The 57,671-nt window shown below is 52.8% G+C and carries 48 protein-coding genes (2 of these 48 running past the window's edge); 25 read left to right on the top strand and 23 right to left on the bottom strand.

Annotated elements, in window-relative coordinates; all coding sequences use genetic code 11:
- Both yjdN and AC6I8N_RS02040 read right to left on the bottom strand, forming a co-directional pair.
- Nucleotides 1-117, bottom strand: the 5' portion of a protein-coding gene (yjdN, locus tag AC6I8N_RS02045) for a VOC family metalloprotein YjdN (RefSeq protein WP_021184142.1). It extends 309 nt beyond the left edge of the window; only the first 117 of its 426 coding nucleotides appear in the window; its start codon is at nt 115-117; its stop codon lies beyond the left edge, outside the window.
- 78 nt (nt 118-195) lie between these two features.
- A complete protein-coding gene (locus AC6I8N_RS02040; RefSeq protein WP_497829937.1) occupies nt 196-1,098 on the bottom strand; it encodes a LysR family transcriptional regulator in 903 nt (300 codons plus the stop codon).
- Between the two features lie 116 nt (nt 1,099-1,214).
- Between AC6I8N_RS02040 and AC6I8N_RS02035 the strand changes: the two genes are divergently transcribed.
- The 4 genes from AC6I8N_RS02035 (at nt 1,215) to AC6I8N_RS02020 (ending at nt 7,192) form a co-directional block, all read left to right on the top strand.
- A complete protein-coding gene (locus AC6I8N_RS02035) occupies nt 1,215-2,528 on the top strand; it encodes an amidohydrolase (protein WP_497829936.1) in 1,314 nt (437 codons plus the stop codon).
- Nucleotides 2,525-3,970, top strand: coding sequence for a M20 family metallopeptidase (locus tag AC6I8N_RS02030; protein WP_497829935.1), 1,446 nt, complete (start codon nt 2,525-2,527; stop codon nt 3,968-3,970). The genes AC6I8N_RS02035 and AC6I8N_RS02030 overlap by 4 nt, the downstream gene beginning before the upstream one ends.
- 92 nt (nt 3,971-4,062) lie before the next feature.
- On the top strand, nt 4,063-5,583 hold the full coding sequence (gene abgT, locus AC6I8N_RS02025; RefSeq protein ID WP_021184139.1) for a p-aminobenzoyl-glutamate transporter: 1,521 nt from the start codon (nt 4,063-4,065) through the stop codon (nt 5,581-5,583).
- A gap of 199 nt (nt 5,584-5,782) precedes the next feature.
- Entirely contained in the window at nt 5,783-7,192 is a 1,410-nt protein-coding gene (locus tag AC6I8N_RS02020) for an MFS transporter (RefSeq protein WP_021184138.1), read from the top strand.
- 247 nt (nt 7,193-7,439) lie between these two features.
- On the opposite strand, the gene AC6I8N_RS02015 is transcribed toward AC6I8N_RS02020, so the two are convergent.
- Genes AC6I8N_RS02015 through AC6I8N_RS02005 form a run of 3 tightly spaced genes read right to left on the bottom strand, consistent with a single transcriptional unit; the run spans nt 7,440 to nt 11,292 of the window.
- On the bottom strand, nt 7,440-8,759 hold the full coding sequence (locus AC6I8N_RS02015) for a c-type cytochrome (RefSeq protein WP_497829934.1): 1,320 nt from the start codon (nt 8,757-8,759) through the stop codon (nt 7,440-7,442).
- An 11-nt stretch (nt 8,760-8,770) separates the two neighbouring features.
- Entirely contained in the window at nt 8,771-10,555 is a 1,785-nt protein-coding gene (locus AC6I8N_RS02010) for a GMC family oxidoreductase (RefSeq protein ID WP_208724641.1), read from the bottom strand.
- 2 nt (nt 10,556-10,557) lie between these two features.
- On the bottom strand, nt 10,558-11,292 hold the full coding sequence (locus AC6I8N_RS02005) for a gluconate 2-dehydrogenase subunit 3 family protein (RefSeq protein WP_036626341.1): 735 nt from the start codon (nt 11,290-11,292) through the stop codon (nt 10,558-10,560).
- Between the two features lie 295 nt (nt 11,293-11,587).
- Between AC6I8N_RS02005 and sbmA the strand changes: the two genes are divergently transcribed.
- Nucleotides 11,588-12,829 (top strand): peptide antibiotic transporter SbmA, encoded by a 1,242-nt coding sequence (gene sbmA, locus AC6I8N_RS02000; RefSeq protein WP_021184133.1) that lies wholly within the window; start codon nt 11,588-11,590, stop codon nt 12,827-12,829.
- A 44-nt stretch (nt 12,830-12,873) separates the two neighbouring features.
- Here the strand turns inward: sbmA and yncE are convergent, their stop codons facing one another.
- The 3 genes from yncE to AC6I8N_RS01985 all read right to left on the bottom strand — a co-directional run bounded on the left by yncE (nt 12,874) and on the right by AC6I8N_RS01985 (nt 15,831).
- A complete protein-coding gene (gene yncE, locus AC6I8N_RS01995) occupies nt 12,874-13,929 on the bottom strand; it encodes a 7-bladed beta-propeller protein YncE (protein ID WP_208724640.1) in 1,056 nt (351 codons plus the stop codon).
- Between the two features lie 210 nt (nt 13,930-14,139).
- On the bottom strand, nt 14,140-14,349 hold the full coding sequence (locus AC6I8N_RS01990) for a YdgH/BhsA/McbA family protein (protein WP_013507539.1): 210 nt from the start codon (nt 14,347-14,349) through the stop codon (nt 14,140-14,142).
- Between the two features lie 294 nt (nt 14,350-14,643).
- Nucleotides 14,644-15,831, bottom strand: coding sequence for an MFS transporter (locus AC6I8N_RS01985; RefSeq protein WP_021184131.1), 1,188 nt, complete (start codon nt 15,829-15,831; stop codon nt 14,644-14,646).
- 103 nt (nt 15,832-15,934) lie between these two features.
- On the opposite strand from AC6I8N_RS01985, the gene AC6I8N_RS01980 reads away from it, so the two are divergent.
- A complete protein-coding gene (locus tag AC6I8N_RS01980) occupies nt 15,935-16,894 on the top strand; it encodes an AraC family transcriptional regulator (protein WP_021184130.1) in 960 nt (319 codons plus the stop codon).
- Here AC6I8N_RS01980 and AC6I8N_RS01975 read toward each other — a convergent pair.
- Complete coding sequence (locus tag AC6I8N_RS01975; RefSeq protein WP_021184129.1) at nt 16,891-18,423, bottom strand: methyl-accepting chemotaxis protein; 1,533 nt, start codon at nt 18,421-18,423, stop codon at nt 16,891-16,893. The two genes, AC6I8N_RS01980 and AC6I8N_RS01975, sit on opposite strands and share 4 nt — an antisense overlap.
- Before the next feature lie 1,295 nt (nt 18,424-19,718).
- Here AC6I8N_RS01975 and AC6I8N_RS01970 point away from each other — a divergent pair.
- The 10 genes from AC6I8N_RS01970 (at nt 19,719) to AC6I8N_RS01925 (ending at nt 33,211) form a co-directional block, all read left to right on the top strand.
- The gene (locus tag AC6I8N_RS01970) at nt 19,719-21,923 is read left to right on the top strand and encodes a polysaccharide biosynthesis tyrosine autokinase (RefSeq protein ID WP_497830654.1); all 2,205 of its coding nucleotides are present in this window, start codon (nt 19,719-19,721) and stop codon (nt 21,921-21,923) included.
- A gap of 45 nt (nt 21,924-21,968) precedes the next feature.
- Complete coding sequence (locus tag AC6I8N_RS01965) at nt 21,969-22,712, top strand: hypothetical protein (protein WP_497829933.1); 744 nt, start codon at nt 21,969-21,971, stop codon at nt 22,710-22,712.
- A gap of 240 nt (nt 22,713-22,952) precedes the next feature.
- Complete coding sequence (locus AC6I8N_RS01960) at nt 22,953-25,106, top strand: polysaccharide biosynthesis tyrosine autokinase (protein WP_497829932.1); 2,154 nt, start codon at nt 22,953-22,955, stop codon at nt 25,104-25,106.
- A 91-nt stretch (nt 25,107-25,197) separates the two neighbouring features.
- Nucleotides 25,198-26,076, top strand: coding sequence for a glycosyltransferase (locus AC6I8N_RS01955; RefSeq protein ID WP_497829931.1), 879 nt, complete (start codon nt 25,198-25,200; stop codon nt 26,074-26,076).
- A complete protein-coding gene (locus AC6I8N_RS01950) occupies nt 26,073-27,329 on the top strand; it encodes an EpsG family protein (protein ID WP_208724631.1) in 1,257 nt (418 codons plus the stop codon). The genes AC6I8N_RS01955 and AC6I8N_RS01950 overlap by 4 nt, the downstream gene beginning before the upstream one ends.
- 29 nt (nt 27,330-27,358) lie before the next feature.
- A complete protein-coding gene (locus AC6I8N_RS01945; protein WP_497829930.1) occupies nt 27,359-28,396 on the top strand; it encodes a glycosyltransferase family 4 protein in 1,038 nt (345 codons plus the stop codon).
- Nucleotides 28,397-28,425: 29 nt separating this feature from the next.
- Nucleotides 28,426-29,241, top strand: a complete 816-nt coding sequence (locus tag AC6I8N_RS01940) for a glycosyltransferase (protein WP_497829929.1) — start codon at nt 28,426-28,428, stop codon at nt 29,239-29,241.
- Nucleotides 29,242-29,347: 106 nt separating this feature from the next.
- Nucleotides 29,348-29,884 (top strand): serine acetyltransferase, encoded by a 537-nt coding sequence (locus AC6I8N_RS01935; protein ID WP_208724628.1) that lies wholly within the window; start codon nt 29,348-29,350, stop codon nt 29,882-29,884.
- A gap of 13 nt (nt 29,885-29,897) precedes the next feature.
- Complete coding sequence (locus tag AC6I8N_RS01930) at nt 29,898-31,583, top strand: hypothetical protein (RefSeq protein ID WP_497829928.1); 1,686 nt, start codon at nt 29,898-29,900, stop codon at nt 31,581-31,583.
- Nucleotides 31,584-31,606: 23 nt separating this feature from the next.
- Nucleotides 31,607-33,211, top strand: a complete 1,605-nt coding sequence (locus tag AC6I8N_RS01925; protein WP_497829927.1) for a hypothetical protein — start codon at nt 31,607-31,609, stop codon at nt 33,209-33,211.
- A 35-nt stretch (nt 33,212-33,246) separates the two neighbouring features.
- Here AC6I8N_RS01925 and murQ read toward each other — a convergent pair whose 3' ends face one another.
- Together murQ and gltP are read right to left on the bottom strand one after the other, a co-directional pair.
- Complete coding sequence (gene murQ, locus AC6I8N_RS01920; protein WP_497829926.1) at nt 33,247-34,158, bottom strand: N-acetylmuramic acid 6-phosphate etherase; 912 nt, start codon at nt 34,156-34,158, stop codon at nt 33,247-33,249.
- A 145-nt stretch (nt 34,159-34,303) separates the two neighbouring features.
- Nucleotides 34,304-35,605, bottom strand: a complete 1,302-nt coding sequence (gltP, locus tag AC6I8N_RS01915) for a glutamate/aspartate:proton symporter GltP (protein WP_021184117.1) — start codon at nt 35,603-35,605, stop codon at nt 34,304-34,306.
- 561 nt (nt 35,606-36,166) lie between these two features.
- Between gltP and acs the strand changes: the two genes are divergently transcribed.
- From acs to actP, 3 genes are all read left to right on the top strand, one after another.
- Nucleotides 36,167-38,122 (top strand): acetate--CoA ligase, encoded by a 1,956-nt coding sequence (gene acs, locus AC6I8N_RS01910; RefSeq protein WP_497829925.1) that lies wholly within the window; start codon nt 36,167-36,169, stop codon nt 38,120-38,122.
- Nucleotides 38,123-38,370: 248 nt separating this feature from the next.
- Nucleotides 38,371-38,700 (top strand): DUF485 domain-containing protein, encoded by a 330-nt coding sequence (locus tag AC6I8N_RS01905; protein ID WP_497829924.1) that lies wholly within the window; start codon nt 38,371-38,373, stop codon nt 38,698-38,700.
- The gene (gene actP / locus AC6I8N_RS01900; RefSeq protein WP_497829923.1) at nt 38,697-40,349 is read left to right on the top strand and encodes a cation/acetate symporter ActP; all 1,653 of its coding nucleotides are present in this window, start codon (nt 38,697-38,699) and stop codon (nt 40,347-40,349) included. The genes AC6I8N_RS01905 and actP overlap by 4 nt, the downstream gene beginning before the upstream one ends.
- Before the next feature lie 179 nt (nt 40,350-40,528).
- Here the strand turns inward: actP and AC6I8N_RS01895 are convergent, their stop codons facing one another.
- The 3 genes from AC6I8N_RS01895 to AC6I8N_RS01885 form a co-directional block, all read right to left on the bottom strand.
- Nucleotides 40,529-41,074: a YfaZ family outer membrane protein gene (locus tag AC6I8N_RS01895; RefSeq protein ID WP_021184112.1), complete on the bottom strand. Its 546-nt coding sequence runs from the start codon at nt 41,072-41,074 to the stop codon at nt 40,529-40,531.
- Nucleotides 41,075-41,219: 145 nt separating this feature from the next.
- Entirely contained in the window at nt 41,220-41,915 is a 696-nt protein-coding gene (locus tag AC6I8N_RS01890) for an LrgB family protein (protein ID WP_021184111.1), read from the bottom strand.
- Nucleotides 41,908-42,333: a CidA/LrgA family protein gene (locus AC6I8N_RS01885; protein WP_021184110.1), complete on the bottom strand. Its 426-nt coding sequence runs from the start codon at nt 42,331-42,333 to the stop codon at nt 41,908-41,910. The genes AC6I8N_RS01890 and AC6I8N_RS01885 overlap by 8 nt, the downstream gene beginning before the upstream one ends.
- Nucleotides 42,334-42,440: 107 nt before the next feature.
- Between AC6I8N_RS01885 and AC6I8N_RS01880 the strand changes: the two genes are divergently transcribed.
- A complete protein-coding gene (locus AC6I8N_RS01880; protein ID WP_021184109.1) occupies nt 42,441-43,343 on the top strand; it encodes a LysR family transcriptional regulator in 903 nt (300 codons plus the stop codon).
- Between the two features lie 15 nt (nt 43,344-43,358).
- Here the strand turns inward: AC6I8N_RS01880 and AC6I8N_RS01875 are convergent, their stop codons facing one another.
- From AC6I8N_RS01875 to soxR, 4 genes are all read right to left on the bottom strand, one after another.
- Nucleotides 43,359-45,008: a Na+/H+ antiporter gene (locus tag AC6I8N_RS01875; RefSeq protein ID WP_497829922.1), complete on the bottom strand. Its 1,650-nt coding sequence runs from the start codon at nt 45,006-45,008 to the stop codon at nt 43,359-43,361.
- Nucleotides 45,009-45,148: 140 nt separating this feature from the next.
- Nucleotides 45,149-46,498 (bottom strand): NCS2 family permease, encoded by a 1,350-nt coding sequence (locus AC6I8N_RS01870; RefSeq protein WP_497829921.1) that lies wholly within the window; start codon nt 46,496-46,498, stop codon nt 45,149-45,151.
- A gap of 353 nt (nt 46,499-46,851) precedes the next feature.
- Nucleotides 46,852-47,517, bottom strand: a complete 666-nt coding sequence (locus tag AC6I8N_RS01865; RefSeq protein ID WP_208725482.1) for a glutathione S-transferase family protein — start codon at nt 47,515-47,517, stop codon at nt 46,852-46,854.
- Nucleotides 47,518-47,566: 49 nt separating this feature from the next.
- The gene (gene soxR, locus AC6I8N_RS01860) at nt 47,567-48,043 is read right to left on the bottom strand and encodes a redox-sensitive transcriptional activator SoxR (protein WP_013507513.1); all 477 of its coding nucleotides are present in this window, start codon (nt 48,041-48,043) and stop codon (nt 47,567-47,569) included.
- 83 nt (nt 48,044-48,126) lie between these two features.
- On the opposite strand from soxR, the gene soxS reads away from it, so the two are divergent.
- Both soxS and AC6I8N_RS01850 read left to right on the top strand, forming a co-directional pair.
- On the top strand, nt 48,127-48,555 hold the full coding sequence (gene soxS / locus AC6I8N_RS01855; protein WP_021184105.1) for a superoxide response transcriptional regulator SoxS: 429 nt from the start codon (nt 48,127-48,129) through the stop codon (nt 48,553-48,555).
- A gap of 337 nt (nt 48,556-48,892) precedes the next feature.
- On the top strand, nt 48,893-49,174 hold the full coding sequence (locus tag AC6I8N_RS01850; RefSeq protein WP_013507511.1) for a YjcB family protein: 282 nt from the start codon (nt 48,893-48,895) through the stop codon (nt 49,172-49,174).
- A 54-nt stretch (nt 49,175-49,228) separates the two neighbouring features.
- Here AC6I8N_RS01850 and AC6I8N_RS01845 read toward each other — a convergent pair whose 3' ends face one another.
- Together AC6I8N_RS01845 and AC6I8N_RS01840 are read right to left on the bottom strand one after the other, a co-directional pair.
- The gene (locus AC6I8N_RS01845) at nt 49,229-50,179 is read right to left on the bottom strand and encodes an ATP-grasp fold amidoligase family protein (protein WP_021184103.1); all 951 of its coding nucleotides are present in this window, start codon (nt 50,177-50,179) and stop codon (nt 49,229-49,231) included.
- An 8-nt stretch (nt 50,180-50,187) separates the two neighbouring features.
- A complete protein-coding gene (locus tag AC6I8N_RS01840) occupies nt 50,188-51,444 on the bottom strand; it encodes an MATE family efflux transporter (RefSeq protein ID WP_021184102.1) in 1,257 nt (418 codons plus the stop codon).
- A gap of 526 nt (nt 51,445-51,970) precedes the next feature.
- Between AC6I8N_RS01840 and AC6I8N_RS01835 the strand changes: the two genes are divergently transcribed.
- Nucleotides 51,971-52,366 (top strand): transposase, encoded by a 396-nt coding sequence (locus AC6I8N_RS01835; RefSeq protein ID WP_021184101.1) that lies wholly within the window; start codon nt 51,971-51,973, stop codon nt 52,364-52,366.
- 918 nt (nt 52,367-53,284) lie between these two features.
- On the opposite strand, the gene AC6I8N_RS01830 is transcribed toward AC6I8N_RS01835, so the two are convergent.
- Together AC6I8N_RS01830 and AC6I8N_RS01825 are read right to left on the bottom strand one after the other, a co-directional pair.
- Complete coding sequence (locus AC6I8N_RS01830) at nt 53,285-54,244, bottom strand: DMT family transporter (RefSeq protein WP_021184099.1); 960 nt, start codon at nt 54,242-54,244, stop codon at nt 53,285-53,287.
- Nucleotides 54,245-54,317: 73 nt separating this feature from the next.
- The gene (locus AC6I8N_RS01825) at nt 54,318-55,148 is read right to left on the bottom strand and encodes an AraC family ligand binding domain-containing protein (protein WP_497829920.1); all 831 of its coding nucleotides are present in this window, start codon (nt 55,146-55,148) and stop codon (nt 54,318-54,320) included.
- Between the two features lie 129 nt (nt 55,149-55,277).
- Between AC6I8N_RS01825 and AC6I8N_RS01820 the strand changes: the two genes are divergently transcribed.
- Nucleotides 55,278-55,817 carry an isochorismatase family protein gene (locus AC6I8N_RS01820; RefSeq protein WP_497829919.1) on the top strand — a complete coding sequence of 180 codons (540 nt, stop codon included), beginning with the start codon at nt 55,278-55,280 and terminating at the stop codon, nt 55,815-55,817.
- Here AC6I8N_RS01820 and AC6I8N_RS01815 read toward each other — a convergent pair.
- Complete coding sequence (locus AC6I8N_RS01815; RefSeq protein ID WP_497829918.1) at nt 55,807-56,937, bottom strand: SMP-30/gluconolactonase/LRE family protein; 1,131 nt, start codon at nt 56,935-56,937, stop codon at nt 55,807-55,809. The genes AC6I8N_RS01820 and AC6I8N_RS01815 overlap by 11 nt on opposite strands.
- 391 nt (nt 56,938-57,328) lie before the next feature.
- On the opposite strand from AC6I8N_RS01815, the gene AC6I8N_RS01810 reads away from it, so the two are divergent.
- A protein-coding gene (locus AC6I8N_RS01810) for an amino acid permease (protein ID WP_497829917.1) crosses the window boundary here: on the top strand, nt 57,329-57,671 show its beginning. The gene runs 1,043 nt beyond the window's last position; the window shows 343 of its 1,386 coding nt (coding positions 1-343); the start codon lies at nt 57,329-57,331; the stop codon falls past the right edge of the window.

The following is a 57,671-nucleotide window of genomic DNA, read 5'->3' as shown; positions in this document are numbered from 1 at the left end:
CTCCGGCATATCGCCAAAGGTCATTTTAAACAGCAACTCGCCGTCAGTCGCCTCAAGGTAGAATGCGATGGCCTCTTCGCAGCGGCCGTCATAAAACAAATAAGGGGTAATTTGCATGGTCGGTTCTCCAGAGTGAACGCCCGATGCCAAGTGTAGTGGCTGCCAGCCAAACAGGACGCGAGCCGGGCCGCACTCTTACCTTTGTTGACAATAGCGCCGGAACAGCTGCGCCATATAGGCGCTCATCGGCGTCAACGCCGTGTCCTTACGCTGAATCAGATAAAAGTTTGCCTTGGGTAACGGATCATCCAGCTCCAGCGCCACCAGCAGGCCGCCGTGGGTTGGGTCTTCAATCACATCTCGCGAGATAATGCTGACGAAATCGGTCTTTGCCACCAGGCTGGTACAGGCCATAAAGGTTTCGCAGGTGACGACGATTTTCGGTGCCATGCCGCGCTCGCCAAACATATCGTGCAGCAGCCGATAATAGCTGCCCTGCGGCGTCGGCATGGTCCAGTCACAATGCTGCAACTCCGCCAGCGAGCGTGCATGAGCCATCGGATGGCCTTTACGCACCACCACCTGATAATCTCGCTCCATCAGTCGTTCGTAGGTCAATTCCTGATCGAGATGGCTTTGGTCGTAAGTGTTGATGGTGAAATCCAGCTCCCCCTGGCGCAGCTCATGTACCATCGCCACCAGTTGGCCTTCGACGATACGCACCTTTACCAGCGGATATTCGCGGTGAAAATGATTGATCACCTGCGGCATCACGGTACGCGCGATGCTGCCGCCGACGCCAATATTCACCCTGCCGCCCGCCAGCCCCAGTCGCTGCTGAATATCTTCCTGCGCGACGCGCAGTTCTTCCAGCACCAGGCTGGCATGCCGAAAAAAGTTATCACCAATATCGGTCAGGGTAACGCCCTGATGGCGTCGTTCAAATAAACGCGCGCCGAGTACCAATTCCAGTTCCTGGATCGACTTAGTCAGCGCAGGCTGCGATACGCCTGACAGACGGCTGGCAGAGCGGATGCTGCCCTGGCGGGCCACATCAACAAAGGCGCGGAGCTGATGCAATTTTAAGTTAGCAGGCATAGTTACTCGGTGATAACCGTTGTTTATCAGGCACAAGATATTCGCATCTTATGCGCGCCAATACCATTGTGTAGATTCGGGACAATGCATAAAAAACCAACATAAAGGATATGCCGATGAAAACCCTTTCCGACCGCGTCAGCGCCCTGGTACCACAAATGCAAAGCTGGCGACGCGACCTGCATCAGTTTGCTGAGTCGGGCTGGCTGGAATTTCGTACCGCCACCCTGGTTGCCGAGGAGCTGCATCGTCTTGGTTATCAACTGCAACTGGGCCGTGAAGTGGTGGATGCCGATGCGCGTATGGGGTTGCCTTCAGCCGCAGTACTGGCGGCACAGGAAGCGCGCGCCCTGGAGCAGGGGGCGCTGCCGCAGTGGCTCAGCCATTTCTCCGGCGGCTTCTGTGGCATTGTTGCCACCCTGGCAACCGGTCGCCCTGGCCCGGTGATGGGCTTCCGCGTCGATATGGATGCGCTCGACCTCAATGAAAGCACCGTCGCCGATCATCTGCCGCAGCGCGAAGGCTTTGCCTCCTGCAATGCGGGCATGATGCACGCCTGCGGTCATGACGGTCATACCACCATCGGCCTTGGCCTCGCCAACGTGTTGATGGCGATGAAAGACCAACTGAGCGGCACCATCAAACTGATTTTCCAGCCCGCCGAAGAGGGCGTGCGTGGTGCAAAAGCGATGGTTGCGGCGGGCGTAGTGGACGATGTGGATCTGTTTACCGCCATCCATCTCGGCACCGGCGTGCCTGCCGGCGAAATCGTTTGCGGCAGCGACAGCTTCCTCGCCACCACCAAACTTGATGTGCAATTCACCGGGGTGGGAGCCCATGCGGGTGGTCGCCCGGAAGAGGGACGCAACGCCCTGCTGGCCGCTGCGCAGGCCACGCTGGCGCTGCACAACCTGCCGCAACACAGCGGCGGCGTGGCGCGTGTTAACGTCGGCGTGTTGCAGGCTGGGACCGGCCGCAACGTGGTGGCCGACACCGCGCTGATGAAGGTTGAGACGCGCGGCGTCAGTAACCAGGTGAACGACGATATTTATCAGCAGGCGCTGCGTGTGATTGCCGGTGCCGCAGCGATGTACGGCGTTGAATCCGACGTCAAACTGATGGGCGGCGCACGTAGCTGCACCCCAAGCCAACCGTGGGTCGCGTTTATCCACCAGCAGGCAGAAGCGCTGGGGCTGTTCGACTCGGTCATCGACACCAAAAAGCAGGCCGCCGGTTCCGAAGATGCCACCTATATGCTGGAGCGCGTGCAGCAGCGCGGCGGTCAGGCATCCTACGTGATTTTCGGCTGCGAGCTGGCGGCAGGCCACCACAACGCGAAGTTCGATTTCGATGAAGGCATCATGGCGGTGGCGGTACAAACCCTCGCTACGCTGGCACTGAACGGGGCACAGTTCGGAGTCCAGTCATGAGCCATCCTGAGTTTATCGATCACTACATCAATCAACATCAGGCGCGCTTCAGCGCCATCAGCGACGCCATCTGGGATGTGCCAGAAACCCGTTTTGAAGAGACGCAATCCTCGGCGTTACTGGCCGATGCACTGGAGCAGGAAGGCTTCAGCGTCGAGCGTGGCGTGGGGGGGATCGAAACGGCGTTTATCGCCAGCATCGGTAGCGGTAAACCGGTAATCGCCATTCTGGGTGAGTTCGATGCCCTGGCCGGTCTGAGCCAGAAAGCGGCCTGCGCTGAGCCGCAGCCGCTGGTGGAGAACGGTAACGGCCACGGTTGCGGTCACAACCTGTTAGGTACGGCAGGTCTGGCGGCCGCCTTCGCCATCAAGGCCTGGTGGGCAGAGCACGGCCAGCGCGGCACGCTGCGTTTTTACGGTTGCCCCGGCGAAGAAGGCGGTTCCGGCAAAACCTATATGGTGCGCGAAGGGTTGTTTGACGATGTTGATGCGGCAGTGACCTGGCACCCGGAAGGTTTCAGCGGCATGTTTAACCTCAGCACCCTTGCCAATATCCAGGCAGCGTTCCACTTCAAAGGGGTGGCAGCGCACGCGGCCAACTCGCCACATCTGGGGCGCAGCGCCCTCGACGCCGTCACACTGATGAATACCGGCGCGAACTTTCTGCGTGAACATATCGTGCAGGAAGCGCGCGTCCATTATGCCGTCACCAACACCGGCGGCGTCTCTCCCAACGTGGTACAGGCCGATGCCGAAGTGTTGTACCTGATTCGCGCGCCACAACTCGATCAGGCTCAGGATATTTATCAGCGGGTGATCAATATCGCCAAAGGCGCAGCGCTGATGACCGACACACAAATGACGGTGCGCTTCGATAAAGCCTGCTCCAACTACGTTCCCAACCGCGCGCTGGAAGCGGTGATGGAGGGTTATCTGCATCAGTTTGGCCTGCCGGATTACAACGACGATGAGCGGGCCTTTGCGACGCAGATCCGCGCCACCTTAACCAAAGACGATCTGCGCAACGCCCGACTCAACGCGGCACGCACCGGCGGTGAAGCCGGAGTTGCCTGGAGCGAGGCGCTGGGGGACAAAGTGCTGATGGATGACGTTGCCCCGTATGCAGTAACGCGTGAGCTGCTGTATGGCTCCACCGATGTGGGCGATGTCAGTTGGGTGACACCCACCGCGCAGTGCTTCGCGCCGTGCTTTGCCTTCGGTACGCCGCTGCATACCTGGCAACTGGTGGCGCAGGGTCGCACCGCTATCGCCCACAAAGGTATGTGCCTGGCGGCAAAAGTACTGGCCGCCACGGCACTGACCCTGTTGACCAATGATGCCGCTCTGGCACGCTGCCGCGACGAGTTTATCCGCGTACGCAGCGAGCAACCCTATCAATGCCCGATTCCGCCAGGGGTAAAACCGTCAAAACTGGCATCCTGATAATAAACCCGCGCCCATGCAGGCGCGGGCAGTCGTATCCAAAACAATAAAATTTTTACGCAAATACAACATAACGAGACGAGGAAATGCCGATGGAAGTCACCACGGAGAATCGCAGCCCAGGGAAGCTGTTTAGCTGGATTGAGCGGGTCGGTAACAAAATACCGAATCCTTTTTTATTGTTCGTCTATTTGATTGTGGTGCTGATGGTCGCGACGGCCATCATCAGCGGTCTGGATCTGGCGGTGAAGAATCCGACCAACGGTGAGCTGGTGCGGGTCAATAACCTGCTGAGTGTAGCCGGGTTGCAGTGGATCCTGCCCAATATCATCAAGAACTTCAGCAGTTTTACCCCGCTGGGTTCGATTCTGGCATTGGTGATTGGTGCCGGTCTGGCAGAAAAGGTCGGTCTGCTGCAATCGCTGATGGTCAAGATGGCGTCACGCGTTAGCCGTCGCTACGCCAGCTATATGGTGTTGTTTATTGCCTTCTTCAGCCACATCTCCTCCGATGCCGCGCTGGTGGTGATGCCGCCGCTCGGCGCGCTGATCTTCCTCGCCGTGGGACGTCATCCGGTAGCGGGTTTGCTGGCGGCGATCGCCGGTGTGGCGTCCGGGTTTACCGCTAACCTGCTGATTGTCACCACCGATGTGCTGCTGTCGGGTATCAGCACCGAGGCCGCCAAAGCGGTGAGCGACACGGTGCACGTCAGCGTGATCGATAACTGGTTCTTTATGGCTTCATCGGTGGTGGTGCTGACCATTGCCGGAGCGGTGCTGACCGACAAGTTTATCGAGCCGCGTCTGCCCGCCTGGAACGGTGGCCATCAGGATCGTCTGCCGCCACTGACCGCACTGGAAAACCGCGGCCTGCGAGCCGCAGGTATCGCCGCGCTGGTGTTTATCGCGCTGATGGCGCTGCTGGTGGTGCCGGAACACGCGCCACTGCGTAACCCGAAAACCGGCGGCATTATCCCGTCGCCGTTTATTCAGGGCATTGTGCCGATCATCATCCTGTTCTTCTTTGTGGTGGCGATTGCCTATGGCGCGGTGACCAAACAGATCCGGCGCGCGGATGATATTCCGCAATTGCTGGTTGATCCGATGAAGAGTATGGCGGGCTTTATTGTTATGGTGTTTCCGCTGTCACAGTTCGTCGCCTTCTTCAACTGGAGCAACATGGGTAAGTTTATGGCGATTGGCTTGACGGATATGCTGGAAAGTGCCGGTATCAGCGGCGCACCGGCGTTTCTTGGCCTGATGTTCCTGTCGGCGTTCCTGTGTATGTTTATCGCCAGCGGTTCCGCCATCTGGTCGATTCTCGCCCCGGTGTTTGTGCCGATGTTTATGCTGCTCGGCTTCCACCCGGCCTTTGCGCAGATGATTTTCCGTATCGCTGACTCGGCAGTGCTGCCGCTGGCCCCGATGTCACCGTTCCTGCCGCTGTTCCTGGGTTTCCTCCAGCGCTACCAGAAAGATGCGCAACTTGGCACCTATTATGTACTGATCTTCCCCTATCCGCTGGTGTTCTTCGCCACCTGGATTGTGTTGCTGGTGGTCTGGTACGCACTCGGTTTACCGATCGGTCCGGGCGTCTATCCCAGCCTGCATTAATCGCATCGCCAGGGACGGCGATCACACTTACGTGATTTGCAACGTACGTTGCTAAAATCTCACCGCCTCACCTCTCGGCAACCTGGGCGTAATTGATTATTCTGCTATTCCTTCGCTTGCTAACGGTTAATTATTTTTAAAACCAATCTCCGCCGTTCGCGAGTTTTGCAAACACCGTCATACCGAGGTTCACACAAAAATGACAACAGCCTGCACCACAGGGATGGCTGGCGATTTTATCGCTGCGGATCGCCGCACCTTAGCTGGACGCATTGATGCGCTCCCCTCTTCCGCTGGCCTGTGGCGTTTTATTACGCTGCTGGCACTGGGCGGCTTCTTTGAACTCTACGATCTGTTCGAAACCGGCTATATCAGCTCCGGGCTACTGGCGGCGGGCGTGTTCCACACCGGTAGCGCGGGCGTGTTCGGCATTGCCGATCAGGCCGCTTTTGCCTCGGCCACGTTCCTTGGCCTGTTTGTCGGTGCCAGCCTGCTCGCGCCCTACGCAGACCGCTTTGGCCGCCGCCTGACCTTTATGTGTGCACTGGCATGGTACGGTGCATTTTCGCTGCTGATGGCGTTCCAGCAGAGCGCCGAGATGATTATCCTGTGCCGCTTTCTGGTGGGGATTGGCCTCGGCATTGAGCTGGTGACCATCGATACCTATCTTTCCGAGTGGGTGCCGACCCAGCTGCGTAGCCGCGCTTTCGCCTTCTCGTTCTTTATTCAGTTTCTTTCGGTACCGGCGGTGGCGCTGATGTCGTGGTGGCTGGTGCCGCAAACCATTCTTGGTCTGGAAGGCTGGCGTTGGGTGGTGATTGCTGGCGCGCTCTGCTCGCTGGTGATCTGGTTTATTCGTAAGAACCTGCCGGAATCGGCGCGCTGGCTGGCACAACAGGGACGGCATCAGGAAGCGCATCGCGTCCTGAGTGCAATGGAACAACGCTGCGGCATTGCGCCGGGAGAAGACTTTTCCGACAGCGATGCGGCGGCGCAACTGCCGAAGAAAGGCCGTTTCAGTGAGATTTGGGCGCCGGCGTATCGTAAGCGCACCCTGATGCTGGTGGTGATGAACTTCTTCCAGGCGATTGGTTTCTTTGGCTTTGGCAACTGGCTGCCAGCGCTGCTGTCCGGCAAAGGGGCCACGGTGACGCACAGCCTGTTGTATGCGTTTTTCATTACCCTGGCGTACCCGCTGGGTTCGCTGATTTGCAGCCGCTACGCCGATAAGCTGGAGAACAAGTGGCAGATTGTTCTGTCGTCGTTGATGACGGTGGTGTTCGGCACCCTGTTCGCCTTTATGACCAACCCGGTGTTGATGATTATCTGTGGCTTCCTGATTACCTACAGCAACGCCTGGCTGACCTTTAGTTACCATGCTTATCAGACTGAGATTTTCCCGACGCACATTCGCGCCCGCGCGGTGGGTTTTTGCTACTCCTTCAGCCGCCTGTCAACCGCGTTCAGTAGCATTCTGATTGGCATGATTCTGCAATATGCCGGAAGCGAAGGGGTGATTGCCTTTATCGTGTTGAGTATGTTGATGGTGATGCTGTCGGTGGGGATTTACGGTCCGAAGACGCGTGGGATTGATTTGGAGAATATTTAAGGGGAGGTGCCGCCCGGCGGCGTCCTCGCGCAGCGCATCGCGCTGTCCTCTCGCTTATCACTCAGGCCACCCCACCGCCTGAAAGCCAAGTGCTCTCTTCATTGCGCGATTTATCGCGCAAAAAGCACCGCGTAGCGGCGAGGGAAGCTGGCGCGAGGCCCGGGATTGCAAAGGGTGCGGCCAGGCACCCTTTGCTCGGTCGCCGCACCGGCGAGCTGCAACTGCCGGTGCCTATGCACCTTCGCTGCTACTGCTGCTCCAGCACTTTAATATCCGCATTACCCTGATGGGCCTGCACCGTCTCATCCTTACGTAACGACGCGACATCCTTCGCCGTCACCGTGGCTTTGGCACCATTCCCCCAACTGCCGCGAATAAAGTTCACCACATCCGCCACCTGTTGGTCGTTGAGACGCCAGCCGAAGGCCGGCATGGTGATCGCCGTTGGCGCACCCTGCACGCCCGGCAGCGTTCCGCCCGTCAGCACGATATGGATCAGTGAAGTGGGATCTTGCGCCAATACCACCGGGTTGCCGCGCAGCGCCGGGAAGAAGCGTTGATAGCCGCTACCGTCCGTTTTATGGCAGGCCGCACAGCTGTCGACATACACCGACGCGCCAGGCTGGCTGTCATCCCCTTTCCACAACGCCTGCGCGACGGTGTCATCCTGCTTAAACACCGCCTGGTTGGCATCTTTCGCCCCCAGCGACTTCAGGTAACGGGCAATCGCCGCGATATCCTCATTGCTCAGATATTGCAGGCTGTGCTCAACCACATCGGTCATGCCGCCAAAAGCCGCAGTGTGATCGTTGCGACCATAGCGCAGGAACTGACGCAGATCATCCTCGCTCCAGCGGCCTAAACCGTCGCGATTGTCACCACGCAGGTTGCTGGCCGTCCAGCCGTCAATCGGTGCGCTGCTGCCGGAGAGATAATCGTGGGCATCATCGTTACTCAGCGCCTTCTCTTGCATGGTGATGCTACGCGGTGTATGGCAGGCACCACAGTGGCCCAACCCTTCCACCAGATAACGCCCACGCGCCAGCTGCGGATCTTCCTGCGCGGCAGGCTGGAACGCTTTCACATCCGGCGCAAACATGCCACGCCAGATAGCCAGTGGCCAACGCATCGACAGTGGCCACGGAATGTCGCTGTCTTTATTGGCCTGCGCGACCGGTGCCACACCGTGCATAAAGTAGGCATAGAGCGCCTGCATATCTTCATCGCTCACCACCGCGTAAGACGGATACGGCATCGCCGGATACAGCGTGTCACCGTTTTTCGCCACACCATGACGCACCGCTTTCTGGAAATCGTCATAGCTGTAGTCACCAATCCCGCTGGTTTTATCCGGGGTGATATTGGTGGAGTAAATGGTGCCAATCGGGGTCGCCATCGGCAAACCACCGGCAAAAGGCTGGCCACCTTTCACGCTGTGACAAGCCACGCAGTCACCGGCACGCGCCAGATATTCACCCCGTTTTACCAGGGCATCATTTGCCTGATCATCCGCCAGAGCGGCGAACGACAGCGTGCCCAGCACCAGGGCCAAAATGTTTTTAAACATCAATGAATTCCTTATGCCTGCACCAGTGGACCGGGGTTTTTCAGATACTGTTCACGGATGGCTTTAGCTGACCAGTAAGTCAACGCTGCCACCATTCCGGTCGGGTTGTACCCCAGTCCCTGCGGGAACGCAGACGCGCCCGGGACAAAGACGTTCGGCACATCCCAGCTCTGCAAATAACGGTTCACTGCGCTGGTTTTCGGATCTTCACCCATGATCGCGCCGCCGCTCATGTGCGTGGTCTGATACACGGTGGTGTCAAAGTGGCTACCCGGCCCTTTCGCGCCGCCGATGATCATCTTCGGGTTCATCGCTTCGGTGATTTTGCGCATTTTGCCGATCATAAACTGCGCCATCTTGATGTCGTTGTCCTGCCAGTCAAAGGTCATACGCAGCAACGGCTGGCCGTAGGCATCTTTGTAGTTAGGATCGAGATCGAGGTAGTTGGCGCGATACGACTGGTGCGCACCGTGGGCATCCATCGAGATGTGATGGTTATAGGTATCCGCCACCGCCGCTTTCCACTTGCTGCCCCAGGTCGGAGTGCCTTGCGGCGTCGGCAGACCCGAAATCGGTTTGGTGCCCGCCTGGTTAACCCAGAACGGCGAACCGCCAACGAAACCGTACGGACCGTGGTCGAAGTTGTCGGCGTTGAAATCATCCACCGCCACCCCTGCGCCACCGGCACCGATAAACGGGTTGGTGGTGGTGTTCTTGTCGAACAGCGCTTTCAGCGTCGAGATGTTCTGATAAGCAAAGTTACGGCCTACCGTGCCTTCGTTGGTGATGGGGTTGTACGGCTGGCCGATACCGGACAGCAGCATCAGATGCACGTTATGGAACTGGAACGCCGACAGGATCACCAGATCAGCGGGTTGCACCACTTCACGTCCCTGACCATCGAGGTATGTCACGCCGGTGGCGCGTTTTTTGTCGTCGGTCAGATTGACGCGCAGCACGTAAGCGTTGTTGCGCAGCTCAAACTTCGGCTCCTGACGCAGCGCAGGCAAGATGTTAACGTTGGGCGAAGCCTTGGAGTACATGTAACAGGCATAGCCGCTGCAATAACCGCAGAAGTTACACGGCCCCATTTGCGCGCCGTAGGTGTTGGTGTACGGGCCAGAAGTGTTGGCCGACGGCATATCATAGGGGTGATATCCCACCGCTTCTGCCGCCTGAGCAAACAACTGTGCGGAGTAAGTACGCTTCTGGGCCGGTAACGGGAAGTCGCTGGAACGATCGGGCGCGTATGGGTTGCCACCTTTCTCTTTACCCACCAGCTTACCTTTGATGGTCCAGGCGCTGCCGGAAGTGCCAAACACCTTCTCGGCCTGATCGAAGAACGGTTCCAGCTCGTTGTAGCTGACGCCGAAGTCCTGAATCGTCATGCCTTCCGGAATGAATTTTTTACCGTAACGCGCTTCGTAATGGCTGCGCAGATTCAACTCGACCGGATCGACACGGAAATGCACGCCAGACCAGTGCAGGCCAGCGCCGCCGGTACCGGTGCCCGGCAGGAACGCCGCCAGTTGGCGATACGGCACCGCCGTTTGTGAGGCATCGTGACGAATGGTGACGGTGCTTTTCGACAGATCCTGGAACAGCTTTTTACGGATGTTATAGGTCAGTTCATCAATGGATTGCGGATACGCGCCATCCGGATAGGTGTCGCGGTGTGGTCCACGCTCCAGCGCTACCACGTTCAATCCGGCTTCGGTCAGCTCTTTCGCCATGATCGCACCGGCCCAGCCAAAACCCACCACCACCGCATCCACTTTCTTCAGTTCATTTGCCATGCTTACGCTCTCTCCCCGCGAATATCCACCGACGGGAACGGATAGCGTTCACCGCGTTCCACCCAATCCATATAGTCAGCACGGGCACCCGGGAAGCCGATCAGCTGCCAGCCCACCATGCCCTGATTACCACCGTGGATGGGATCGCTGAAGTACCCCTCGCGGGTGTTCTGCAACAGGAAGGAGAAGAAGGTTTTGGCCGGAAGCTGCGTGAACGCCGCTTTGCCGCTTTCGAAGTCGCTCAGCAGCGCGTCCTGCTGCTCACCGCTCAGCTCAGCAAACACTTTGCCGTGCTGCTGTTTGCTCCAGTTATCGGCTTCCGCCAGACCGAGACGGTAGATCTGCTGCGGCACCAGCGAGAGCTGATAACCCAGCTCTTTTGGCAGATCGGGGTTGAACGGCCCCTGCATATACCAGTTGCTGCCGGTGGCGTACGGGGTGTTCATCTGGCGATCGATAAACTCCGGCACCCCGGCTTCCAGCGCGCCAGGCCCCCGTTCATCGTTGGGGATCAGCCGCGCCACTGCGGCGGTAATCAACGCGAACTCTTCTGCGGTAAACCAGGTGGGCTGATAATCGCGCGCTTTTTGCGGCGCACCCTGTTGCTCTGCTGCACCGGCAGCCATTGGCGCAACCAGTGCGCCCATCGCTGTGGTTCCAACCGCCATTGCTGGCGCCAGAGTGATGGTTCTCAGCAGAAAGTCCCTGCGCGTGTGACCATTTTTGTGTTCTGACATGACATTGCCTCAGTGCCGCATATAATGTGGCATGAAAGGTTAACTAATTGCGTTGTAATGATTTTTATGTGCGGGCTTAAGGATACAGCGCCACCGTTACCGGTAACATTGCGCGCAGTGTAACACCGATGCTGACAAAGATTTAGCGGAAGGAAACAAATTCGCACAAATTAATTAACATTTTGCGCAGCTGCTTTACACCGCAGGCGCGACATTGTCATTGTCTGATACAACAGCCTACAGACAGTTAAGTCCCCAAAACGGTATAAAGGGATCTGATCACAGCGGAGTGTCTATGTTTAAGTCCTATTTTCCCCGGCCAGCGCTGTTTTTCAGCTCGGCTGCCATCTGGAGTTTGATGGCGATTTTTGCCTGGTTTGGCTTCGCCAGCGATTTACCGGCAATGTGGCCCAACATCGCCGCAGCGATGAGTAAACCTTTGCCCGATAATGCGTTGCGTTTTATCGCCGCCAGCCAACTGTGGTTTTACGGCTATTACTGGCTGGTGGTGGCGCTGTTTGCCATTGCCTGGCGCATTGTCGATAACCACCCGTGGCAACGCTGGTCGGTGTGGGGTTCCGCGCTGATCATCTTTGTCACCTGGTTTGGCGTACAGGTCGGCGTGGCGGTGAATGCCTGGTACGGTCCGTTCTACGATTTGATCCAGAAAGCGTTAACTAAAGCGGGATCGGTGCAGATCGGCGAGTTTTACCAGCAGGTCATCGCCTTTTTAGGCATTGCGTTAATCGCCGTGGTGATTGGCGTGATGAACTCATTCTTTATCAGCCACTGGGTGTTCCGCTGGCGCACCGCGATGAACAACTACTACATGCACAACTGGCAGCGCCTGCGTCATGTAGAAGGTGCCGCACAGCGTGTGCAGGAAGATACCATGCGCTTCGCCAGCACGCTTGAAGACTGGGGGGTGAGTTTTATTCAGGCGATCATGACGCTGATTGCCTTCCTGCCGGTGCTGATCGCCCTGTCACATCATGTGAAAGATATTCCGCTGTTGGGCAATATCCCTTATGCGCTGGTGATCGCCGCCGTGTTGTGGTCTATTTTCGGCACCGGCCTGCTGGCACTGGTGGGGATTAAGCTGCCAGGTCTGGAGTTTCGTAACCAACGGGTGGAAGCCGCCTATCGTAAGGAACTGGTCTACGGTGAAGATGACGCCTCGCGCGCCTCGCCGCCAACCGTAACCGAGCTGTTTAGTCGCGTGCGTTTCAACTATTTCCGTCTCTACTTCCACTATCTGTACTTCAACATTACCCGCATTCTCTACTTGCAGGTGGATAATGTGTTCGGGCTGTTTTTGCTGTTTCCGTCGATTGTCGCGGGCACCATCACGCTCGGTTTACTCAACCAAATCACCAACGTGTTTGACCAGGTACGTTCATCTTTCCAGTATCTGATCACCTCATGGTCAACGCTGGTTGAGTTGATGTCGATCTACAAACGTCTGCGCAGTTTTGAGCAGATTTTGCAGGATATCCCGCACGAAGAGATGATGCGCGAAGCGGCGGAGTCTGAATAACATCCTTGTAGCGGCGCGATTTATCGCGCCGCTACGGATCCTTCTTACAGTGCGATACGCAGCACGCTGTCAGGATTTTTCGGTGGCTCTTTACGGGAACCCGGCTGCTTGATGCTGACAAACAGCGTTTTACCGTCGGCAGACAGCGCCAGGCTGTTCGGCAGGCCCGGTGCTTTCACGGTGCGTTTCACCTTGTAGCTGCTGGCGTCGATGATGCTGATCTCACCTGCTTTACGGTGCGTCACATACAGTTCGTCACGGTCAGCGTTAAACAACACCGCCAGAGATTCCGGTACATCGATCTTGTGGATGACCTGCTGAGTGCGGGTATCCAGCACCAGCACCTGCGGCTGTTTGGAGTCGCTGAGGAAGGCGCGATGGCCTTTGGTATCCAGCGCGATATTCAGGAAGAAGTGATCCTTCTCCGCATCAATTTTCTGACGTTTTTCAATCGCATTCAGACGGGTATTGATGGTGACCAGCTCGCCATCACCGTTGGTGACGTAGAGTTTCTGTGCAGCGGAATCCAGCGCCAGACCGGTCCCCATTTTGCCGGTGTTCGGCACAGTGCTGACTAACTGCAAGGTTTTGCCATCCACCACCCATACCACGCTTTGCGGTCCGAGGCCGGTGATATACACGCGGTCGGTTGCCGCATCGGCCACCAGCTCACGCGGTTGCAGCGGGCGCACATCTTCACTGCGTTTGCGCGCATCCAGCACCAACGTGTTCAGCACCTTGCCAGTGCTGGCATCAATAGCCGTCACCGCCGCATTCACGGTATTACCGATATACAGGGTATTGGTTTTGGTATTGATGGTGGCACCGAAGGCTTTCAGATCGGTGTCGATGGTCTGCTTCACCGCCAGATTTTGCGGGTCGAGACGATAGACAGTGCCGCCTTTTTCATTGGTGGCATTCTGTGACGTCGCGAGGAACAGCGCGTTATCGCTGTTGCTGAACGCCAGTTCATACGCACCTTTAGAAATCGGCTGATTCAGTTCCTGCGCATCAGCTGCCAGAGCAGCAGAGCCAGAGAACAGAGCCGTTGCCAGAAACAGTGGACGCAGCACCCACTGCACAGTTTTATTCGCTTTCATGACTTCTCCATAGCAAAACCACCGCCTCACGGCAGTGAATGAAAGCCCGACATTGCAACCAGATAGTTAAAAGCAGCCCGAGGCGGGCCGACGAAGGATATTAGTTTTTGCGAATAGTAATCATTTGCGAGGGAAAGTGACAGGATTTTATCTGCTTAAACGCGGCCAGGGCGCCCGGAGGCGCCCTGTCAGCACAGAATGTTAACCGACTTATTTGGTCAGTTCAGCGGTCATGTGCACGCCGTTGTTGAAGTTGGCTTCGGTCACTTTATATGAAGCACCAGCTTCGTGTGCCTGAGCAGCGATTTTCGCTTCAGCACCGTCCAGAGTAGAAGCGGTAGCGGTCACGCTCTGAGCAAAGCTGGCGAACGGCAGAACAGAAAGGGCAACAACAGCAGCAAAAGTTTTGATGGATTTCATGGTCAATTCCTCGGTCAACGTTTGATTAGGTAAGGCATCATCGCCTTGTTGAGAGATATAATAGGCGGGAAATTGATCAACAAAAAGCGGAGAGATTTGCGGATATCATTCAAATAAACTGAATATAAAAGGCACGATATGATTAGCTTTTATGCAGAGTGTTAATAATCTGCCTTTTGGTTAAAAGGCAGGATTTATCGCTGTGATTGGTGAAGGTTAACGTGCGCGATACATCGTGACGCTACAGACAGGTGCAGTTTGTAGCGACGCGATGTATCGCGTGGTTTTCATTACCTAACCGTGATGGCGCACGCGGGTGAAAATGGTGATCGCCGCCAGCAGCATCAGTACACCGCTGGAGAGGAACACGCCGCCAGCTCCCTGTAAATCAAACATCCAGCCACCGGCGGCAGCACCGACGGTAATCGCCAGTTGGATGGTGGCGACCAGTAATCCGCCCCCGGATTCGGCATCATCCGGCACAGCGCGTGAAATCCAGGTGGACCAGCCGGTCGGCATCGAGCCAAACGCCAGGCCCCAGAGCGCGACACCCGCCCCCACCAGCCAGGACACGCCGCCAAAACTCACCAGCACCAACGCGGTGACACTCATCACCAGCGCCATGCCACTCAACGTCAACGACACGCTGCGCGTCACCAGATAGCCCGCCAGCGATGTGCCAAAAAAGTTTGCTACGCCAAACGCCAGCAACACCAGAGACAGTTGGTTGACGTTGAGCTGGGCCGCGCTTTCGAGGAACGGACGCAGATAGGTAAAGAAGGCGAAGTGACCGGTAAACATCATGATCACCGCCAACATGCCCCAGCGCATCACGCTACGACGCAGCAGGTCGAGCACGCCACCGCTACGCGCCTTGTTCTCCGGCGGCATAGCAGGCAGGGTAAAGAACTGCCAGAACAGCGCCAGTACCCCCAACGCTCCGGTCAGCAGGAAGATATTACGCCAGCCAATCAGCCCACCCAGATAGCTACCCAACGGGGCCGCGATAATGGTCGCCAGTGAAATTCCGCTAAACACAATCGACAATGCACGCGGCACCTGCTCACCTGGCACCAGACGCATGGTGATGGCGGTCGATAACGTCCAGAAGCCGCCAATCGCCATCCCCAACAGCACGCGTGCCAGCAGGATCATGGTAAGGTCTTGAGCAAAGGCCACCAGCAACGCCGAGGCAATCAGCAGCAGGGTAAACGCCAGCATCACCATCCGGCGATCGAGACGGCGGGTGATATTGCCGATCACCAGGCTGGTCAGCAGTGCCACCAGCGCAGTGACCGTCACCGTCTGTCCGGCCTGCCCTTCGCTGACCTGCAATGCATCGGCAATCGGCGTGAGCAGGCTTACCGGCAAAAATTCGGCGGTAATCAGGCCGAATACGCCGAAAGCCATGGCAAATACCGCCCCCCAGGCCGGTTTCTCTACCGGCAAACTCTGTTCGACGACATCACTATTCAGGCTCATCTGCGATCCCCATCACAAAAAATTAAAATGTGAGCATAGTGAGCAACAGCAAGACGATCTATGATACAAAAACTTTGTTTTTTGATAATTCGTCTGGAATCCTATGAGCCGCTATGAAGATCTGACCAGCGAACTGCTAATGGGCATGCGCCTGTATGGCGTCAAATACCAACGTATCGCCCTTAACGCCCCGTTTGGTCTGCGTTATGACGACGCGCCGGGTCGGGCGCAACTGCATTTTGTCGGGCGTGGATCGCTGTTGATCCGTTCTGCCTCCGGGACGATCTATCCCCTTCAGGCGGGTGACGCTTTGCTGATCCCACATGGCCGACCGCATGCGCTGATCTCCAGCGAAGAGGTAGAGTGCGAACCGATCAGTACCTTCAACAGCAAACCGATCTGCGCCAGCGTGTGTGCCATTGACGGCGCTGAAGGAGAGTGCGTGGACAACACCGATGTCGTGCTGTTCAGCGCCTGCATGGCGTTTGAGTTGGGTGGCATGCAGCCGCTGGTCCACACCATGCCGGATGTGATGCTGGTCAGCACACTGTTGGCGCAATACCCGGAAATCCAGCCCATTCTCGACGCGATGGAGCGGGAAACGCGCCAGCGCCAGGCGGGTTTTGCCGGGATTTTGTCCCGGCTGGCGGATGTGGTGGCGGCGCAGATTGTGCGTGGTTGGGTGGAGAATGGCTGTGGTAAGGGCAGCGGCCTGGTGCAGGCGTTGCGCGATCCGCGTCTTAGCCTGGCGATGGCCGCCATGCATCGTGCGCCGGGGGAAAACTGGACTGTCGAACGCCTGGCGCGTGAATCCGGCAGTTCACGCTCGGTGTTTGCTGCACGCTTTCAGTCGGCGACCGGAATGACGCCCCTGCGCTACCTCACCGAACTGCGTATGCGGCTGGCGGTGCAGCGTATCGTCAACGAGGGTGAGGCGATGGAAAGCGTCGCCTTTCATCTGGGTTACGGTTCGCTGGCGGCCTTCAGTCGGGCGTTTAAACGGATTGTCGGACAACCGCCAGGCGCTTTGCGCGCCCGACGGGAGATGCTGCCCGATGTCTAACGGAACACGCTAATCGCTTCCACCAGGCGGTTCGCCTGACGTGCCATACGGCCCGAGGCTTCCGCCCCCTCCTGCACCCGCGCTGCGTTCTGATGGGTAATATCGTCAAGATCTTCTACCGCCCCGCTCACTTCACTCAGCGCGGTGGATTGCTCTGCGGTGGCGGCACTGATTTGCGCGATAAGCGTGGTAACGTGCTGAACCTGTTCGACGATGTCCTGCATGGTGCGCCCGGCAGCATCAGCGTGCGCACTTCCCGACTGCACGCGGCTGGCGCTGGTTTCCACCAGATTTTTAATCTCACTGGCTGCGGTGGCACTACGCTGTGCCAGATTACGCACCTCACCGGCTACCACGGCAAACCCTTTCCCCTGTTCACCGGCACGGGCCGCTTCCACTGCGGCGTTCAGGGCGAGGATGTTGGTCTGGAAGGCAATGCTATCAATCACGCTGGTGATATTAGCGATACGCTTCGAACTGTCCGCTATTTCAGCCATCATCCCCACCATCTCCTGTACCACCTGGCCGCCCTTCACCGCCGACTGGCTGGTGTTGACGGAGAGGTTATTCACCTCGCTGGCAGTCTCGGTATTACTTTTTACCGTCGCAGTCATCTCGTTCATGGTGGCGGCAGTTTGCTGCACGTTAGCCGCAGCCTGTTCGGTGCGACGGCTCAATTCATCGTTACTGCGCGCGATGGCGTCGCTGGCGCTCAGTACATTAATCGCCTGACCGCTGACATCATCCACTAACCAGCGGAACATCAACCCCAATTGGCCGATGGCACGCAACGTGACGCCGATTTCATCTACCCGATCCATCTGCTCCACTTTATGACTGGCACCGGTCGCCACGCTCAATGCCTGACGGCACATGCGTTCTATCGGGCGGGAAATCTGTTGTTCCAGCCACAAACAAGCCAGCAGCAGCAACACCGCCATACCGCCGGTAAAACAACCGATGGCCAGCGGGGCCATCCCCAGTAACCAGACACTCAACGCCGATAGCGGCAACAACGCCGCGAGGGTGGAACGAATCCGCCAGCGCAGTGGCAGGGTTTTCAGCACCGTACTGAACCGGCTCACAATCAAACCCTTATGGAAGCGCCGCCCTTTGGCACGCCCTTCGCGGAAATCACGATACAGCGCTTCTGTCTGGCGGATCTCCTCGGATGTCGGTTTAGTACGTACCGACATATAACCCTGAACCTGCCCCTCACGCACCACCGGAATGGCATTGGCACGCACCCAATAATGATCGCCATTTTTGCGGCGGTTTTTCACCAGCGCAGTCCAGGGTTCTCCCTGCTTTAACGTTGCCCACATATCCGCAAAGGCTTCTGGCGGCATATCCGGGTGGCGCACCATATTATGTGGCTGACCATTGACCTCTTCCGGGCTAAACCCGCTGACTTCAATAAAAGCGTCGTTGGCGTAGGTGATATAGCTGTTGAGATCGGTGGTGGACATCAATGTGGCATGATCGTCAAACACGTATTCGCGCTGAGTGATGGGCTGGTTGTTACGCATGAGTCAGTCCTTGCAAGGCCCGCAGAGGGTGAAGTATTGATAACGCTTTTTTATATTTTCGGCAGGTAATGGTCCTGACTTTAGCGTGGCTTTATAATTTTAGAGTCAGACCCCACGGGGGAGAAGCGCTGCGGTGAGCTTTAACAGAGGGATAAATCAATAAAATTTTATTTAGAGTAAATAAAATCAATGTTTTACCATAAACATCAGTTTCCCCTCCTGGCCACGCACTGATATCGACAGCCCCTCTCGCCAGAAAGACGGACGATAAATCGCGTAGTTCCAGTGCCACTCCCCTTTATGTTTTTCTGCTCCCGGCAAAAAACATGATTTTCCGGTCCAGACAGGAATAGCGAATACCCCTGAACCCGATAAACAGACCCAGTCGTCAGGTTAATCATTCAGGTTCAGATCACTGGTTATGGCTGGTCATATTACCTGGCCTCTGCCAACCCTGGCTTTAAGTTCCTGTTAAAACACGGCCTAACACCTCTGCATCACAATTTCTATAAGATAATTACTGAACTCCCAACACACGAAACCGCCATGCGGAGTGCAATACGGCCGTGAGAAAATGCCTTTAATGCCTTCCGACCAAATGGCTAAAATCCTAAGACCACACACGCAGGAAAAAAATCATCTCAATAAAAACGGCAGCTTATTAATTTAACTATATCGCCTGGTATTATTTTTATTCTTTAGCAGAAATAATATGCCAATCTAAAATGAATAGCCAAAATCTTAGATGAGATTGTCATTCAATCTAAGCCACGCGCATTTTAGGAAATTAGCTATATTCCTTTGCCCCCAATTGGAAGATATTACTAAGCATGACAAAGATGTTTTCTTGTAAGAAATTCACCCGGGCAGCAGCTGTTTTTTAACTGCCTAAATACCAAATTAAGATTTACATTCATCAAAAAAATAATAACGATGCATCACATTTTTACGTTAAGTTAGCGATTTATGGCTACAGACACACATCAGATGCCATTTTTTATGTAACATTATGGATATTAAGGGATTACATTCTGTTCGCTTAGCCCCATTCAGGGCCATTAATAAATAGAGAAAAAGCGAGCAATTAATATTTATTTAACCACTGCAACAACAGCATGGTTCTCCAACAGGGACGTACCACTGGCAGATAAGACGAAATTGAAAATATCCATACCGTACTGGCAGTAATGATGTACTGCTATCGCGGAGCTTTTGATGCTGTTTATCAATTTATTGCTCAGGCCGGTAATTGTTGGGCTGCAAGGCCCACTGGTGGATTTCACGGGAATCATGGCATGACAACCACTATTAAACATAAAATCGTCACCGCCAAATCAGAAGAGATCGATTTGGGGCGCATTTACGGTGGGCTGCTGGATCATCGTAAATTGATTATCGCGGTGACCAGTGTCGTTACCCTGTTTGCGATTGTTTATGCACTGTTCGTCACGCCGGTTTATCAGGCGAATGCGATGATTCAGATTGAGCAAAAGCAGGGGAATGTGTTGCTGAATAACATCAGTCCAATGCTGCCGGATACCGAGCCCGTCTCCGCGCCCGAGATCGCATTGCTGCAATCGCGCATGATCCTCGGCAAGACCGTTAATGATTTGAACTTACAAGCTGTCATTAGCCAGCAATATTTTCCGCTGTTTGGCCGTGGATGGGCAAGGTTGACGGGAGAGGTGCCGGGAAAACTCAGCATCAGTCAGTTGTATCTGCCACGTACAGATGAAACCCCGCCGCGCATTACCTTAACCGTTGTGGATAACGAGCGTTTCCTTGTCGAGAACGGCAATGTCCAGTTCTATGGCAACGTCGGTAGCCCGATCACCCGCGATGGCATGTTACTGAATGTCGATAGCATGCATGCCCAACCGGGGACGAAATTCACCGTGAAATATATTTCACGCCAGGCGGCTATTGCCAGCCTGCTGGATAACTTTGATGTCGAGGATCAGGGCAAGAAAACCGGGATCCTGCTGCTGACATTGAGCAGTGATGACAAAGCCAGAGCCGCATCGATCCTGAATGTAATCAGCGAGAACTATTTAGAACAGAACGTTGCCCGGCAACGGGCTGAGGATACTAACAGCCTCGATTTTCTGCATCAGCAATTACCACAGGTACGCAGTGATCTCGATGCAGCAGAAGACAAAATGAATCTTTACCGTCGCCAGGTAGACTCGGTGGATTTGTCTCTGGAGGCGAAAGCCGTGCTTGATCAAGTGGTGAATGTGGATAGTCAGCTGAATGAACTGACGTTTCGTGAATCTGAAATTTCACAGTTATATACCAAAGATCACCCGACCTATAAAACGTTGCTGGACAAGCGCCAGACGTTATTACAGGAGCGCGACGATCTGAACAAGCGTATTTCCACGATGCCGGCCACCCAACAGCAAGTTGAACGTCTGAGCCGCGATGTGGACTCCGGACGCGCTATTTACATGCAGCTACTTAACCGTCAGCAAGAGCTGGGCGTGGCGAGATCAAGCATCATCGGTAATGTGCATATTATTGACACCGCTGTGACGCAGCCGTCTCCTGTTCTGCCGCAAAGAACAAATATGGTGGTGACGGCCCTGGTCGCCGGATTTATTTTCTCGCTGATACTGGTTGCCGGGAAGATGTTATTGCGTCGGACAATTGCATCAGCTGAGCAACTGGAGCACATCGGGGTGAGTGTGTATGCCAATGTGCCGGTGTCCGAATGGTTGAATAAGCAGAATCAAGGCGTGAAACGCTTCGGTAGCAAAAAGTCGGTTGTGGGGAGCAAGTTCCTGGCAATTGAAAACCCTGCTGACCTGGCGATTGAAGCATTGCGCAGTCTGCGCACCAGCCTTTACTTTGCGATGCTGCAAGCCAGAAACAACGTGTTAATGATCTCTGGCGCCACGCAAAACGTCGGTAAGACATTTATTGCCAGCAACTTAGCGGCGGTGGTCGCTCAGTCAGGTCAGAGGGTGTTATTTATTGACGCCGATATGCGTAAAGGCTATGCCCATAAGCTGTTTAATCATCGTGGGAATAAAGGGTTGTCAGACATTATCTCTGGTCAGGTCAACGTGGTTGACTTAGATAAGAAAGTCCCTGGTATTGGCTTCGATTTTATATCACACGGAAGCATTCCTCCGAACCCGGCAGAATTGCTCTCGCATAAGAGATTTGAAGCTTTATTAACCTGGGCATCGAATAATTATGATCTGGTGATTGTTGATACTGCGCCGATTCTGGCAGTCACCGATGCCGCAATCATTGGACGCTATGCAGGCACATCCATGCTGGTTGCGCGATTTGAGGTCAACACCATCAAAGAAGTGCAGGTCAGTATCAAACGCTTCGAACATGTGGGGGTAGAAATCAAAGGATGCATTCTTAATAGCGTGCTCAATAAGGCAAGCAATTATTATGTCTATGGATATAGTCAATATAATTACGCCTATGCAGATGAAAAAAAGGATAACAAGACTGAGTCAATGAAAATGCCCTCTGTATAACCAGGGTGTTTTTAAACGCTAAACTCAATGGTTAAAGGTTTTCCTATGCGTAAAACAATCTTCGTTGTAATTTTAAGCGGTAAAAATTATAAAGACTCACGCGTTCTTAATGGCATGATGAATAAATCTTGTGCCGATACCGATCTCCTGATCATCAATCGGGGACCGAATCCACTGCGATTTGATAAAGATTTCATTCATACCCTGGGCTTTTGTGTCAATAATATCGACATTAAAGAGTCAATTGGTGATCTGCCATTGGGCGAAGTCTGCAATAATGTTATCAGCAAAAATGCAAGCTATGACCGCTTTATTTTTTGCGATGATGACAGTGTTCTGAACAAAGAATATATAAAACGTCTGGATCGCTACCATAAGCAAGGTGTGGACTTACAAATCCCGAGTATTCGGGGGCGTATCGATGGCCGGGTTTATTATCCAATTATTAATGAAGCGGTGTGTAAAGCCGCCGACGGTTTCAACATCAACACCGAGAGCACGGTTAAATCATTGGGATTAGGTCTGGTGATCTATCGCTCATTAATCGAGAAATTTTCAGCAAGAAATATGGGCGTATTCGACAGCCAGTTTGCATTAAACGGTTGTGATACTGGTTTTTTTAGTCGACTCGACTTGTTGAAAACAGAGCAGACCAATATTGCCATACAGGTTGTTAACTCACTTAATTATGCCCTGGTGCAGTCGCAAGGGATAACCAGTAAATGGCGCGCACTGGACAAACTGCGCGATAGTTTCTTATCGGTAAAAATGAGTCGTTTTCGCTATTGATAGGGATGAAAGAAAATAATAACACTTACGACAGAAAATTTTCCGGGACATTTTTAATTTTTAAAATCCTTGTATCAAGAACGTAAAACCAATAGCCCATTTTTTATTTTTTTGGATTTATTTTATATGACTACTTTACAGCAGCGCATACACATTCAATCTGAGTGTCGTCTCTCTCCGTCGATCATCTGGCGCGGGCTATGCCTGTAACTTCTGTACAAAGATAACAGGACAAAAATCATGGCCATGAAACCGGTTGTAAACATGCTAATGGATGACGAAGAGGGGGTCGATACCAGTCGACTGTTCGCGGAACTGCTCGAGTCCCGCTATTTGATACTGGTTATCACCGTCAGTTTTATGCTGATGGCGTGGGTCTATACGTTGCTGACGCCCGTCGTCTATCAGGCCAATGCACTGATTCAGTTAGAGCCGCAACGTGCCAACGCTATTCTGGCTAATCAGAACAGTACGCCGCTGCCTGATGGCAAACCGGTGTCAGCTATCGATGTGAAATTACTGCAATCACGCCATATCCTCGGTGCGACGGTTGACGACCTTAATTTGCAGGTGGTGGTTGAGCCGAAGCACATGCCGATTATTGGTTCAGCGTTGGCAACGTTGACAGGAAAATCTTCGGGTGAAATTGACGTCAGCCAACTTTTTTTACCCGGCACCACTGACGACAACAGCGAGCAGGTGACATTAACGGTGCTGGATAGCCGCCATTATCAGATTAACTGGGGCAATGCCTCCTTTGTGGCTGAAACCGGCAAAGTTTTTGCGCACGCAGGCATTCAAATCCTGGTTGCCAGCATCAACGCGCTGCCGGGGACGCAATTCACTGCGACTTATCTCTCCAGACTGAACGCAATCAACAGGCTTCAACATCAGCTGAGTGCGCAGGACCCGGATATCAATAGCAGCATGATCAGACTGACGTTGACCGGAGAAGATCAACACGAAACCATGCGGGTGCTGGATAATATCGCCTCACATTATCTTCACCAGAATATTAGCGAGCAGGTTGCGCAGGATAGTCGCAGCCTGGTGTATTTGAACCAGCAGCTCCCCGAAGTGCGCAGTGAGTTAAACCGTAATGAAGATAAGCTGAATGCTGCCAGAGAAAAAAACGGCACCGTCGATCTGCCGCTGGAAGCGCAATCGGTGCTTGACCAGTCGGTAGATATTGATAATCAACTCAATGAGTTGACCATCAACGAAGCTGACATCTCACAGCTTTATACCAAAGATCATCCGATGTATAAAACGCTGCTGGATAAACGCCAGACGCTGCTGGCAGCAAGAGATGGGTTGAAAGAGAAGATAGCGGCGATGCCCGCCGTGCAGCAGGAAATATTACGCCTGACCCGTGATGTTGATTCCGGACAAGCACTTTATATGCACTTGCTGAGCAGACAACAGGAACTGAACATCGCCGTATCCAGTGCGATTGGTAATGCGCGCGTGCTTGACCATCCGCTTGATGATCCTGAACCGGTTTCACCGAATAAATACCTCATCATTATTCAAGGCTTGTTGCTTGGCCTTTTAGTGTCGATAAATGTGATTTTTATCCGATTTGTACTGGATAAAGCGGTGGAAACATCAGAGGAATTAGAAGAACAGGGAATGACCGTTTATTCCAGCATTCCGTTTTCACCCTGGCTGGAAAAAAGTAATAAGAAGAACATCTACAAAATGGCAAAAGCCTTTCTTCTGCGGGAAAACCCCACGGATCTGGCGATTGAAGCGTTGCGTAGTTTGAGAACCAATATATATTTTTCCATGCTGGAAGCACGTAACAACATTCTGATGATTTCAGGCGCTAGCGCCAGTGTGGGGAAAACCTTTATCAGCACCAATTTCAGTGCGGTGATGGCGCAAACAGGGAAGAAAGTGCTGCTGATTGATGCTGATTTAAGAAGAGGCACCGCGCATCATATTTTCAATGTTAAGGAAAAAGCAGGATTATCAAATATTCTGGCGGCCAGGTATCCCATTGAATCAATCCAGCCAATAACCATCAGCGATGATCTGCACTTTATTGGTCGTGGCACCCTTGACCAGGGTTTTACCGAACTCCTGATGAGCCGACGGTTTGGTGATCTGATGCGCTGGGCTGAGAAAAATTACGATTTAGTGGTGGTAGATACGCCCCCGGTGCTGGCCGTTACGGACGCGGAGATTATTGGTGCCTACGCCGGAACGACCATGCTGGTAGTACGCTGCGAAAAAAATACCCTCAAGGAAGTTGAAATCAGTCAGCGTCGTTTTGAACGCAACGGTATTCATATTAATGGATGTATTCTGAATGGGACCAAACTTCGTTCCTATGGATATTACCGTTACAGCAATATCCAATATACTTATGAGTCCGCCAGGCAAGGATAAAATAATTATTCACGCGTAGCTACGCACTTAATTAACTTTAACATTTCACACGAAGTGGAATGTCCATTATATTCCCCAGGAGATCAGCATTATGAATGCTAAGTACGCAGCACGACCTTTAGTGACGATTTATATTCCAACCCACAATCGCTCGTCACTGGTTAAACGTGCCATAGCATCGGTTCAAAACCAGACCTATACAAACCTGGAAATTATTATTTGTGATGATGGTTCGTCTGATAATACCCAAATGGTGATTGCGGAGATGAAAAAACGGGACGACCGCATTATCTATCTTAGAAATGATGTCCCGATGGGAGCCTGTTATGCGCGTAATCGTTGCATTGCCATCGCCAAAGGTGAATTTATTACTGGCCTGGATGATGACGACTATTTTCTGCATAGCAGAATCGCGAATTTTGTCACTGCCAGCCAGAGACTGAATAAATCATTTCTTTGCGCCAACATGATCTTCAAAAATCGTCACATTGAGAAAAAATGGAAGAGTTATGTCGGTGACATCACACTAAATATGATGGGATTTAAAAATTGGGTGGGTAACCAGGTATTCATCGAAACCCGCATGATGAAAAACATTGGTGGCTTTGATATCAACTTTCCTGCCTGGCAAGATTATGACCTCTGGTATCGCATGATCATGCAGTATGGTTCATGTTACAGAATTGATGACGCCAGCTATGTCGTTAATATTGAAGATGATCGCCCACGTATTACCACTGGCAGCAAGGCATGGCAGGGTTATCAAAAATTTATTACGACACATAAACCTTCTCTGAGCCGTCAGCACCTGAACTCGCTCTATTTTCAGGACAAACTGAACAGAAAGGATGAAATTAATCTCAGAGAATTCTTCTACCACCCCAGCATTGATAATCTTCTGATCCTTGCCAGACATAAAATCAGAAAGCTTATTAGCATTCAGAAACAATCACTAAAGGTCCGCTTATGATGATGAGAATGAATAAGCTAATGCCGCTGAGCTTAGCAATGAGCATGACCATTCCAATAGGTGGGTTGATACTTTCCTTTTTATCTCTGGATAAAAAAGGGATGAACCGACTGCCCTTTCTGGTGATGTCGATGTTCTATTTCTTTCTGCTGATCAAGATACCGCCATTAGGGGATCTCTACAGGCGCTATCTGGAAATCCATGCTTATGGTCCAGGTACGCATTTTTCTGATATTGCCAGTGCCCATACCGATATCCTGCTTTATGTTAATGGCTGGATTTTCCAGCTGCTGAATATTCCGTTCTTTTTTATCCCGGCATTTTACGGTGGCGTGATGTGTTACTTGTTACTCGCTGCATTCCGTAATGTGACATTGATAGACAGTTCGGAAAGAGAAAACAGAGAGATCTCATCGACCAGGTTGGCCCTCACCTATTTTACGGTTTTTTCGGCGCTGAATATTTTGAACCTCGTGCTGGGTATCCGCTACGGTACGGCACTGGTGTTTATGATTTATGCCGTTACCTGTTACTTCAGCAGAAGCAAACTGCGCTGCGGTGTATTTGTGCTGCTTGCATTGCTGATGCACTTTTCGATGGTGTTTGTCTCTCTTGTCTTCGTGGCAAGCCTGTTCTTTAAAGTTGAAAAGAAATTTGTCTTACCGTTAAGCATCTTCTTCTGGCTGCTGAGTTCTGTGGCACTGCGTTCAATTCTGCCCAGCATCGGGTTTATGGGCATTGGTGACTATGCTATGGGGGGTTATGTTGATGGTAGCTTTAGCGCAACGCCCAATGACAGCAACACCATTATGGTCGCCATTATTACCCGTTCACTCGGATTGGCTTCTTTCGTTTTCTATCTTTTCAGCAAAGGAGAGGTGAAAGGTTTTGATCGGTTTTTAAACCTCTTCATTCCCTGCTGTTTCATCATGTCTGTCTCATATACCGCAATGGGGCGTTATCTCAACATTGCACAATATTTGCTGGCGATCCGCATTTGTTATGTGTATTTGTTCTCAACCGGAGTTGACTCGGCAAGATTTCGCCTGCTACTCAGAAACTATCTTGTCGTATTTGCGTTACTTAGCTTGCTGATTATCAATATTTATACCCAACGCAGGACGTTAACGATGGGTGGACTCTGGTCATACGCCTGGACCAGCCCGGTGTTTCTGCTGAATTACAATGAACAGGACTTTGAGAAATATCTCAATGATATTGATTATGACGGCTACTGGATAAAACACAGATAACCTTACCACCCTATTAAAAGACCCAAAAAATGAAAAATAAAATCCTTTTTATTGTCCCAAGTTTGAAAAATGCGGGACCGGTTAACGTATGCCTTAATATCATCAAAAACCTGCCTGCGTTTTATGATATTGAAGTTCTGGCGCTGAATGGTGGTGAAAGGGAAGAGGAATTCGCCACGCGGGCTAAAATCACCGTCTTCAAACGTACCGCCATATTACAGATACTGAGATTTATCCGTAAAGGTGGCTTTTCGGTTATTCATAGCCACTGTACCGTCTCGGATATATTTAACTATTTATCGTTCCCCTCTGTACCACAAGTCACCACGATACATAACTATTTCGAAGTGGATTTTGTCCAGACCAAGGGATTCGTTAAAGGCATGCTCGAAGGCCTGGTCGGGCGTTATATGATTCGCCACTTTCATAAAGTCGCCTGTTCTTATGCGGTGATGAAACATTGCGTCAATTACCATGCGATGCATAACGTCACCGCCATTCCCAATGGGGTTGAGCAGCCGCGTCCACTACAACATCAGAATCATGACAATGAGATCCACTATTTTTATTTAGGTGTACTTAACAAAAGAAAGAATGTTCAGCAAATTCTTGAAGCCTTCAGTGGCTGGTGCCAGGGGAAAATGGCAAAGCTGCATATTATTGGAGCAGGTAGCGATGAAACGTTTCTGCGCCAAAAATTCAACAATGAGAAAATTATTTTTCATGGCAGTACCGACCAGCCGCATGCGGTGTATAAAGATTTTGATTGTTTTATCTCAGCGTCTCATGCCGAAGGGCTGCCATTAGCATTGATTGAGGCGATGGCTTCAGGAAAGACCTTTATCTGTTCAGATATCGAACCTCATCAAGAGGTACATAACGCCTTTGAACAAAAAAGCGGATATTTATTTAACAAAACCACGCATGGTTTGATCTGCTGCCTCAACGAGTACTACCTGTCCGATGAAAAAGCCAGTCTGGCGGATAACGCCAAAAATAATTATTTAAAAAATTACTCAGCCAAAAAAATGGCACTTAGCTACAGCGAACTTTACCAAAAAATCTAAATTATTCTACACACAGCAAAAGGTGACTTATGTTACAACAACATTTTTCCGTGTTGATGTCCCTATATTACAAAGAAAGTGCTGAGAACCTGGATAGTTGTTTTCGTAGTCTGGAACAGCAAACTCTTCAGCCAACCGAAATAATTCTGGTTATGGATGGACCTGTTGGACCCTTACTGGAAAAGGTGGTTTCACGCTGGGAAGATAAACTCCCCATCCACCGGGTGCAACTGGAAATGAATATTGGTCTGGGATTAGCACTGGCTGAAGGGATGAAACATTGCTCATATGAATATATTGCCCGAATGGATACCGATGATATATGCCTGCCGCACCGTTTCCAGCGGCAAATGACATTTATGTCAGAAAACAATGATGTGGCCTTGTTGGGTTCCGCAGTGATTGAATTTGATGAAGAAGGTCAACATCGACTTAAACGCTTACCTGAACTGCACGCTGACATTAAACATTTCTCACGGTTCAAAAATCCGTTTAATCATATGAGTGTCGTGTTTAGAAAATCCGTAGTGGATCACGTTGGAGGTTATCAACATCATCTATTTATGGAGGATTACAATCTGTGGTTAAGAATAATCGCAGAAAATTACACAACACATAATTTAACAGATATTCTGTTGAACGTGCGGGCAGGCTCTGGCATGTTAAAGAAACGCAGGGGTTTGAACTACATCAAAAGTGAAGTCTCTCTTTTTAATTTGAAACGCAAATTGAAAACGGCTTCGGTAGTTAACAACCTTGCGGCTTTTCTCGTTAGGGTATCTACCCGCGTCGCACCAGAAAAATTTCTTGAGCTTCTGTATCGTGTAGACAGAGCCAAAATTTAATTTTTTACTTTTCATCCCATCATACTTATTTTTTAAATAATAAAATTTTGTTCTTACAGGATATTGCTGTGAACAGGATTAATGACTATCCGGCGTAAGGTGAATCATGACGAACATCATTCGTAGCCTCAAACTGACATTATCTGAAGTTAAAATGAATCCTGGCATCAAATCCAAGCTGGTTGTACTGCTGTACCGCCTGGCTTCTTTACATGCTAAACGGGTGCGGGTGTTTTATCCCATCACGCTGGCTTTTGTTATTCTGCATAAGTTCTTTAACGAGTTTATGTTTGGCGTGGAGATCTCCTATCGGACCAGGATCGGTCATGGATTTGTTATCTGGCATGCTTACTCCGTCATCATTAACAGCGGTTGCGTGATTGGAAAAAACTTCAATATTCGACAATGCTGCACCGTCGGAGGGAATAGATTGCCGTACCCTAAACATTTTATCATTGGTGATAATGTTTCTATGGGCGTTAACTCCTGCATCCTCGGTGATGATATTGAAATTGGCCACAATGTCATGATTGGCGCAGGGGCCATTGTCATGACCAATATTGCTGATGACCACTACGTGGTCGCACAGAAACCTTTTATTAAAACTCGTAAGTTTCAATCAGACGCGGTGCGTGTAGCCTGAAAGGTATCCCAGAATGAAGTTTATCTATGTTGATCCTTCAGCGACGGTTCCGGGTAACGGGAGCCTGGAAAAACCTTATCGCACGATGGATGAGGTAATTTCATCCGGCGTTAGCCATCCTGTCACCGTATCAATTAAACGTGGCACACATTTCTACTGGTCCTATATCAGCCAGAATGTAATGGCTTTTTTCTTAAATCGTTCTGGCACGCAGAGTGTTCTGACATCCTATGGTGAGGGTGCTTACCCGATTTGGTATCCTAAAGACGCTGCCACACGTCACACTGATACCCTTTTCCAGAATTTTAATATCAACTCGTTACAGCTTTCCTCTCCCCCTGGTGAACAACATACCGGTGGCTATTTGTATGGTTCGCTCAGAGGGGATGCCAATGGGGTTTGCAATCTGGAAATTCACCATATTAACTTTATTGGTGATCCGGCCGCGATAGCAGGCTCCGCTCCCGCCAAAGAAGTGGCATGTATCCACCTGACCGTTAAAGACAAAACAAACATCGCCCACAAAGTTTTTATTCATGATATCTATGGCGATAACATTAATTGCGGCATATTCATTCGCGGCAACCCCCATCTTTCAGAGCCTGATACCTATTATGGTGATCAAAGAAAAAGCTATGGGGTACGTATTCTTGATGTTTCTTTCACCAACATTGTTAATTACGGTGTCTTATTGTCTGGTGCGGCCAGTAAAAATAAAAACCGTGATGTTCGTGGAGATGAATGGGAATCTGGCTGGGATAATATTTATTACTCGTCCTACCGTACCAATGTGTATAACCCGATAAAAGATCCCCATGCATGGACCACCGCCCGTGCGGATGTCCCGCTGTGGATGACCATGTGCGCTTACGCCACCGGGCAGAATTTTGAGGTGCATGGGTCCGGGCCAGCCGCGCCCGATCGCTATGCGTTAGATTTGGATTATCACTGCAATCATTGCCTGTTACGTTGGGGTTATCTGACCAATAATGCCAAGCCGTTTATGTTCGTTCAGGGTCCCTTCTCCAACAGTTGGTATCATGCTAACGGTTATAAGCCGCTCAATGATGACATCTATACGCTCTACCATACCCTTGGCCTGGGTTGTGTGAATAACGTGATTGAATACATTGTTTCCTATAACGATGGCGTCGCGCGAACACAACGCAGCGAGGATATTTACTGGAAAAAAGCCTGTTGTTTTTGGTATTGCTATAACAATGTGGTGCGAAATTGCCTGTTTATTGACACCGTTTCTCAGGCCAATGACCATGTTCTTTTCTGCAACCCACGCAAAGAGGACAATCCAGCCGCCCTTGCCATGACGCTGGAGAATTGTATTTTTTACTGGAAACACCGTGACAATTCCAATCTGATCAGCCCTGCGGAAGTGTCCGAATTTGGCACGTTGCTGACCAAATACGCCTTCAAAAACTGCATCTTTTACTCTGAAGCCTGGTCATCCGCCGCTCCCGCCGCCCTGGCGGGTGTCTCCACCAGCGAGCTGCAATATGTCGATCCTAAATTCCGCTTTACCCTCCCCCTCGTGCCGCCGGCGGGTATGAAGGAAGCAAAAAATATCCTGCAACTCGCCAGCGATTCACCCGCCCTTAAAACCGGGACAACCAATACCGGCCTGGATATATGGGGAAACACTGGCAACAACATTGGCTGGCAGCAGCAACCGGCGGCGTTGTAATAATAAACAGACGGTGAGACATCATGACTCTATCAAGAAGACGTCTTTTGAACTGGATTGTGCCTTCGACACTACTGGCGTTGTTCTCAAACCGCAGTTCTGCATCCAACTCCAGTGATGTCAGGATAAATCACCCTCCCTTACCCGCGACGGCAGCGCCAGACACATTACGTACTGAGATTGGCAAAGAGAATGGATTCGAACTGGTTGGCGGTTTCTTTACCGGCGAAGGCAAGCAAGTGGCGGGCAGTGGAACAACGTCGGTGTTTGACCGGGTCAAGCAACGCGGGCAGTTTGATATCGTACAAGGCGTTTCGGACCCTAAAGGGATCGCTGGCTTAACATTTGGCGGGCCAGATAACCGGGGGGCGTTAATTATTGATGAACGTGGGCGTCTCCAGACGTATGCCACGAAAGAGGGAAAGCCCACGGCGGCCAGAGTGGCCATCCCGTTCAGTGAACCCTATGGACAAGGTATCGCTGGCTGGAATGGCAGCATATTGCGCTTACCCTTCTCCGGTGCCGAAGATGACACGCTGCATTCCTCGTTAATCTTTCTGCCCAAAGCCGACGGTTCAGCTGACATGTATATTGCCGGACCGGGGCAATATACCGACTACGGCACTCCCTATGCGGGATCGGGCGTGGTTGCTCCGCGTGCCTTAACGGATAAGGATTTAATCGCGCCGTTGAGGAAGGGAAATGTGCAGCCCACAATCTGGCTCAGCCAACCCAGTTGGGTAACGTTATTCACCCTGAAAACCGGTGTAAGAAATTCAGGCCCGAACTTCACCGGATTTTTTATCTCCGGGGGAACCCTGGCAGAGTCAATCTATACCTATCTGATTCAATGCAATGATATTTTTGTCTCATCGCTCAATGCCGCGACGGTGAAGCATGTCTTGCGTATCACTAACTTACGCGATCCCTCGGACTACCGACACGACACCGCAAACCTGACGCAATTTGGCTACGTCTACAACACGTCGGACAATACGTTAACGGTCTACGCCAAAATTGCCGCCCGTAACGAAGGTGCGACCTTCATTCCACTTCGCTATGCCGAGGCAGGAAATTCAGGGGAAGAGAAAGTCGTTCTTCATCAAGCGGGCGATGGGCCACTGAACAGAGAGCCTGAAGGTATTGTGTATGTTGAGGAAGAAAATTCTTTAACCTCAAATACCTATATCCCCCTTAATGATGGCCGTGTGGTGAAAACATCCGGGGCAGTAATCCGCATCTCTGACTCCATAGCCGCCGCGACCCGATCGCCGGTGCAGGATGCGTTTAAACAGAACGATGACTTTAGCGCGGTTAATCGGGGTTACGCGCAGTCCGGCAAGTTGACCGCGACAAAAGAAGCGACGGGAAAATATAAGATCATCGGCACATCAATCGTCACGAAAAAATCTTTATGGAAAATCAGTAATCCGGTGATTGCAGGCGGAGCAGGCATCCAGAATCTGGCGGCGACTATCGAGTCTGATTCTTACAACACGATTGTGATTGGTGTCAGGGCGCTGAAATACACCCTGAACGGTTCTGAGGGCACCATAACCGCCGCCCTCGGTGACTACACCGACATTCCAGCTGACAGCTGGGTCGATATCCACACCACGTTGCAATGATCGGGTGCCAGCATAGTAACGCTGGCCCCCTTCCATTAACGCAACGGCACCTCGCGCAATGCCTGGCGAATAAAGCCATTGTTGTGGCTGAGCAGCGCTTGTGCTTCTGCCGCCGGCAAACCGGCGAGTACCATCACAATCGCGGTTTTGCAGTGTCCCTGGCAGGCCGCCAGCGCCTGCTGCGCAGTAGCGTCATCGCATTCGGTTGCCTGTTTAACGATATTAATCTGCCGCTGTACCAGCTTCTGGTTAGTCGCTTCGACATCCACCATCAGGTTGCCGTATACCTTACCGCTACGGATCATCGCGCCGGTGGTCAACATATTCAGTACCAGCTTTTGCGCTGTGCCCGCTTTCATACGCGAAGAACCGGTGACCACTTCCGGCCCCACCACTGGGGTCAGAGCCACATCGGCCACCTGCGCCATCGCGCTGTTCGGGTTGCAGGTTAAGGCGGCACTAAAGGCTCCCACCTGTTTGGCATAATCGAGGGCACCCAGCACGTAAGGCGTGCGACCGCTGGCGGCGATGCCTACCAACACATCTTTGCTGCTGAACTGGATATCACGCAGATCCTGCGCACCTTGCTCATTATTATCCTCGGCATTTTCCACCGCCTGCAAAATTGCGGTGTGACCTCCGGCGATCAGCCCTACCACCTGGCTGCGCGGGGTGCCAAAGGTAGGTGGGCATTCACTGGCATCGAGGATCCCGAGACGACCTGAGGTACCCGCTCCGCAATAGATGAGACGGCCCCCCTGACTGAAGGCGGCGGTGATGGCATCCACCACCTCGGCAATCTGCGGCACAATCGCTTCTACCGCCAGCGCCACTTTCTTATCTTCGTCATTGATAACGCGCAGCATCGCTTCCGTCGACAGCTCATCAATCTGTTGGCTGGCCGGGTTACGCCCCTCAGTAATCATCTGGCTGAGATCGATTTTCATACAGGTTCCGCTAAGAGAATAATTTATTCTTGAAACTATATATCAAACTGAATTGTTAATTCACCAGGTGAAAAGGGAAATTTTTCCGTTTTGCCCGGCGCAGGAATAAAAAAACCCGCCAGATGGCGGGTTTATGAGAGGCAGGTTACGCAGCGTTTTGCGTACGTAACTTAAGCTCGTAAGCGGCGGCTTGTTCGGTGTCGAACTGGTTTTCCCAACGGGCGATCACCAGTACCGCCAGCGCATTACCAATCACGTTCAACGCGGTACGCGCCATATCCATAATACGGTCAACACCGGCAATAAACGCCAGACCTTCCAACGGAATCCCGACACTCCCCAGCGTTGCCAGCAGCACCACGAAAGAGACGCCCGGTACGCCTGCAATCCCTTTCGAGGTCACCATCAACGTCAGCACCAGGATGATTTCATCGGTCAGCGACAGGTCAATGCCATACAACTGAGCAATGAAGATCGCCGCAATGCTCTGGTACAGCGTTGAGCCGTCAAGGTTGAACGAATAACCGGTTGGCACCACAAAGCTGGTGATAGCCTTCGGCGCGCCATAGGCTTCCATCTTCTGCATGATGCGCGGCAACACGGTTTCTGAGCTGGAGGTGGAGTAAGCCAGAATCAGTTCATCTTTCAAAATGCGCATCAGGGTGGTGATACGCAGTTTGCAGAAGCGCGCCACCGCCCCCAGCACCACAAAGGCGAAAAACAGAATCGCCACATACACCAACAACACCAGCTTGGCGAGCGGCCATAGTGAGGCGAAGCCGAAGTTAGCAATGGTGACGGCAATCAACGCAAATACGCCGACCGGTGCGTAACGCATGATCATATGCGTCACTTTAAACATGGTTTCAGAAACCGAACGGAACAGCCCGACCAGCGGATCACGATGTTCCGCAGGCAGAGAGGACAGCCCCAGACCAAACAGCACCGAGAAGAAGATAATCGGCAGCATGTCACCCTTCACCAGCGAGGCAAAAATGTTCTGCGGGATCAGTGACAAAATGGTGGTGACCAGGCTGTGCGGTGCACCCTGTACCGCCTGCGTTGTGGCTTCGTATTTAGAGATGTCCACCGTTGCCAGCGTTGACATATCAATGCCGCTGCCGGGTTGGAATACGTTGGCCAGCGTGATGCCGACCACAATGGCAATGGTGGTGATCACTTCAAAATAGACAATGGTTTTGACGCCAATACGTCCGAGTTTTTTCGCATCGCCCACGCCAGCAATGCCGACAATCAATGACGAAACCACAATCGGCACCACAATCATCTTAATCAGATGAATGAAGATGTCGCCCGCCGGGCTGAGAATATTGGTGATTAACCATTCACGATCGTCCGGTTGATTATGCAACACCGTACCGACCACGACGCCCAGAATCAGCGCAATCAATATCTGCCAGGCGAGGCTGAGTTTAAAACCTTTCATAACGCGTTACTTTCCTCAGTTAAAACCCCTTTGCTCTGCTGCGAAGGAGCAGAAGACGAAACACACAGGGAAGTGAGCAAAAGCCCGATAAAATAGAGGGTTATTATGGACTGCATCCGATACTACCTTGCGTGCATTTTGCACGCGTCCTGTGATGCAGCCTGAGTGGATACTGGCTTGCCAGGGGCGAGATAAGTACCATTTTCACTACGGTAAATGCAACCCCTGGCGGGTTCGCTTAATTCTTATCCTGCGCTGTAGCATAAAATGCTGATCCGGGGAGAAAACCATAACCCGCTGTTATGAAAAGTTTTAATTCGATAATTTTCCGCATAGCTATGCAAAATCGCGTAAAAAGCAGCCGGGCGCGTTTGCTGATATTTTGTTCAGAAATTTCTCAGAGTTAGCACCTGCTGCGCCTGATGATTCCATGATATTTGCCAAACGAATACCCACAGGCTTAGGCCGTGATCCAGTCTGCAAAACCGAAACAAAGCCGCAGGGTCGGGCTTCAATTAACCATTGATTGACATATGATTAACATCTTCAAGGAGGTCAGCCATGAGCCAAATTCACAAGCATCCCGTTCCTGCTGCGATTGCCGAGAACGCCCTGATTAATGCAGAGCAATATGCAGCGATGTACCAACAGTCGGTTGACGATCCCGAAACCTTTTGGGGCGAGCAAGGCAAAATTCTCGACTGGATTACTCCCTATAGCAAAGTGAAGAACACCTCCTTTGCGCCGGGTAATATCGCCATTCGCTGGTATGAAGATGGCACGCTCAACCTCGCGGCCAACTGCCTTGATCGTCACCTGCAAACCCGTGGTGACCATCCTGCCATCATCTGGGAAGGCGATGACGCCAACGAAAGTAAGACCCTGACCTTCCGTCAGTTACACGCTGAAGTGTGTCGTTTTGCCAACGTGCTCAGCAGCCTGGGGGTGAAGAAAGGCGATGTGGTCGCCATCTATATGCCAATGGTGCCGGAAGCCGCGATTGCCATGCTGGCCTGCGCGCGCATCGGAGCGGTGCATTCGGTGATTTTTGGCGGTTTCTCACCAGAGGCCGTCGCCGGACGCATCATCGATTCAAACGCCAAATTGGTGATTACCGCCGATGAAGGCATTCGCGCCGGACGCAGCATTGCGCTGAAGAAAAACGTGGATGATGCCCTGAATAACCCAAATGTCACCAGCGTGAAGAACGTGGTGGTGTTCCAACGCACCGGTAAAGATACCGGCTGGCGCGAAGGCCGAGACCTGTGGTGGCATGACCTGATGGCAGGTGCCAGCGACCAGCATCAAGCGGTAGCGATGAATGCCGAAGATCCGCTGTTTATTCTCTATACCTCCGGCTCTACCGGTAAGCCAAAAGGCGTGCTGCATACCACCGGGGGCTATCTGGTGTATGCCGCTACCACTTTTAAGTATGTTTTTGATTATCATCCGGAAGACGTTTACTGGTGCACCGCCGATGTCGGCTGGGTTACCGGACACAGCTATCTGATTTATGGTCCACTGGCGTGTGGTGCTACCACGCTGATGTTTGAAGGTGTGCCGAACTGGCCGAAGCCGAGCCGCATGGCGGAAGTGGTCGATAAACACAAAGTGACCCTGCTCTACACCGCCCCCACCGCGATTCGCGCGCTGATGGCCGAAGGCGACAAGGCGATTGAAGGGACTAACCGCAGCAGCCTGCGCATTATGGGTTCGGTGGGTGAGCCGATTAACCCGGAAGCCTGGGAGTGGTACTACAACAAGATTGGTGATGGTCGCTGCCCGATTGTCGATACCTGGTGGCAGACCGAAACCGGTGGTTTCATGATCACCCCACTGCCGGGCGCTATCGAGTTGAAAGCAGGTTCCGCCACTAAACCGTTCTTCGGTGTGCAACCGGCGCTGGTCGATAACGAAGGCAATACCCTGGATGGCGCGACGGAAGGCAACCTGGTGATTGTTGATTCGTGGCCGGGTCAGGCGCGTACCTTGTTTGGCGATCATGAACGTTTCGAGCAGACCTACTTCTCCACCTTCAAGCACCGTTACTTCAGCGGTGACGGCGCACGCCGGGATGAAGATGGTTACTACTGGATCACCGGGCGTGTTGATGACGTGCTGAACGTCTCCGGTCACCGCCTCGGCACCGCAGAAATTGAATCAGCGCTGGTGTCACATCCGAAGATTGCTGAAGCGGCGGTGGTGGGGATTCCACACAGCATTAAAGGTCAGGCGATCTATGCTTACATTACGCTGAATCACGGCGAGGAGCCGTCGCCAGAACTCTACACCGAGGTCCGTAACTGGGTGCGTAAAGAGATTGGCCCGCTTGCCACCCCAGACGTACTGCACTGGACCGACTCGCTGCCGAAAACCCGCTCCGGTAAAATCATGCGCCGTATCCTGCGTAAGATCGCCACCGGTGATACCAGCAATCTGGGCGATACCTCCACGCTGGCCGATCCAGGCGTGGTAGAAAAATTACTGGAAGAGAAACAGTCGATAAAAATGCCGTAAATAGTCATCAGATAAATACGTAGCGGCGCAATTTATCGCACGCTGTACTGATTAAAAGCGCGATAAATCGCGCCGCTACGAATATAACCCGGCAATGCGGTTCAGCCTGTCCCCACAGGCTCCGCATCGTCAACCCTGCCCTCCGTCGTACTCGTCAACATCGCATTTACTAAATAATTAGAACATTCAGTCAGTTAACATCACTTTTCGGTGAGGTTACTGCCTGCCTTGCCTCTGGAGAAACTGTGATGAACGAAGCCGTAAACCAACAGGAAGCTGTGTGGCAACAAATCGAGAGCAATCCGCGCTTTCAGGAGCTGGTACATAAACGCCAGTCCTTTGCGCTGGCGCTCAGCCTGATCATGCTGGTGTTATACGTCGGTTTTATCCTGCTGATCGCCTTCGCCCCCGCCTGGCTTGGTACGCCGCTCCATCCCGGCACTAACGTCACGCGAGGTATCCCCATCGGCATCGGCCTGATTGTGATCTCTTTTGTGCTGACGGGAATTTATGTCTGGCGTGCCAACGGTGAATTTGATCGTCTGACCCAACAAATTCTGCGCGAGGTGAAATCATGAAGCGTCTGCTCCCACTGTTCCTCGCCGCCGCCCCCATCAGCGCCTTTGCCGCCGATGCCATTACCGGTGCGGTGCAGAAACAACCCATCAATTACGGCGCCATTATTATGTTTGTGGTGTTCGTCGCCGCGACCCTCGGGATTACGTATTGGGCTTCCAAACGTACCCGTTCTCGCAGCGATTACTATACCGCAGGCGGCAATATCACCGGTTTTCAGAACGGGCTGGCGATGGCAGGCGATTATATGTCCGCAGCCTCGTTTCTCGGCATCTCCGCCCTGGTTTACACCTCCGGTTATGACGGCCTGATCTATTCGCTCGGCTTTCTGGTGGGCTGGCCGATGATCCTGTTTCTGATTGCCGAGCGTTTACGCAACCTGGGTCGCTATACCTTTGCTGATGTGGCCTCCTATCGTCTGGAGCAAAAACCCATTCGCACCCTCTCCGCTTGCGGTTCACTGGTGGTGGTGGCGCTGTATCTGATTGCGCAGATGGTCGGTGCCGGTAAGTTGATTCAGCTCCTGTTCGGCCTTAATTACCATATTGCCGTCATTCTGGTGGGCATCCTGATGGTGATGTATGTGCTGTTCGGCGGCATGCTGGCGACCACCTGGGTGCAAATCATCAAAGCCGTGCTGCTGCTGTTTGGCGCGACCTTTATGGCTGTCATGGTGATGAAAACCGCAGGTTTCAGCTTCAACACGCTGTTTACTGAAGCGATGGCCGTGCACCCGAAAGGCGCGGCCATTATGCAGCCGGGCGGGTTGGTGAAAGATCCGATCTCAGCGCTGTCGCTCGGACTGGCCCTGATGTTTGGTACCGCCGGTTTACCGCATATTCTGATGCGCTTCTTCACGGTGGCCGATGCGCGTGAGGCGCGTAAAAGTGTGTTCTGGGCCACCGGTTTTATGGGCTATTTCTACTTCCTCACCTTTATTATCGGTTTCGGCGCGATCTTGCTGGTAGGGGCCAATCCCGCCTTTAAAGATGCCAGCGGCGCGCTGATTGGCGGCACCAATATGGCGGCAGTCCATCTGGCGGATGCAGTGGGTGGCAGCCTGTTCCTTGGCTTTATCTCTGCTGTGGCATTCGCCACCATTCTGGCGGTGGTGGCCGGGTTAACGCTGGCGGGGGCTTCTGCGGTTTCTCATGACCTTTATGCCAGCGTGATCCGCAAAGGCAAGGCCACCGAACGCGAGGAACTGCATGTCTCGAAAGTCACGGTGCTGGTGCTTGGCATCGTAGCGATTGCGCTGGGGATTTTGTTTGAGAAGCAGAATATCGCCTTTATGGTCGGCCTGGCGTTCTCTATCGCGGCCAGCTGTAACTTCCCGATTATTTTGCTGTCGATGTACTGGTCGAAGCTGACTACACGCGGCGCAATGATTGGTGGCTGGCTGGGCTTGCTGACGGCGGTGGTGTTGATGATTCTTGGACCGACCATCTGGGTGCAGGTTCTGGGTCATGCCGCGCCAATCTATCCGTATGAGTATCCGGCGTTGTTCTCAATACTGGCCGCGTTTATCGGCACCTGGCTGTTTTCCATTACCGACCATTCGGAACAGGGGGCCATTGAACGTCAACGCTTCCGTGGACAGTTTATTCGTTCTCAGACCGGCGTGGGGATTTCGCAGGGGAAAGCGCACTGACGCCCTCACCCTAACCCTCTCCCACAAGTGGGAGAGGGAATATATGGTTCCCCTCCCTCTCCCACTTGTGGGAGAGGGAATGGTCCGTGCAAAGCTGGCATATCGCACACCTCCCTCTCCCTTATGGGAGAGGGCCGGGGTGAGGGTCACAGCGCGCAGAGGACTCTAACCACAGAGGATTAAAAACGCAGTGACGCCCCAACATACGGGCCATCGGCCAGCACGTTGTCTTTACGGCTGCCTTTGTTGTTCAGCTCGATATACTGATAACCCACACGTACGTTCAACAGCGAGATCGGGGTGAAGCTCAGGCCGCCAGACACTTCCTGGTAGCTGTCGAGATGATCAGAGAAGGATTCCGGTGCATAGTAGTAGCCACCATACAGGCCCCACATGCTATTGAAGTTGTACTGCGCACCCGCACCCACTGCCACGGCAAATCCGTCTTTACCATCTTCCGGGTGGGTAAACAGCGCTTTCGCCGTCGGAGCCAGACGCAGGTTACCAAAATCAACGTTGTAACCCAGACCCAAACCGTAAGTGCTGCCGTCATGATCGCTGCGCAGCCAGTTGCCATTAAGGAACAGACCCGGTGAGTTGGTACCGAGGCCAAGGTTGAGGTTGGTGGTGTGTTCACCCACGTCAACACTGCCCTCAATCGCCTGCGCGCCGCTGCTCAACAGAGCCAGACCCAGTACGCTTCCTGTAACAAGTTGCTTTAACATGTAATTCCACTCCATGAAGGACAATCAATTCGGCGGAAAGGGTAAACAGCCAGGCGGCAGGAAACAACTTTATTTGGCAAGCTTTACGTAAACAGGAATGACAGCAACATGCCAAACGGCCCTTGCGGGCCGTTAATTTGGCAGATTACGCCTGCCACATCAGATGCCCCAGCAAGGGGGCAAGGATCACCGTCACCACACCAGAAAGCATCATCACCAGGCTGGAAACCACCCCTTCCTGCTGACCTATCTGGTAAGCGCGCGCCGTACCGGCACCGTGCGAGGCAGCGCCGAAACCGGCCCCCTTCGCCACACCCTGTTTGATCGCGATACGCAGGAACAGAAAATCCCCTACCGCCATGCCAAACACCCCGGTGATCACCACAAACAGCGCCACCAGATCCGGCTGACCGCCAATCGGTTTCGCCGCCGCCAGCGCAAACGGCGTGGTGATGGAGCGCACGGCCAGGCTGCGCTGAATAGATTCCGGCAGAGTAAGCAAACGCGCCAGCCACACCGAGCTGCACACCGACACCAGCGTCGCGGTCGCCACCCCCAAACTGAGCGATAACCAATGGCGTTTGATAATCTCCTGGTTTTCATACACCGGCACCGCAAAGGCCAGCGTTGCCGGGCCAAGCAGCCACAGCAGCCAGTGGCTTTCGGCGATGTAATCTTTCCAGCTCACATGGGTAATCAGCAGCAGTACCACCAACACCAGCGGCGTCATCACCAACGGCATCAGCAGCAAAGTGCGCCAGCGCTGGTACAAACGTTTGTTGAGGTAATAAACCAGCAGCGTCAGCGCCAGACAAAGCAGGCTAATGATCAGATCATTCATGATGCGCCTGCTTACGCGCTGCACGCGCCATTTCAAAACGGTAAACGCGATCAACCACCAGCGAGGTAGCCGCCAACACCAACAGGGTGCTGATGCCAATCACCAGACAGATGCGCCAACCCTCGCTGCGCAACAAATCGCTGTAGTTCACCACCGCCACCACCGCCGGGACAAAGAACAACAACATCTCGGCCAGCAGCCAGTTAGCGCCCGCCTTCACCCAGCGCAGCGGTATCACGCGCGTCATAATCAACACCAACAACAGCAACATGCCAACGACATTGGCAGGCAGCGGCAAATGCAGCCAACCCACCAGTTTATCGCTGGCGATAAACAATCCCACGTACAGCACCAACTGTAGCGGGACGAAAATACGTTGCAGGATGTCCGTTCTGCGCGGACTCAATGCGAACGCCATTTTCTTCACTCCCCCGTAAATAAATCAGGTGTTCAGTATAAAACGCAGGCAGAGTGTGAAAAAAATGAATTAATATTATTCAAACTATGCCAATCAGGAATACTTCTATGGACGTCCGCGCCCTGCGCTACTTTACCGAAGTGGTGCGCCAACAAAGCTTCACCCGCGCCGCGCAGAAGCTTTACGTCACACAGCCCACCATCAGTAAAATGCTGCGCCAACTGGAAGAGGAGCTGGGCTGCACGCTGCTGCTGCGCGACGGTCGCAAGCTGCATCTTACCGATAGCGGCCAGGCGGTTTATCAGCGTGGGTTGGCGATTTTGCAGGAGTTTCACCAACTGGAAGCTGAGATCGGTGACATCACCCAACTGAAGACCGGCGAGCTGCGGCTGGGCATTCCGCCAATGGTGGGGATGCAAATTGCCGGTTCCATCTCTGCCTTCCGCCGCCGTTATCCGGGTGTGGAACTGAAAATCGCCGAGTTTGGCGGCCTGACGGTGCAGCAGGCGGTGCTGGATGGCAGCCTCGATATCGCGCTGACGGCGCTGCCGGTCGACGCCGATTTGCCACTGAATACGCTGGAGTTGATGCACCATCCGTTATGCGTTTTGCTGCCGCGCACCGCGCCCTGGCTCAATCGTACCCATCTGGGGCTGGGTGAGCTGGCGGAACATCCGTTGCTGATTTTCAACGAAGAATTTTCGCTCAATCGCCAGTTAATGAAGGCCTTTCATCGTCTTGGGTTGACGGCAAATATCGCGGTGCGCAGCGGTCAATGGGACTTCCTCGCCGCGATGGTGCAGGCGGAAATGGGGTTGGCGATCCTGCCGGAACCGATTTGCCAACGGCTGGATAAGCAATCACTGCTGTGGCTGCCGCTGGAATCAGAGCTGAAGTGGAGCCTGGGATTGATCTGGCGGGAAGGCAGTTATTTGTCACGTAGCGCTCAGGCGTGGATTGCCTGCTGTCGTGAGCACTGGCCGGATAATGCGCCGCGAATCTCAGTCTGATTCGCGGCGCAGCGGTTACTCTTCTTTCTCGATCAGCAAAGCTTCCAGCAGGTCGAGATCGCGCAACAATTTCTGCATGGTTTCGTTGGAGATTTGCTGGGTGGCGCGCAGGTGATACACCTCGGCGCGCTCGGCGCGGATCGCCGTCAGACGGAAGCGGCGTTCAAGGTTCTCCGCAAACAGCGCCTGCTCCAGCTCCTCTTTCCCGACCACGCGACGGCGCAGATTGCCGATCACCCGCAGGCTGACCTCTTTCAACAGCTCCGGATCGATGTTTTCTTCGGTGTCTTTTTCCAGCCGGGCTTCCATCTTTTGCAGGCTTTCGATCGCCACGCTGGCCATCGCGGCACGCGCGCTTTGAATTTCGCGTCGATGGCCTGCTTTATCGGTGCTCTCCATGCCGCGCAGCAGGATGGGTAACAGCACCACACCAACCAGCAGCGAAAACAGGATCACGCCGGTAGAGAGGAATACCAACTCGTAGCGCGCCGGGAACGGGTCACCGTTGCTGAGGAACAGCGGAATTGACAGCACACCGGCAAGGGTAATCGCCCCGCGCACCCCGGCAAACGAGGCAATCAGCAGTTCGCGCAGGGAGTAGCTGGCAAATTCCAGCGGCTTTTTCTTGAGGAAACGCAGGCTGGCGCGTTTCATCATCCACAGCCAGCCAAAACGCACCACCATCAGCGCGGCATACACCAACACGATGTCGGTGAACAGCATCCACAGCTCGACATTGGGATCGGCGTTGGCCTGTGCCACCGAGGTATCAATAATGCCCGGCAGTTGCAGGCCGAGCATCAGGAACACCATGCCGTTGAAGACAAATTCCAGCATCTGCCACACGCTGTTGGCGCGTAAACGCATCGCCAGCGGAGCCTGGCGGATGATACCGGAACGGGTGATGGTCATACCGGCCGCCACTGCCGCGAGGATACCGGAGACACCAAGGTGTTCCGCAATCAGATAGGAGGCAAACGGCAGCAGCAGCAATAACACCGTCTGCGTTGCCGGATCGTCACCGCTCCAGCGACTCAGCAGACGCAGCGAGCGGCCATACAGCCAGCAAACCGCGACCCCGGCCACCAGGCCGCCAACCGCCACTTTGAGGAACTCGACGCTGGCACCGCCCCAGGTGAAGACCATAGTGCCCATCGCCACGGCGACAGCAAACTTGAGAGACACCAGGCCGGATGCATCGTTCATCAGGGCTTCGCCCTGCACAATCGACATGATTTTTTTCGGGATGCGCCCTTCTCCAACGATACCGGAGAGCGCCACCGCATCGGTCGGTGACAGTACCGCCGCCAGCGCAAAGGCCGGAATCAGCGGGATACCCGGCACCAGCCAGTAAATCAGATAGCCGATACCCACCACGGTGATCAGCACCAGCACCAGCGCCAGTCCGATGATCTCACGACCGTGATGCAGAAATTCGTTAATCGGTGTTTTCCAGCCGTCGGCGAACAGCAAGGGCGGAATAAACAGCACCAGAAACAGTTCGGGATCAAAATCGACATGCAGACCAAAGGTCGGCCAGGCGAGCATTGCACCGGCCGCGATCTGCACCAGCGGCAGCGGGATTTGAAACGGCAAGATACGTGCCGCAACACCAGAGAGCGACACAACCAGTGTCATGATGAGAATAGTAAAGAAGATTTCCATGCTTTCCTTAGGCGAATCATTTTCGTTAAAGCGATGTTTGTTGCGCAGGAAAGTGTAAAACAAAACGCCGCACGACGGGAAAACCCGACGTGCGGCAGTACAAGGAAAGCGAATAATTCGGATTTCAGGAAAATTTCAGGTCAGATGGCCCAGCCACCGGCGTAGAAAGCCACCAACGCCACAGCAATCACCACCGTACCGATATTCAGCTTGCGCCACTCACCGGCAAACAGGCGACCAATCACCAACGCCGCAAAGCCAAGCATAATGCCGGTGACGATGTTGCAGGTCAGCACGATAAACACCGCCGTCAGCAGGCCGGACATGGCATCAACGAAATCATTGAAATCGATTTTCGCCACGTTGCTGAGCATCAGCAGACCGACATACATCAGCGCCGGAGCAGTAGCATATGCCGGCACCAGATACGCCAGCGGCGACATAAACAGAATCACCATGAACAACAGACCCACTACCACCGCCGTCAGACCGGTTTTACCGCCCGCCGCCGTACCGGCCGCCGATTCGATATAGACCGCCGCCGGGGAAGCGCCCACCAGACCGGCAAACAGGCTGCTGACAGAATCGGTGGTCAGGGCGCGGCCACCATTGATGATCTGGCCGTCTTTATCCAGCAGATTAGCCTGGCCGGCCACCGCCCGGATGGTGCCGGTAGCATCAAACACCGCCGTCATCACCAGCGCCAGCACCGTCGGCAGCACCGCGGGTTTGAGCGCGCCCATGATATCGAGGCTGAACACCAGCGACTGACCGCTGGCATCTTTCAGGCTCGGCATGGCAAACAGCCCCTGATATTTCACTGCCGGATCAAAAATCAGTCCGACAATCGAGATCGCCACAATGGTCAGCAAAATGCCGCCAGGGACACGGCGCTTCTCCAGCCCGAAGATCGCCGCCAGACCCACCAGCGCCATAATCACCGGGAAGGAGGCGAAGTGGCCCAGTTCAACCGGCAAACCCGCCGCCGGGTTTTTCACCACCAGGCCAACGCTGTCAGCCGCGATCAGCAACAGAAACAGGCCAATACCGATGCCGGTACCATGCGCTACGCCCATTGGCAGGTTGCGCAGAATCCATGCGCGGATGCCGGTCACCGAAATCAGGGTGAACAGCAGCCCCATCAGGAACACCGCACCAAGCGCCACCGGCACGCTGATGTGCTGACCTAGCACCAGGCTAAAGGCGGTAAACGCCGTCAGCGAGATAGCGCAGCCAATCGCCATCGGCAGGTTGGCCCACAACCCCATGATGATCGAACCGAAACTCGCCACCAGGCAGGTAGCGACGAATACCGCGGTCGGTGAGAAGCCCGCTTTGCCGAGCATACCCGGCACCACGATGACGGAGTAGACCATCGCCAGGAAGGTGGTTAAGCCCGCCAGCACTTCCTGACGCACGCTACTGCCGCGTGCTGAAATATTGAACCAGCCGTCCAGTTTTCCACTGACCGGGCGAGATTCGCCAGACATAATTAATCCTCTGAATTTTTGCTGTTGTGAGTGGCCGCACGACTGACGTTTGCCTGCCATCCTGGTGCACGTTTCTCCAACGGAGAAACAACGCAAACGTTTACGTAGTCGCGTATTTCTGGTCGTAAAAGGGGGAACTCAGAAAAAAGGCAAACGATTATCCGGTGATTGGCCTGAGATTTTCAACTGCTAATCTGCATCGATACAGGATAATCCTCATTGCATAACAGAAATGCAACGTAGTTCCGCTGCCCCGGCGTGCGCGAGTTTCAGTGGAACAGACTGGAAATTATAGGAATTTTTATGCGCATTTTTGTTGCGCAACCAAATGATAGCCGGGTTGCGCAACATGATTATTGGCTGAAATTGATCGGGCCACCCTGCTCAATCGCCCGCTGCCAGGCGGCGCGTTGTTCCAGCCCTTCCAGCCAGTGCTGACTGGCAGGCATATCACGCAGGCCGGTACGCGCACGCATCGCCAGCAGCGGAAAACTCATCTGAATATCGGCGATGCTAAAACGATTACCGGCGAAGTAAGGGTGCTGACTCAGGTGCTGTTCAATCACATCCCCATGTAATCTCAACTGCTTGTTCAGCCAGGCTTTCTGAATCCCGGCGCTCAGAGCCTTACCGGCCGGGCGCAACAGCCAGGGCACCGGTTTTTTACCCAACTGCCCGAACACCAGTTTCATCACCAGCAGGGGCATCAACGACCCCTCGGCGTAATGCAGCCAGTAACGCGCCGCAATTTGCGCATCTTCATCGGACAGCTTTAATCGATATTCGGCGTCATATTTGTCAGCCAGATACTCCAGGATTGCGCCGGATTCCGCGATCACGCGATTGCCATCGGTGATCACCGGAGATTTCCCCAACGGATGGACTTTCTTCAACGACTCGGGCGCCAGCAGGGTGCCTTCACGTTGGTAACGTTTGATCTGATAAGGCACTGACAGCTCTTCCAGCAGCCACAGCACCCGATGTGAACGAGAATTTTCAAGATGGTGAACGGTGATCATCATGGCTTCCTGACCAATGGTTGGACCAGCAAGTATAGATGATGTCGCCTCAGCGTTTCTGCTCGTCCTGTTGCGGATCGAGCAAAACCGCCCCCGAACCTTGCTCGCCCAAACGGTCGCCAGGGTTACGCAATGGACAGTCACGCATTGACAGGCAACCACAGCCGATACAGCCATCAAGATCGTTACGCAGCCGCGTCAGGGTTTCAATGCGTTTATCCAGTTCCTCACGCCAGTGCTGCGTCAGCGCATCCCATTCCTGGGTCGACATGCGCTTGTTAGCCGGCACATGCATCAGACTGTCGCTGACCGTGGCGAGGGGAATACCGATGCGCTGCGCAATTTTAATGATCGCCACGCGGCGTAGCACATCACGGCTGTAACGCCGTTGGTTGCCGTTGTTACGCGTACTGGAGATCAATCCTTTGGTTTCGTAAAAGTGCAAAGCCGACACCGCCACACCGCTGCGCTTCGCCACTTCACCCGGCGTCAGCACCGGTTTCGGGTAGTTGCGTTCTTTTTTCATTTCGCTCTTTACCTCAAGTTAACTTGAGGAATTATACTCGCTCCCCATTGAAACTTCGAATCTCTACTCAGAAGGATGTGGTTATGATGCAAGAGGAAATCATTCATTCACTGACTCACTGGATCGATCAGAATCTGGATAAAACCCTGTCGATTGATGAAGTAGCGGCGAAATCAGGTTATTCCAAATGGCACCTGCAACGTATGTTCCGTACCGTGACGAAACAAACGCTGGGCGGTTATATCCGCGAACGCCGCTTAACGTTGGCCGCTGAGGCTCTGCGTCAGACACAACGTCCGGTATTTGATATCGCTATGCAGTACGGCTACGACTCACAGCAAACCTTTTCCCGCGTGTTTCGCCGTCAGTTCTCGCAAACGCCCACCGCGTATCGCCATACCATGCGTCGCCAGGCGATGATTCAGCGCCCACGTCTGGTGAGCTTTGATTGCAACGAGAATATGGCCAGCTTTACCCAGCGTACTACCGGCGAGTGCTGCCCGGTTCGCTAACCTTGCCTGCGCGCCCCGCGCGGGCGCTCCCTGCCCTGTATATACGTGCGCGATAAATCGCGCCGCTACAAATCCGTGGTAACGCCATAAATTTCCGCATACTGCCGTTGCGGCGCGATTTATCGCGCGAATCCTCTACCTGCATCGATAAATTTTTTTCTACCATACCAGGTATAAATTTTGTTCAAACTTTCAAATCGGATGATATAATGTGACCCAAGTCACAGTTTAATGCGTAGTTCGACGGCCTGAAGGGCCTCCCTGACCTTCCTTCTCTGCCGCCAGTGATGTCCGATGAATGTCAGGGATGTTACTGATTCATAGAGGTTCGTTGCAGATGGCTACTTTAACCACCAGTCTTATCGTTATGCGCTGGGAATTGCTGAGCGCAGTAATGATGTTTTTCGCCAGCACCCTGAAAATTCGTTTTCGTCAGAACAGCCACCATGTGATGGCGCTGATGTGCGGCGGAATCGGCCTGGGTATGTCCTGCTGGTTTGTCACTGGCCTGATGGGGATCACCCTCAGTATGGAGAATCTGCATAACTTTATGGAAATCTCCAAAAATGCCTTTGTTGAGGTGATGAGCCAGACGCCTGCTGACTGGCCAATGCCTTAATCGCTACCCATAAAAAACCCCGCGTTGCGGGGTTTTTTATTTTGCTGTGTGATTTCAAATTTTCTTCAATACGGCCGGGATGTTGACATCCTCCACCGTTCCGTCGGGTGTCTGTGCACCAAGACGGTCCTGAATCCACATATCACCCATCATCTGATTAAGTCCACGATCCAGCCCGGTGACCATCCCCGCGCCAGGCGTAAAGGTCAGCTCACCAAAGAAAACCTGCTGCTCGTGGATATACCAGTCAACGCGCACATAATCGAAATCACTTGCCAGCTTCTTGCTCAAGACTAACGCGTGCTGTAACGCGGCCATTTGCGGCGAGATATCCAGGCCGGTATCACGAATCTTGTGATACGCCTCGTCTAAATTGTTAACGTAAAAGTTCATGGATAACAACGGTCTACATCGGTTGTAAATCACCTGAAGCACATATTCAAAGTTGCCGTCGCGTTTATTAAACATATGGAACTTGTAATCAATGGGCGCGTTTTTCCCATCACCAATGTATTTTTCTACCAGAATGCGCGGTTTGATATAGCGGTAGTGGATCTCGCGCGCTTCATCCGCATAGTCTTTTTTCAACCAGGTTTGACATTTACTGATGATCTGCTGTTTCTTCAGCGCATCTGGCTCTTCCAACAGGATTTCGACCATATTCGAACCGTGGTTCGGTTTGATGACCGTATTTTTCCAGCTCGACAGGGTATGCAGTGAATGAGGATCGCTGGTTTCATACACCAGCGGGATCAGATATTCGCTGCCCACCTTCTCAGCAACGTAATCACGCACCGAGTATTTATCCGACAGGCGACCATAGTTCTGGTAATCGCCATAGACAAACTTGCGATACAGCACCTTCTCATTAAACACCTTGGGCTGACGCAAATTAGGTAACCGACGAAACCTACGGAAGTAGTACAGACGGTCCTGGTAAGCCCAGGGCATTTTTTTGATGAAATACCGCACACTTCGTCTGAGTTCATCTTTCAACTTGAGCATATCTAACCTCATTTGTAGGTTTTGTAGTTGAGCGAGGAAACTTGAATCTTAAAAATGGCGCCATTTCTGAAGAAGTAATTCATCACCGTAAGGGACAGAAGTTCAGTAATGAAGACGCTCCAGGCGGCCCCCATGATGCCGTAGCCCTGAATAAGCCACCACGAGAGCGGCAGGCTGATCGCCATCAAGCAGATAATTTTTCTGAGCAGATAGTTAAACCCTCCTTCCTTGACCATGTAGCGGTACGCCACGGTTCCCATTGCGGAGAAGCTGGACGCTATCGACAACACGGTAATCAGACTTCCTGACTGCGTGTATTCGTGACCATACAAAGCAATGATGATTTTTTCGCCGTATAAGGCGATGACAAGTAACAAGAGCAATGAAACACCCAAAACATAACCGTTCAGGCGCGCCGTCAGCTTGATAGCAACGCTGCCGCGCTCCCTGAAAATCTCTGAAAAGCTGGAGGTGATAATGGCCAATGGAATGAAGGTCCATGAGGCCGATATGGTGTTGGCGGCGGCGAACAAGCCAAGCTCACGCGCCGAGGCAATACCCACCAGAAACATCTGCGCAGTTTTCACCTGTACCGAAATAAAAATGCTGGAGATCGCCAACGGCAAACCGGCATACAGCAGATAACGCAGATAAGCGCCGCGTTTGCTGCGTGCAGGTGCCTGCTCCTGGTTTTCACGGTAGAAGTTGTAGCGTTTGATGGCGTAGGGAACCAACGTCACCACCACAATCGATAAGGTCAGCCAGATGGGGTTGAGCCGGAACCAGGCAATGGCGAAACTGAGTGAAAAACCCAGCAGCAGACCGATTGAGTTGGCAATGGTATTGAGCCGTGAAGCCAGACGCGCGTTGTTATACACACTGAACGTGTCCTGGGTAACGAATACCGAAGCGATGAACGAAGCCAGCGCAAACGCAAGAAAGTTTTCCTGCATGTTGTACCAGACCCAAATCAACACCGGTACCGAGGTCAATACCAGGAGCGCAAATCGCAACGTGCGTGCCACGTTCATCAGGCGCACACCTTTTGGCTCACTTTTGCTGATGGTTTTGAACAGTATCGTTTCGGTGCCAAACATCGCTACGGTCTGCACCATAGAAAACAGTGAGGTGGAAAACGCCATTTGGCCGAACACCGTCGGGCCGAAGGATTTTGCCACATAGGAAGTCACAAATATGACGCCGAAAACCGAGACGATCTTCTCAGACATCATCCAGGCGGCATTTGACATTACGCTTAATTTCATCAACTCGTCCTTAGTATTACTTACTGCAACTACTTTCGGTACAACGTCCTTGAAAGAATTAAACAAGCGCTAATTGGGCCTGACTTAAATTAATATCTTCAAACCATGCTGGTCCGAAAAAGAGGACTCGCGTCAGGATTCAGACAATGAATTCAGGATAATTCTGATTAAATCCGGCGCGAAACCCTGTGGATGTAACCGATTTCAGTCAAAATATTGACCAAAAAGCTACTGGCATATCCTGGCGTTTTTGCAAGCAGGTTATGCCGTTTTTCCGATGAATGTATAATTTTTCCGCATTTGGGATGAAATGAATCTATATCAAAAACCCAACACCAGGAAGGCGTTCAATGGCAATCAGAATAAAATAAGACTTATCCCATGATGATATTTATTCTAAATATCTTAATTTAACCCTCGCAATTCTAATCGCGCACTTTAATACTGCATTAATAGTGTTTTTGCAGTACCAGATATTAATACAGTAATTCTCATCCACTAATTGATAAGAAAGGTAATAGCATTTATGAGAAAGTCACGATATAGCGAAGAGCAAATCACAAATGCCATTAAAGCTTCTGAAACAGGAGTGAAAGTCAGGGAGATTTGTGAGGAGCTTGGCATTTCCGAAGCCACTTTCTATAGCTGGAAGAAAAAATTCTCTGGACTCTCTTCTGAGGAGGGAAGAAAAATCAAAGAGTTAGAAGACAAACTTCAAACACTCACCCGCGAGTTGCAGACACTCAGCTCTGATAAGGAGATGCTGCAAAGCGTGCTGAAAAATTTCTTCACCACCAATGAAAAACGCCAGGCTGTTAACTTTCTGCAAACCACCTTCGACATAGGCACACGTCGCAGTTGCCGCTTGCTGGATATTAGCCGCAGCGTTTACCACTACCCGTCAGGTACAGAAAATCGCTAACAACATTAAGGCCGTTGTTATTTGACTTAATGCTGAGATTTGTTCTTACCAGAAGAGATGAAGATCATTTAATTCGGCGTTCGTGACATAACAATTCGCACCATTATTTCCTGATGAATAACATCACGAAATTACTTCTTTTTTTGCGGTAAAATTGATTCACATCAGCAAAAGTCTCGCGTTTCAAGCTATTTACGTCCCTCCCAATCTCATTCAGGTGAGATTGGGGCTTTCATTATTACTTTATCAACATTAATACTCTGCGCCAGAAACAGGTATTTTTGTTTAGCATTGATGAACAACAGACCAGAATCCCTCTCACACCCACTCTTCTTTTAAGTGGATCTATCGTTATCTGGGGGTGATCATATTATCCGCAGTTCCATGTGCCGATGGCGTATTCACGCCAGGAATCAGCCTGAAGAGAAACGTTATCATCGCTAAACAATAACGCAATTAGCCATACCGGATGAGTTAATATCACGTCACTATTCATCGCCGCACTTAACCAATCTCGGTCACATGCATGGCGGAAGAGTCTCAACCAGACAGCAACACCTTGAGGAAATGATGGTTCCGGCAGGGGGTTTTCAGTGCCAGAGCGCAATAAAAAGAGACCTGGCCCGGTTGTTTAATGCCTGTTTAGCGACCATTCAGCCGCCAAAACGGCCCATTTTGCCCGTGAATCACCGCGTCTTCCCCCCAGAACAGGGAGAATTTTATCCACTCGTCCCTGCCAGCCTGGCGTCAGATATGACGTTTCGCGCTAAAAACCTGCCTGGTGGCCCAGGAAATGGTTATAACGCGGTATGACTTAAGAACAGATAAGGCAAAAGTGGCAGGATTTCTGGCTGGTCATAATCTTAAAATCAGGGGCAAATCAGGATGCCAGCACCCGTGGCTGGCATCGTTTTACGCTTAAATTTCCAGTGAAGTTACCACCGGTTGCGGCTTGATACGCATTGCCGAGATGACGCCAATAATCAAACAGCAGATACCGATGGCGGTCAGCAACGGCGGCCAGCTTTGTCGCCACAGGAAAGTCCAAAACAAGCCAGACAGGGTTTCGAACACAATTAACGGCCCCATAATGACCGTGGGCAGGCGCTGGCTGGCCGCATTCCAGCACAGCGTTCCGAGCCATGAGCACAGCAACCCTATCGCCAGCATCAGCAGCAGGAAAACCTCGGGCTGCGGGCCAAAAGGTAACGCGAAATCAGGTTGTTGCCAGTGGATCTGTCCGCACACCAGCAGATAAAACACCACTGCCAGGGGTAACGTCACCAGGCCTTGCGCAGTCGCCCAACTGCCGGGTTTATGCTGCGGATGGTTACGCAGCCAACGCGCATTACGTAGCGGGTACCAGGTCCAACAGCCCACCGCCATCACCGCCAACAACAGGCCGGAGAGATAGCGCGGCCAGTCCAGCGTTGCTCCCTGTGCCTGCAACTCCGCTGCATTGACGCATACCAATCCCAGGGCAATGATCAGCAAGGCAGGCATTAACCGTCGCCAGGGCAATCGCCCTTCCAGATGCCCGTAACACAGGTTAGCCGTGACCGACATCACCACCGGTAAGGTGCCAATAATCATGGTTGCTACCGGTGCGCCGGTACGCTGAATGGCGGTGGCGAGAAAGGCGTAATACATCAGATTGCCCACCAGCGACAGCTTTAACGCCTCAATCCAATCCTGGCGCGCCAGTTGACGCAAGCGACGACGATCCAGCCAGGCAAGCGGCAAGGCGATCAAACCAAAAGCGACATAGCGCCCGGCGGATTGCAACGTGCCTGGATAATCCGGCACCAGCAGCGGCCCGACAAAGATCAGCCCCCACATCAATCCCGCCGCCAGCGCAAACAGAACTCCAGCCAACATAATCTTTTCCTGATTAAGATATTCCGGCGCAGTGTGGCGGAACGCAGCAGCAAAAGCTTGTAGCAGATTGCGGTTAGCGTGCGGGCCAGACCTGTTTTTGATAACGGCCAGGGGTGATGCCATAGCGATGCGCAAAGGCACGCGTCAGATGTGCCTGATCGGTTAAGCCAACGGCTGCTGCAACCGAGGCCGCACTTTCGCCCTGTGCCAGCCGCAACTTGGCGTCATAAAGCCGGAATGCCATCAACATCTGATGTGGTGTGACATGAAACTGCTGGCGGAAACTGCGTAGAAAATGCCACGGCGACAACCCCGCCAGCGCGGCCAGTTCATCCAGCCTGACCGGTTCAGCGAGATTTTCTCGCAGATACGTTTTCACCGGATCAAAACGGTGCGCTCCTTCCATCGGTCGGGATTGCCCGCGATGCGCCAATGGACGCATCAACTCCAGCAATTCCACCAACAATCCCTCGCGTTCCAGCGCGGTTTCAGCCTGCCACAAAGCCGCCAGCCGCAGCGAAAACGGCTGTGCCAGACGAGCATCGGTGCGCAGCGCCTCACTGAACCACCAGTTGCGATCGCCGGTCAGCCTGTCCATCTCATCCGGATGGATGTAAATCATGCGGTAACGCCAGCCCTCTTCACAGGCGGATTCGCCGGTGTGTAGCTCATCCGGATTCATCATCACCAACGAATGCTCGGGAGCGGTGTAGTGGGTGCCACGATAGCGGAAGCGTTGTGCACCCGACTCAATGGTGCCAATGCCAAACGCTTCATGGGTGTGCGGCTCAAAGGCATAACGGGAGATATGCGCCTGATACAATTCAATGCCCGGCAGCTCGGAAAATTGCTGGAATTGCGCGCGGTCACGCTCGCACGGGAAGATTGCAGGAACCACTGACACGACACACCTCCATCGTAAAGAAGATCACCAGCATGCCCCGTAAGACGGGCAAAATGCAAAATAGATTTGTTTTGCCTGTGAGGAAGTTCAGCGCGACACTGACGCCCAGGCATATAAAAGGAGGCGATCATGGGAAGCAAGGTAGTGATGGTGGTGGACATGCAAAACGGGGTGCTGGCAACGCCGCGTTTCGATCGGGCAGGACGTTGCGCGCGGATTAATCAGCTCATTGCCGCCGCTGATCAGGTCATTTTTATCCAGCACGTCGGTCCGGGTCTGGAGCTTAACAGCGAAGCCTGGCAGATTGTGCCTGAGCTACACCAACCGGCTCAGGCCCTTTACGTCAATAAAACTGCCTGTGACGGCTTTTGGCAGACCGAGCTGGCGGCGCAGCTGGAACAGCAAGACATTTCGTCTTTTGTCATCTGTGGTTGTGCGACTGATTATTGCGTCGATACCACCCTCAAAGTGGGTGCCAGCCTGGGTTATCGCATCACCGTCGCCGCCGACGCGCACACCACAGCCGATCGTACCTGGGCAACCGCACAGCAACTGATCAACCAACATAATGAAGTCTGGGCCGATCTGATCCTGCCGGGCAACCCGGTGCAGGTACGACCGACCGCAGAGCTGCTGGCTATCTGGCAGCCAGAGACAGTTAACCCGTAATCGGGCCGCCCAGGTTGAGGCCCTGAAACTGATCGGGCAACGCCAGCTTATAAATGGCAAAATGCGCAGCCGCGCCAGGTTGCGCTGCCAGCGGCTGTTTAACCGGAATATAAAGCTGACGATCGGCGCTGATAAACGTGCCGTCTGGCCGTAACAACCGCACATCACTGGCAATGACGCGCGTTTCACCGGACGGTGCCAACACCCGAATGTTGTGGGTAACGGTTTCCGAGAAGTACACATTTCCCGCCGAATCCATGCAGCAGCCACCCGAGAAGTTGTTGTCATACACCTGCTCAACATGGGGCAAGATGTCTTCATCAGGCAGATCACTTTGCAGCCAACGGGTTTCCACGCGATAAAGCGGCCCGGTTGGTGCGGCCCAGTAAAGCCAGTTACCGTCGGCGGTGATTTCAATCATATCGCTATTGGGCGGATGGAAGGTTTTGCTGCCTTTGATGCCAGACAACATCGCCGGTGGCGCTTTATCCGACGCCTTCACCACCGGGGTAGCCGACAAACGACGCAGCGTTTTGCCACTGACCATGTCGTGTACAATGATGCCACCCAGACCGGAATCGGTAATGTACAACGCGTTGCCGTGAAAACGCAGGTCGTTCATCTGCGCACCTGGCGGCAGGATGCGTTCGTCAAACCGCAGAATTTGCAGGATTTCGCCGCTATGTGCATCCAACTGCACCAACTTTTGCGCGCCGGGTTGTGGCACCGCATCTTTTGCTGAAAAAACACCGGCACTGAGCGACCCCTGATCAACACACCACACCGTATCATCAGCAAAAATATGTACCGAGTTAAGGTAAACAAACGCATTGCGCCCATCTTTACCCGGCTGCCACTCATTCCAGCCATTGCCAGGGAAAGGTCGCAAACTGCCATCCGTCTCGCGTCGCGCCAGGGAAGGTGTCGGTTTATCTTTGGCATAGCGTGGCAGGCCAAGAAACAGCAGATTACCGCGGGTTAACGCCACCTGATTCGCCATCCACGGCGAAACGACCACCCGCTCCAGTGGCAAGGGATCTTCAGCCGTAAAAGCCTGAACATTGCGCGCTACGCCCAGCGCGCCCAGCGCCAGCAAAAATGTACGGCGATTGAGGTTCACTCACGCTCCTTCTGCGCCATTGTGTTAGGCCTGACAGGATGGCGAAGCCGCCGTGGGGATGAACGGCTTTTTGTGCCACGCCGGGAGGAATGTGGCAAAAGGTTAAAGCCAGCATTCAATCCGGGGAGCTAACTTGCACGCCACCATGCACCTTTTTGGTTCACGTCAGTCATAAAAAAGACGCTTAACGCTCATTGCTTGCACAAATTTACTCTAAAAAGCACAAATCAATTAATTTTTGCGCAATAAATGCACTGATTGTGAATTCACCCATAAAATAATTATTCTTTTTTATCATGACGTTAAGTATCACTTTCCGCAAAGCATCCCCCCACTGGCCCAGGAATTGCTAATCCCATGTAGATAAATATTGATACCTGCGGGAGTAGACATGGGCAACCATCAGTCAGAAAGTCAGCTGCACAGAGGCTTGAAAAATCGCCATATTCAACTGATTGCGCTGGGAGGCGCAATCGGTACCGGGCTGTTTCTTGGCATTGCGCAAACCATAAAAATGGCAGGTCCGTCAGTCCTGCTGGGCTATGCGATTGCCGGCGTGATCGCCTTCTTTATTATGCGCCAGCTCGGCGAGATGGTGGTTCACGAACCGGTTGCTGGCTCGTTTAGCCATTTTGCCAACCAATACTGGGGCAATTTTGCAGGCTTCGTAGCAGGATGGAATTATTGGGTGCTTTACGTACTGGTCAGCATGGCAGAGCTTACCGCAGTCGGTA

This window comes from Pantoea sp. X-Soil-TKNS-1279 (assembly GCF_059730565.1).
Note: the sequence above shows the minus strand (reverse complement) of the source record. Positions and strands in the feature narration are given on the sequence as shown.

Coding starts and splice junctions, on each gene's coding strand:
- AC6I8N_RS02005 (WP_036626341.1), bottom strand. CDS start 11,292: ATGTCAGAACACAAAAATGGTCACACGCGCAGGGACTTTCTGCTGAGA.
- AC6I8N_RS01890 (WP_021184111.1), bottom strand. CDS start 41,915: ATGAATGATCTGATCATTAGCCTGCTTTGTCTGGCGCTGACGCTGCTG.
- AC6I8N_RS01985 (WP_021184131.1), bottom strand. CDS start 15,831: ATGAGCCTGAATAGTGATGTCGTCGAACAGAGTTTGCCGGTAGAGAAA.
- AC6I8N_RS02010 (WP_208724641.1), bottom strand. CDS start 10,555: ATGGCAAATGAACTGAAGAAAGTGGATGCGGTGGTGGTGGGTTTTGGC.
- AC6I8N_RS01925 (WP_497829927.1), top strand. CDS start 31,607: ATGACTCTATCAAGAAGACGTCTTTTGAACTGGATTGTGCCTTCGACA.
- AC6I8N_RS01990 (WP_013507539.1), bottom strand. CDS start 14,349: ATGAAATCCATCAAAACTTTTGCTGCTGTTGTTGCCCTTTCTGTTCTG.
- yncE (WP_208724640.1), bottom strand. CDS start 13,929: ATGAAAGCGAATAAAACTGTGCAGTGGGTGCTGCGTCCACTGTTTCTG.
- AC6I8N_RS01830 (WP_021184099.1), bottom strand. CDS start 54,244: ATGTTGGCTGGAGTTCTGTTTGCGCTGGCGGCGGGATTGATGTGGGGG.
- AC6I8N_RS01835 (WP_021184101.1), top strand. CDS start 51,971: ATGAGAAAGTCACGATATAGCGAAGAGCAAATCACAAATGCCATTAAA.
- AC6I8N_RS02035 (WP_497829936.1), top strand. CDS start 1,215: ATGAAAACCCTTTCCGACCGCGTCAGCGCCCTGGTACCACAAATGCAA.
- AC6I8N_RS01865 (WP_208725482.1), bottom strand. CDS start 47,517: ATGATCACCGTTCACCATCTTGAAAATTCTCGTTCACATCGGGTGCTG.
- AC6I8N_RS01850 (WP_013507511.1), top strand. CDS start 48,893: ATGGCTACTTTAACCACCAGTCTTATCGTTATGCGCTGGGAATTGCTG.
- AC6I8N_RS01875 (WP_497829922.1), bottom strand. CDS start 45,008: ATGGAAATCTTCTTTACTATTCTCATCATGACACTGGTTGTGTCGCTC.
- AC6I8N_RS01885 (WP_021184110.1), bottom strand. CDS start 42,333: ATGGCGTTCGCATTGAGTCCGCGCAGAACGGACATCCTGCAACGTATT.
- actP (WP_497829923.1), top strand. CDS start 38,697: ATGAAGCGTCTGCTCCCACTGTTCCTCGCCGCCGCCCCCATCAGCGCC.
- AC6I8N_RS02030 (WP_497829935.1), top strand. CDS start 2,525: ATGAGCCATCCTGAGTTTATCGATCACTACATCAATCAACATCAGGCG.
- AC6I8N_RS01955 (WP_497829931.1), top strand. CDS start 25,198: ATGAATGCTAAGTACGCAGCACGACCTTTAGTGACGATTTATATTCCA.
- AC6I8N_RS01940 (WP_497829929.1), top strand. CDS start 28,426: ATGTTACAACAACATTTTTCCGTGTTGATGTCCCTATATTACAAAGAA.
- AC6I8N_RS02015 (WP_497829934.1), bottom strand. CDS start 8,759: ATGTTTAAAAACATTTTGGCCCTGGTGCTGGGCACGCTGTCGTTCGCC.
- AC6I8N_RS02020 (WP_021184138.1), top strand. CDS start 5,783: ATGACAACAGCCTGCACCACAGGGATGGCTGGCGATTTTATCGCTGCG.
- abgT (WP_021184139.1), top strand. CDS start 4,063: ATGGAAGTCACCACGGAGAATCGCAGCCCAGGGAAGCTGTTTAGCTGG.
- soxS (WP_021184105.1), top strand. CDS start 48,127: ATGATGCAAGAGGAAATCATTCATTCACTGACTCACTGGATCGATCAG.
- AC6I8N_RS01845 (WP_021184103.1), bottom strand. CDS start 50,179: ATGCTCAAGTTGAAAGATGAACTCAGACGAAGTGTGCGGTATTTCATC.
- murQ (WP_497829926.1), bottom strand. CDS start 34,158: ATGAAAATCGATCTCAGCCAGATGATTACTGAGGGGCGTAACCCGGCC.
- AC6I8N_RS01945 (WP_497829930.1), top strand. CDS start 27,359: ATGAAAAATAAAATCCTTTTTATTGTCCCAAGTTTGAAAAATGCGGGA.
- AC6I8N_RS01905 (WP_497829924.1), top strand. CDS start 38,371: ATGAACGAAGCCGTAAACCAACAGGAAGCTGTGTGGCAACAAATCGAG.
- soxR (WP_013507513.1), bottom strand. CDS start 48,043: ATGAAAAAAGAACGCAACTACCCGAAACCGGTGCTGACGCCGGGTGAA.
- AC6I8N_RS01950 (WP_208724631.1), top strand. CDS start 26,073: ATGATGATGAGAATGAATAAGCTAATGCCGCTGAGCTTAGCAATGAGC.
- AC6I8N_RS01820 (WP_497829919.1), top strand. CDS start 55,278: ATGGGAAGCAAGGTAGTGATGGTGGTGGACATGCAAAACGGGGTGCTG.
- AC6I8N_RS01965 (WP_497829933.1), top strand. CDS start 21,969: ATGCGTAAAACAATCTTCGTTGTAATTTTAAGCGGTAAAAATTATAAA.
- sbmA (WP_021184133.1), top strand. CDS start 11,588: ATGTTTAAGTCCTATTTTCCCCGGCCAGCGCTGTTTTTCAGCTCGGCT.
- AC6I8N_RS01895 (WP_021184112.1), bottom strand. CDS start 41,074: ATGTTAAAGCAACTTGTTACAGGAAGCGTACTGGGTCTGGCTCTGTTG.
- AC6I8N_RS01880 (WP_021184109.1), top strand. CDS start 42,441: ATGGACGTCCGCGCCCTGCGCTACTTTACCGAAGTGGTGCGCCAACAA.
- AC6I8N_RS02040 (WP_497829937.1), bottom strand. CDS start 1,098: ATGCCTGCTAACTTAAAATTGCATCAGCTCCGCGCCTTTGTTGATGTG.
- AC6I8N_RS01840 (WP_021184102.1), bottom strand. CDS start 51,444: ATGAAATTAAGCGTAATGTCAAATGCCGCCTGGATGATGTCTGAGAAG.
- acs (WP_497829925.1), top strand. CDS start 36,167: ATGAGCCAAATTCACAAGCATCCCGTTCCTGCTGCGATTGCCGAGAAC.
- AC6I8N_RS01870 (WP_497829921.1), bottom strand. CDS start 46,498: ATGTCTGGCGAATCTCGCCCGGTCAGTGGAAAACTGGACGGCTGGTTC.
- AC6I8N_RS01975 (WP_021184129.1), bottom strand. CDS start 18,423: ATGCGTAACAACCAGCCCATCACTCAGCGCGAATACGTGTTTGACGAT.
- AC6I8N_RS01960 (WP_497829932.1), top strand. CDS start 22,953: ATGGCCATGAAACCGGTTGTAAACATGCTAATGGATGACGAAGAGGGG.
- AC6I8N_RS01980 (WP_021184130.1), top strand. CDS start 15,935: ATGAGCCGCTATGAAGATCTGACCAGCGAACTGCTAATGGGCATGCGC.
- gltP (WP_021184117.1), bottom strand. CDS start 35,605: ATGAAAGGTTTTAAACTCAGCCTCGCCTGGCAGATATTGATTGCGCTG.
- AC6I8N_RS01935 (WP_208724628.1), top strand. CDS start 29,348: ATGACGAACATCATTCGTAGCCTCAAACTGACATTATCTGAAGTTAAA.
- AC6I8N_RS01930 (WP_497829928.1), top strand. CDS start 29,898: ATGAAGTTTATCTATGTTGATCCTTCAGCGACGGTTCCGGGTAACGGG.
- AC6I8N_RS01970 (WP_497830654.1), top strand. CDS start 19,719: ATGACAACCACTATTAAACATAAAATCGTCACCGCCAAATCAGAAGAG.